Annotated in this window: 55 protein-coding genes, 1 tRNA gene and 1 pseudogene (1 of these 57 only partly in view); 24 read left to right on the top strand and 33 right to left on the bottom strand. The window is 51.5% G+C overall.

From position 1 onward, the window contains the following. Nucleotides 1-29 precede the first annotated feature (29 nt). From O3661_RS08385 to O3661_RS08400, 4 genes are all read right to left on the bottom strand, one after another. Entirely contained in the window at nt 30-1,454 is a 1,425-nt protein-coding gene (locus O3661_RS08385) for an alanine/glycine:cation symporter family protein (RefSeq protein WP_371493048.1), read from the bottom strand. Between the two features lie 262 nt (nt 1,455-1,716). After that, a complete protein-coding gene (lysS, locus tag O3661_RS08390) occupies nt 1,717-3,228 on the bottom strand; it encodes a lysine--tRNA ligase (RefSeq protein ID WP_371493049.1) in 1,512 nt (503 codons plus the stop codon). Between the two features lie 179 nt (nt 3,229-3,407). Then, nucleotides 3,408-4,850 carry an aldehyde dehydrogenase gene (gene aldA / locus O3661_RS08395; protein WP_070814096.1) on the bottom strand — a complete coding sequence of 481 codons (1,443 nt, stop codon included), beginning with the start codon at nt 4,848-4,850 and terminating at the stop codon, nt 3,408-3,410. Between the two features lie 300 nt (nt 4,851-5,150). Next, a tRNA-Lys gene (locus tag O3661_RS08400) sits at nt 5,151-5,226 on the bottom strand. Nucleotides 5,227-5,407: 181 nt separating this feature from the next. Here O3661_RS08400 and O3661_RS08405 point away from each other — a divergent pair. Continuing rightward, entirely contained in the window at nt 5,408-5,839 is a 432-nt protein-coding gene (locus tag O3661_RS08405) for a hypothetical protein (protein WP_003749309.1), read from the top strand. Between the two features lie 69 nt (nt 5,840-5,908). On the opposite strand, the gene O3661_RS08410 is transcribed toward O3661_RS08405, so the two are convergent. Together O3661_RS08410 and O3661_RS08415 are read right to left on the bottom strand one after the other, a co-directional pair. Continuing rightward, complete coding sequence (locus O3661_RS08410) at nt 5,909-6,883, bottom strand: TerC family protein (protein ID WP_371493050.1); 975 nt, start codon at nt 6,881-6,883, stop codon at nt 5,909-5,911. A gap of 33 nt (nt 6,884-6,916) precedes the next feature. Then, nucleotides 6,917-7,366 carry a CopD family copper resistance protein gene (locus O3661_RS08415; RefSeq protein ID WP_371493051.1) on the bottom strand — a complete coding sequence of 150 codons (450 nt, stop codon included), beginning with the start codon at nt 7,364-7,366 and terminating at the stop codon, nt 6,917-6,919. 254 nt (nt 7,367-7,620) lie between these two features. Here O3661_RS08415 and O3661_RS08420 point away from each other — a divergent pair, with 254 nt between their 5' ends. After that, complete coding sequence (locus tag O3661_RS08420) at nt 7,621-7,833, top strand: glycine zipper 2TM domain-containing protein (RefSeq protein ID WP_371493052.1); 213 nt, start codon at nt 7,621-7,623, stop codon at nt 7,831-7,833. Nucleotides 7,834-7,896: 63 nt separating this feature from the next. Here the strand turns inward: O3661_RS08420 and O3661_RS08425 are convergent, their stop codons facing one another. The 5 genes from O3661_RS08425 to O3661_RS08445 all read right to left on the bottom strand — a co-directional run bounded on the left by O3661_RS08425 (nt 7,897) and on the right by O3661_RS08445 (nt 12,032). Continuing rightward, nucleotides 7,897-8,817, bottom strand: coding sequence for a hydrogen peroxide-inducible genes activator (locus tag O3661_RS08425; RefSeq protein WP_004520212.1), 921 nt, complete (start codon nt 8,815-8,817; stop codon nt 7,897-7,899). Between the two features lie 3 nt (nt 8,818-8,820). Beyond that, complete coding sequence (gene minE / locus O3661_RS08430; protein ID WP_003680625.1) at nt 8,821-9,084, bottom strand: cell division topological specificity factor MinE; 264 nt, start codon at nt 9,082-9,084, stop codon at nt 8,821-8,823. 3 nt (nt 9,085-9,087) lie between these two features. After that, nucleotides 9,088-9,903 carry a septum site-determining protein MinD gene (gene minD, locus O3661_RS08435; protein ID WP_108700195.1) on the bottom strand — a complete coding sequence of 272 codons (816 nt, stop codon included), beginning with the start codon at nt 9,901-9,903 and terminating at the stop codon, nt 9,088-9,090. 26 nt (nt 9,904-9,929) lie between these two features. After that, nucleotides 9,930-10,649, bottom strand: coding sequence for a septum site-determining protein MinC (minC, locus tag O3661_RS08440; RefSeq protein WP_371493053.1), 720 nt, complete (start codon nt 10,647-10,649; stop codon nt 9,930-9,932). A gap of 147 nt (nt 10,650-10,796) precedes the next feature. Further along, nucleotides 10,797-12,032, bottom strand: a complete 1,236-nt coding sequence (locus tag O3661_RS08445; RefSeq protein WP_371493054.1) for an FAD-binding domain-containing protein — start codon at nt 12,030-12,032, stop codon at nt 10,797-10,799. A 126-nt stretch (nt 12,033-12,158) separates the two neighbouring features. On the opposite strand from O3661_RS08445, the gene O3661_RS08450 reads away from it, so the two are divergent. The 5 genes from O3661_RS08450 (at nt 12,159) to O3661_RS08470 (ending at nt 20,036) form a co-directional block, all read left to right on the top strand. Continuing rightward, the gene (locus O3661_RS08450) at nt 12,159-13,016 is read left to right on the top strand and encodes a RimK family alpha-L-glutamate ligase (protein WP_371493055.1); all 858 of its coding nucleotides are present in this window, start codon (nt 12,159-12,161) and stop codon (nt 13,014-13,016) included. A gap of 365 nt (nt 13,017-13,381) precedes the next feature. After that, entirely contained in the window at nt 13,382-14,773 is a 1,392-nt protein-coding gene (locus O3661_RS08455; RefSeq protein ID WP_070608402.1) for a sodium:alanine symporter family protein, read from the top strand. Nucleotides 14,774-14,855: 82 nt separating this feature from the next. Next, nucleotides 14,856-16,112: a D-amino acid dehydrogenase gene (locus tag O3661_RS08460; RefSeq protein ID WP_371493056.1), complete on the top strand. Its 1,257-nt coding sequence runs from the start codon at nt 14,856-14,858 to the stop codon at nt 16,110-16,112. A 180-nt stretch (nt 16,113-16,292) separates the two neighbouring features. Continuing rightward, nucleotides 16,293-17,102, top strand: coding sequence for a zinc transporter ZupT (gene zupT / locus O3661_RS08465; RefSeq protein WP_002220178.1), 810 nt, complete (start codon nt 16,293-16,295; stop codon nt 17,100-17,102). Nucleotides 17,103-17,198: 96 nt separating this feature from the next. Further along, nucleotides 17,199-20,036 carry a valine--tRNA ligase gene (locus tag O3661_RS08470; protein ID WP_371493058.1) on the top strand — a complete coding sequence of 946 codons (2,838 nt, stop codon included), beginning with the start codon at nt 17,199-17,201 and terminating at the stop codon, nt 20,034-20,036. Between the two features lie 74 nt (nt 20,037-20,110). On the opposite strand, the gene O3661_RS08475 is transcribed toward O3661_RS08470, so the two are convergent. Beyond that, a complete protein-coding gene (locus O3661_RS08475) occupies nt 20,111-21,052 on the bottom strand; it encodes an ABC transporter ATP-binding protein (RefSeq protein WP_371493059.1) in 942 nt (313 codons plus the stop codon). A gap of 15 nt (nt 21,053-21,067) precedes the next feature. Continuing rightward, nucleotides 21,068-21,958: an NUDIX domain-containing protein gene (locus O3661_RS08480; protein ID WP_371493060.1), complete on the bottom strand. Its 891-nt coding sequence runs from the start codon at nt 21,956-21,958 to the stop codon at nt 21,068-21,070. Nucleotides 21,959-22,078: 120 nt separating this feature from the next. Here O3661_RS08480 and O3661_RS08485 point away from each other — a divergent pair, with 120 nt between their 5' ends. The 7 genes and pseudogenes from O3661_RS08485 (at nt 22,079) to O3661_RS08515 (ending at nt 30,707) form a co-directional block, all read left to right on the top strand. Beyond that, nucleotides 22,079-22,663, top strand: a complete 585-nt coding sequence (locus O3661_RS08485) for a carbonic anhydrase (RefSeq protein WP_049322449.1) — start codon at nt 22,079-22,081, stop codon at nt 22,661-22,663. 18 nt (nt 22,664-22,681) lie between these two features. Next, entirely contained in the window at nt 22,682-23,287 is a 606-nt protein-coding gene (nadD, locus tag O3661_RS08490) for a nicotinate-nucleotide adenylyltransferase (RefSeq protein WP_371493061.1), read from the top strand. 58 nt (nt 23,288-23,345) lie between these two features. Beyond that, nucleotides 23,346-23,732 (top strand): ribosome silencing factor, encoded by a 387-nt coding sequence (gene rsfS / locus O3661_RS08495; RefSeq protein WP_002246503.1) that lies wholly within the window; start codon nt 23,346-23,348, stop codon nt 23,730-23,732. 108 nt (nt 23,733-23,840) lie between these two features. Next, nucleotides 23,841-25,235: an ATP-dependent RNA helicase HrpA gene (gene hrpA, locus O3661_RS08500; protein WP_371493062.1), complete on the top strand. Its 1,395-nt coding sequence runs from the start codon at nt 23,841-23,843 to the stop codon at nt 25,233-25,235. A gap of 67 nt (nt 25,236-25,302) precedes the next feature. After that, nucleotides 25,303-26,805, top strand: a pseudogene (locus tag O3661_RS08505) (SIR2 family protein). A gap of 45 nt (nt 26,806-26,850) precedes the next feature. Next, nucleotides 26,851-29,814, top strand: a complete 2,964-nt coding sequence (locus O3661_RS08510) for a DUF3418 domain-containing protein (RefSeq protein WP_371493064.1) — start codon at nt 26,851-26,853, stop codon at nt 29,812-29,814. Between the two features lie 41 nt (nt 29,815-29,855). After that, on the top strand, nt 29,856-30,707 hold the full coding sequence (locus tag O3661_RS08515) for a site-specific DNA-methyltransferase (protein WP_371493065.1): 852 nt from the start codon (nt 29,856-29,858) through the stop codon (nt 30,705-30,707). Between the two features lie 56 nt (nt 30,708-30,763). On the opposite strand, the gene O3661_RS08520 is transcribed toward O3661_RS08515, so the two are convergent. The 5 genes from O3661_RS08520 to O3661_RS08540 all read right to left on the bottom strand — a co-directional run bounded on the left by O3661_RS08520 (nt 30,764) and on the right by O3661_RS08540 (nt 33,823). Further along, entirely contained in the window at nt 30,764-31,363 is a 600-nt protein-coding gene (locus O3661_RS08520) for a ScaI family restriction endonuclease (protein WP_371493066.1), read from the bottom strand. A gap of 1 nt (nt 31,364) precedes the next feature. Then, a complete protein-coding gene (locus tag O3661_RS08525) occupies nt 31,365-31,580 on the bottom strand; it encodes a helix-turn-helix domain-containing protein (protein WP_371493068.1) in 216 nt (71 codons plus the stop codon). A gap of 198 nt (nt 31,581-31,778) precedes the next feature. Next, nucleotides 31,779-32,549, bottom strand: a complete 771-nt coding sequence (locus O3661_RS08530; RefSeq protein ID WP_371493070.1) for a ParA family protein — start codon at nt 32,547-32,549, stop codon at nt 31,779-31,781. 67 nt (nt 32,550-32,616) lie between these two features. After that, complete coding sequence (rsmG, locus tag O3661_RS08535) at nt 32,617-33,246, bottom strand: 16S rRNA (guanine(527)-N(7))-methyltransferase RsmG (RefSeq protein WP_371493072.1); 630 nt, start codon at nt 33,244-33,246, stop codon at nt 32,617-32,619. 82 nt (nt 33,247-33,328) lie between these two features. Continuing rightward, the gene (locus tag O3661_RS08540) at nt 33,329-33,823 is read right to left on the bottom strand and encodes a hypothetical protein (RefSeq protein ID WP_070712209.1); all 495 of its coding nucleotides are present in this window, start codon (nt 33,821-33,823) and stop codon (nt 33,329-33,331) included. A gap of 431 nt (nt 33,824-34,254) precedes the next feature. Between O3661_RS08540 and O3661_RS08545 the strand changes: the two genes are divergently transcribed. From O3661_RS08545 to O3661_RS08555, 3 genes are all read left to right on the top strand, one after another. Beyond that, the gene (locus O3661_RS08545; RefSeq protein WP_371493073.1) at nt 34,255-35,727 is read left to right on the top strand and encodes a malate:quinone oxidoreductase; all 1,473 of its coding nucleotides are present in this window, start codon (nt 34,255-34,257) and stop codon (nt 35,725-35,727) included. 143 nt (nt 35,728-35,870) lie between these two features. Beyond that, the gene (trpC, locus tag O3661_RS08550) at nt 35,871-36,653 is read left to right on the top strand and encodes an indole-3-glycerol phosphate synthase TrpC (RefSeq protein ID WP_107737917.1); all 783 of its coding nucleotides are present in this window, start codon (nt 35,871-35,873) and stop codon (nt 36,651-36,653) included. Nucleotides 36,654-36,716: 63 nt separating this feature from the next. Further along, nucleotides 36,717-37,088 carry a DUF488 domain-containing protein gene (locus O3661_RS08555; RefSeq protein ID WP_107737919.1) on the top strand — a complete coding sequence of 124 codons (372 nt, stop codon included), beginning with the start codon at nt 36,717-36,719 and terminating at the stop codon, nt 37,086-37,088. 72 nt (nt 37,089-37,160) lie between these two features. On the opposite strand, the gene O3661_RS08560 is transcribed toward O3661_RS08555, so the two are convergent. From O3661_RS08560 to argG, 5 genes are all read right to left on the bottom strand, one after another. Then, complete coding sequence (locus O3661_RS08560) at nt 37,161-37,793, bottom strand: DUF421 domain-containing protein (RefSeq protein ID WP_128582047.1); 633 nt, start codon at nt 37,791-37,793, stop codon at nt 37,161-37,163. Nucleotides 37,794-37,807: 14 nt separating this feature from the next. Then, nucleotides 37,808-38,257 (bottom strand): DUF3290 domain-containing protein, encoded by a 450-nt coding sequence (locus O3661_RS08565; RefSeq protein ID WP_371493075.1) that lies wholly within the window; start codon nt 38,255-38,257, stop codon nt 37,808-37,810. A 135-nt stretch (nt 38,258-38,392) separates the two neighbouring features. Continuing rightward, nucleotides 38,393-38,608 carry a hypothetical protein gene (locus O3661_RS08570; RefSeq protein ID WP_049330864.1) on the bottom strand — a complete coding sequence of 72 codons (216 nt, stop codon included), beginning with the start codon at nt 38,606-38,608 and terminating at the stop codon, nt 38,393-38,395. Next, a complete protein-coding gene (locus O3661_RS08575; protein ID WP_003749376.1) occupies nt 38,601-38,816 on the bottom strand; it encodes a DUF4177 domain-containing protein in 216 nt (71 codons plus the stop codon). Before O3661_RS08575 ends, O3661_RS08570 begins: the two co-directional genes overlap by 8 nt. A gap of 41 nt (nt 38,817-38,857) precedes the next feature. After that, the gene (gene argG, locus O3661_RS08580; RefSeq protein WP_049322465.1) at nt 38,858-40,201 is read right to left on the bottom strand and encodes an argininosuccinate synthase; all 1,344 of its coding nucleotides are present in this window, start codon (nt 40,199-40,201) and stop codon (nt 38,858-38,860) included. Nucleotides 40,202-40,311: 110 nt separating this feature from the next. On the opposite strand from argG, the gene O3661_RS08585 reads away from it, so the two are divergent. Genes O3661_RS08585 through O3661_RS08595 form a run of 3 tightly spaced genes read left to right on the top strand, consistent with a single transcriptional unit; the run spans nt 40,312 to nt 42,701 of the window. Then, a complete protein-coding gene (locus O3661_RS08585) occupies nt 40,312-41,112 on the top strand; it encodes a competence/damage-inducible protein A (RefSeq protein WP_371493076.1) in 801 nt (266 codons plus the stop codon). Further along, nucleotides 41,112-41,738 (top strand): phosphatase PAP2 family protein, encoded by a 627-nt coding sequence (locus O3661_RS08590; protein WP_371493077.1) that lies wholly within the window; start codon nt 41,112-41,114, stop codon nt 41,736-41,738. The genes O3661_RS08585 and O3661_RS08590 overlap by 1 nt, the downstream gene beginning before the upstream one ends. A gap of 12 nt (nt 41,739-41,750) precedes the next feature. Continuing rightward, nucleotides 41,751-42,701, top strand: coding sequence for a YheT family hydrolase (locus tag O3661_RS08595; RefSeq protein ID WP_371493078.1), 951 nt, complete (start codon nt 41,751-41,753; stop codon nt 42,699-42,701). A gap of 95 nt (nt 42,702-42,796) precedes the next feature. Here O3661_RS08595 and O3661_RS08600 read toward each other — a convergent pair whose 3' ends face one another. The 6 genes from O3661_RS08600 to O3661_RS08625 form a co-directional block, all read right to left on the bottom strand. Next, nucleotides 42,797-43,093, bottom strand: coding sequence for a DNA-binding transcriptional regulator (locus O3661_RS08600; RefSeq protein ID WP_003680641.1), 297 nt, complete (start codon nt 43,091-43,093; stop codon nt 42,797-42,799). A 404-nt stretch (nt 43,094-43,497) separates the two neighbouring features. After that, nucleotides 43,498-44,277: a type I methionyl aminopeptidase gene (map, locus tag O3661_RS08605; protein WP_049336852.1), complete on the bottom strand. Its 780-nt coding sequence runs from the start codon at nt 44,275-44,277 to the stop codon at nt 43,498-43,500. Between the two features lie 63 nt (nt 44,278-44,340). Continuing rightward, nucleotides 44,341-44,946, bottom strand: coding sequence for a hypothetical protein (locus O3661_RS08610; RefSeq protein ID WP_371493079.1), 606 nt, complete (start codon nt 44,944-44,946; stop codon nt 44,341-44,343). Between the two features lie 67 nt (nt 44,947-45,013). After that, the gene (locus O3661_RS08615; RefSeq protein WP_049330858.1) at nt 45,014-45,625 is read right to left on the bottom strand and encodes a BON domain-containing protein; all 612 of its coding nucleotides are present in this window, start codon (nt 45,623-45,625) and stop codon (nt 45,014-45,016) included. A 73-nt stretch (nt 45,626-45,698) separates the two neighbouring features. Continuing rightward, entirely contained in the window at nt 45,699-46,292 is a 594-nt protein-coding gene (locus O3661_RS08620; protein ID WP_371493080.1) for a phosphoheptose isomerase, read from the bottom strand. A 4-nt stretch (nt 46,293-46,296) separates the two neighbouring features. After that, on the bottom strand, nt 46,297-46,644 hold the full coding sequence (locus O3661_RS08625) for a YraN family protein (RefSeq protein WP_070695194.1): 348 nt from the start codon (nt 46,642-46,644) through the stop codon (nt 46,297-46,299). 65 nt (nt 46,645-46,709) lie between these two features. Between O3661_RS08625 and rsmI the strand changes: the two genes are divergently transcribed. Continuing rightward, on the top strand, nt 46,710-47,588 hold the full coding sequence (gene rsmI / locus O3661_RS08630) for a 16S rRNA (cytidine(1402)-2'-O)-methyltransferase (protein WP_003680648.1): 879 nt from the start codon (nt 46,710-46,712) through the stop codon (nt 47,586-47,588). 156 nt (nt 47,589-47,744) lie between these two features. Here rsmI and O3661_RS08635 read toward each other — a convergent pair whose 3' ends face one another. From O3661_RS08635 to O3661_RS08645, 3 genes are all read right to left on the bottom strand, one after another. Further along, entirely contained in the window at nt 47,745-48,554 is an 810-nt protein-coding gene (locus O3661_RS08635; RefSeq protein WP_371493081.1) for an alpha/beta hydrolase, read from the bottom strand. Between the two features lie 108 nt (nt 48,555-48,662). Further along, nucleotides 48,663-49,652: a peptidylprolyl isomerase gene (locus O3661_RS08640; protein ID WP_371493082.1), complete on the bottom strand. Its 990-nt coding sequence runs from the start codon at nt 49,650-49,652 to the stop codon at nt 48,663-48,665. Continuing rightward, nucleotides 49,649-52,048: an LPS-assembly protein LptD gene (locus tag O3661_RS08645; protein ID WP_371493083.1), complete on the bottom strand. Its 2,400-nt coding sequence runs from the start codon at nt 52,046-52,048 to the stop codon at nt 49,649-49,651. Before O3661_RS08645 ends, O3661_RS08640 begins: the two co-directional genes overlap by 4 nt. 69 nt (nt 52,049-52,117) lie before the next feature. On the opposite strand from O3661_RS08645, the gene amgK reads away from it, so the two are divergent. The 3 genes from amgK to O3661_RS08660 all read left to right on the top strand — a co-directional run bounded on the left by amgK (nt 52,118) and on the right by O3661_RS08660 (nt 56,677). Beyond that, nucleotides 52,118-53,122, top strand: coding sequence for an N-acetylmuramate/N-acetylglucosamine kinase AmgK (amgK, locus tag O3661_RS08650; protein WP_371493084.1), 1,005 nt, complete (start codon nt 52,118-52,120; stop codon nt 53,120-53,122). 84 nt (nt 53,123-53,206) lie between these two features. Next, on the top strand, nt 53,207-55,102 hold the full coding sequence (mnmG, locus tag O3661_RS08655; protein ID WP_371493085.1) for a tRNA uridine-5-carboxymethylaminomethyl(34) synthesis enzyme MnmG: 1,896 nt from the start codon (nt 53,207-53,209) through the stop codon (nt 55,100-55,102). A gap of 129 nt (nt 55,103-55,231) precedes the next feature. Continuing rightward, a complete protein-coding gene (locus O3661_RS08660) occupies nt 55,232-56,677 on the top strand; it encodes a P-loop NTPase fold protein (RefSeq protein ID WP_371493087.1) in 1,446 nt (481 codons plus the stop codon). A 74-nt stretch (nt 56,678-56,751) separates the two neighbouring features. On the opposite strand, the gene O3661_RS08665 is transcribed toward O3661_RS08660, so the two are convergent. Beyond that, nucleotides 56,752-56,823 carry the end of a 5-formyltetrahydrofolate cyclo-ligase gene (locus O3661_RS08665; protein ID WP_371493089.1) on the bottom strand. 522 nt of this gene lie beyond the right edge of the window, so only the last 72 of its 594 coding nucleotides appear in the window; the start codon falls outside the window, past its right edge; it ends in the stop codon at nt 56,752-56,754.

The raw sequence follows: 56,823 nt of genomic DNA on the forward strand, positions 1-56,823 counted from the left end.
CCGTCTGAAATTTCAGACGGCCTTTGGTTTTACCAGATATCGGATTTGATTTTGCGTTTCAAGCCTGGGTGTTCAGAGAGTTTGAACTCTGGGTCTTTACCCATTTTCAGCTTGGCTGTGTAGTCTTTCAACAGCAGGAAGGCAAGTGGTGACAGGAGCAGGATGGCAACGAGGTTAATCCATGCCATGATGCCCATGGCCATGTCTGCCATATCCCATACCAAGGGTACGTTGGCAACTGCGCCGAAGTAGACCCATGCCAAAACCAGCATACGGAAAACGGCGGTAATCAGCCAATGGCTCTTGATGAATTGGACGTTGGACTCGGCATAGGCATAGTTGCCGATAACGGTTGAAAAGGCAAACATAAACAGGATGGCAGCAAGGAAGCCCGCGCCCCATTCGCCTACCTGGCTGACGATTGCCGCTTGGGTCAGCGCCGCACCGCTCAGGTCGCCGTAAGGCTGTTGATAGGTCAAGACGATAAAGGCGGTGCATGAGCAGACGATGATGGTATCGACGAAAACGCCCAGCATTTGAATCATGCCTTGGGAGACGGGGTGTTTCACTTCGGCTGCGGCTGCGGCGTTCGGCGCGGAACCCATACCCGCCTCATTGGAATACAGGCCGCGTTTGATACCCTGCATCATGGTGGTCGAAATCAGACCGCCGAGGAAACCGCCTGCAGCCGAATCGAAGTTGAACGCGTTGGAGAAAATCTGACCGAACACATCAGGAATCAGGGAAATATTGGTAGCAATGATGAAGAGTGCTATGACGAGATATAAAACCGCCATCAGCGGAACGATAATTTCCGCGGCTTTAGATACGCGACGGATACCGCCGAAGATAATCGGGGCAGTCAGAATGACCAGGGCGACACCGACATAGTGTTGATCCCAGTCCCATGCCGCTTTGGTGGTATCGGCGATGGTATTGGTCTGTACGGCTTCAAATACAAAGCCGAAACAGAAAATCAGGCTCAGGGCGAACAAAACGCCCAGCCATTTTTGTCCCAGGCCTTGAGTGATGTAGTAGGCAGGACCGCCGCGGAAGTGGTGGTTGTCGTAGTCCCGGACTTTAAAGAGTTGGGCCAGTGAAGATTCGACAAACGCCGAACTCATGCCGATTAAGGCGGTTACCCACATCCAGAATACCGCGCCCGGCCCGCCGAGTTTGATGGCAATCGCCACACCGGCGATGTTACCCACGCCTACGCGGCTGGCCAAGCCGGTAACAAATGCTTGGAACGGTGTGATTCCGTGCGGATCATCACCTTGTTTGCGACCGCCCAGCATTTCTTTGATACTGCGGCCGAAGAGGCGGAATTGTACAAAACCGGTGGTAACGGTGAAAAAGAGGCCTGCGCCTAAAAGCATATATACCAACCCCGACCACATTGGGTCGTTGATGGCGTTTACCCAGCCGTGAAGCTGTTCGAAAAATTGATCCATACAAACCTTTCAGAGTTTCTGAATTTTCAGACGACCTGTGTGTGTGGGCTGTCTGTAACTGGATGTATTCTAGCAGACTGTCAACAAACTGAAAAACGTTTACATATTCTTTTTTATATTATGCTTTTGATTATCATGGAATTTTATTATTATGATGTAAAGGAATTATCGATTTTAATTTTTCCGTTTTACATATTTGAACAAAAAGGTCGTCTGAAAACAGAATCTTGTTTTCAGACGGCCTTGATTTTATTTCAATGCGTTATTCGGGACGCATCTGCGGGAACAAAATCACGTCGCGGATGGTTTGCGAATCGGTCAGCAACATTACCAAGCGGTCGATGCCGATGCCGCAGCCGCCGGTCGGTGGCAGGCCGAATTCCATGGCGCGGATGTAGTCGGCATCGTAGTGCATGGCTTCGTCGTCGCCGGCATCTTTTTGCGCCACTTGCGCCTTGAAGCGTTCGGCTTGATCTTCCGGATCGTTCAACTCAGAGTAGCCGTTTGCCAGTTCACGGCCAACAACGAAGAGCTCGAAGCGTTCGGTCAAACCCGGTTTGCTGTCGGATGCTCGTGCCAATGGCGACACTTCGACAGGGTAGTCGATGATGAAAGTCGGGTTCCACAGTTTGCTTTCTGCGCAACCTTCAAACAGGGCAAGTTGCAGGCTGCCGATACCCGGAGACGGAGGCAGGCTTTCACCGTGTTTGACGATTTCTTTTTTCAACCATTCTTCATCGTTCAACTGCTCATCGGTGTAGTGCGGATTGTATTTTTTGATGGCACCGAGAATGGTCAGGCGTTCAAACGGGCTTTCCAAATCGACTTCTTTTCCGTTGTAGCTGATTTTTGCTGTGCCGTTTACTGCGCGGGAAGCGTTGCGGATGATGTCTTCCGCCATTTGCATCATGCGTTCGTAGTCGGAGAAGGCTTCGTAGAATTCGATCATGGTAAATTCGGGGTTGTGGCGTACGGACATGCCCTCGTTACGGAAGCTGCGGTTGATTTCAAACACGCGTTCCAAACCGCCGACAACCAAGCGTTTCAGATACAGCTCGGGCGCAATGCGCAGGTAGAGCGGAATGTCCAAAGCATTGTGGTGGGTCACGAAGGGTTTCGCTGTTGCGCCGCCCGGAATCGGGTGCATCATTGGGGTTTCAACTTCCAAATAATGCTCGTTGACCATGAAATTGCGCACGGATTGGATGATTTGGCTGCGTTTGATGAAGGTATTGCGCGATTCTTCGTTGGCAATCAAATCGACGTAGCGTTGACGGTATTTGGTTTCCTGATCGCTCAAACCTTTGTGTTTGTCCGGCAGCGGACGCAGGGATTTGGACAACAGACGGATGTCGGACACGCGCACGGTCAATTCGCCGTGGTTGGTTTTAAACAAAGTACCTTCCGCGCCGACGATGTCGCCTAAGTCCCAGTGGTTGAAGTCGTCCAAAACTTCTTGGCTCACGCCTTTGTTGTTCAGATAAAGCTGGATTTGACCGGTAACGTCTTGAATGGTGGCGAAGCTGGCTTTGCCCATTTGACGTTTGAGCATCATGCGGCCGGCTACTTTGACGGGAATGCCTTGCGGATCGAGTTCTTCTTTGCTGATTTCACCGTATTGGGTATGCAGGTCGGCGGCAAAGCTGTCGCGTTTGAAATCGTTAGGGTAGGCGTTGCGTTCTTTGCGGATGTTGTGCAGTTTCTCGCGGCGCAGGGCGATGATTTGGTTTTCGTCCAACTGCGGCTCGATTTGAGGATTGTTTTGTTCGCTCATGGTGTTTTCCGGAAAAATGAGTCAGGCTGCCGGAGTTTTCAGACGGCCTGAATAAAGTGAAAAATTGGCTCTATTTTACGCGATGTCGGTGTTTTTTTCTATAAAGGTAGAAAGGCCGTCTGAAACCTGAAAAATCGGTTTCAGACGGCCTTTTGTTTCATGAAGGGCCGTATCGGCAGTTAGATATCGGTTTCCAAATAAACGACTTGGGTTTGCAGATATTCTTCCAAACCGTGTTTACCGTCGGCGCCGCCGATACCTGATTTTTTCCAACCGGCATGGAAGCCCTGCATGGCTTCAAAGTTTTCGCGGTTGATGTAGGTTTCGCCGAAACGCAGGCGGCGGGTTACATAAAACGCTTCATTCAGATTGGTGGTATAGACGGAGCTGGTCAGGCCGAATTCGCTGTCGTTTGCCAAGGCGATGACTTGATCGAGCGTGTCGAAAGTGGCAACCGGCAGGACGGGGCCGAAGGTTTCTTCCTTCATGATGTCCATGCTGTTGTCGGTATCGGTCAGCAGGGTAGGTTCGAAGAAGTAGCCTTTGCCGTCGGCACGTTTGCCGCCGCAAACCAAAGTTGCGCCTTGTCGAACTGCGCGTTCGACTTTCTCGGCAACGGATTTTACGGCGCGTTCTTCAATCAACGGCCCCATTTCCAGTGCGCCGGGTTCGGCTTCGGCCGGGTTGCCGTAGCGTACGCCTTTCATGGCGGCGGTCATTTTTTCGATAAACGCGTCTTTCAGGCTGCTGTGGACATATACGCGTTCGGCGCAGTTACAGATTTGGCCGGTATTGCCCACGCGTGAAGCCAAGATGGATTTGACGGCCAGATCCAAGTCGGCATCTTTCAGGACGATGGCAGGGGCTTTGCCACCCAGTTCCAGTGAGACTTTGGTGATGTTGGTGGCGGCGGCTTCCATTACTTGGCGGCCGGCATCGACAGAACCGGTCAGGCTGACCATGTCGACTTGCGGATGTGATGCCAAGGCATTGCCGATTTCTGCGCCCGGGCCGTTGACGACGTTGAATACGCCGGCCGGTAAGCCTGAAGCATGAACGATTTCAGCAAAGATGTGACAGTTAATCGGGGTAACGCTGCTTGGTTTGACGACGATGGTATTGCCAGTTACCAAAGCCGGGCCCATTTTGCGGGCGATCAGGAAGAATGGGAAGTTCCACGGCAAAATGCCGGCGATTACGCCCAAAGGACGTTTGAACAATAAAATATTTTCGCGCGGGCGGTCGCTTTGGATGATTTCGCCTTCATAACGGCGCGCCCATTCGGCTTGATAATCGAGATAGTCGGCAGTGAACATGACTTCTATGCGTGCCAAGTCTTTGGTTTTGCCGCCTTCAGCAACAATAGTGTCGGTCAGCTCGTCGGCACGTTCGCGGATGCCTTGGGCGATTTTGCGCAGGTATGCGCCGCGTTCAACGGCAGGCAAACGCTCCCATGCAGTTTGCGCATCTCTGGCCGCGGCAACGGCACGATCAACATCGGCTTTTCCGCCTTTAGGCTCACGCGCGATGACTTCTTCGGTTGCCGGATTCAATACATCACGCCATGTACCGTTAAAGTCGGTTTCAAAGCGGCCGTTGATATACATAGACAGTTGTTTCATCAAACCTTCTCCTATTGTTGTAGTTGGATGTAGTTTTAGTCTATGCCTAAATTGTCTGGCATACAAGAGGATTTGGCATGGGTTGATGATAGGTGTTTGGAAGTTTTTAGAAAAAGGTGATGGGTAAGGGAGTTGGATAAGAGGTTGGTACTGGTGTGATGCCTTGAGTTGAGTCCATAACAGCATTGTGACAAAGCTCAGATATTGCTTGATTTTGATGATGAGAAAGGTATCAAGTGAAGAAAGGCTTGATGGAGAATATAAAAAAAACCTGCTTTTTTCAAAGCAGGTTTTCATATTTGGTGGGTCGTGAGCGATTCGAACGCTCGACCAACGGATTAAAAGTCCGCTGCTCTACCGACTGAGCTAACGACCCGACAAGCTGTGCATTATAGGGAACTTGTTTCTTTTCGTCAACTGTTTTTTGAAATTTTCTTCAGAAAACGTAAATCGGTTGTTATTTGGCGTTAATTCTCCCATTTTCGAGTATTAATTATGTTATGATTTTCCAATCTGTCAGTTCTGATGGATATTTTTTAGACCAAAGGATATACAACATGAAAAAATTATTGATTGCTGCGATGATGGTGGCTGGTTTGGCTGCTTGTTCTCAAGAGGCGAAACAGGAAACTCAAGAAGCGGCTTCTGCCGTTGCTTCTGATGTGAACGCTGCTGCCGAACACGCGGCTTCTGCTGCCGATGCTGCTGCTTCCGAAGCTAAAGGCGCTGCTGAACAGGCTGTTTCTGATGCTAAAGAAGCCGGTGCCGATGCGAAGGAAACTGCGGAGAAAGCAATTTCCGATGCTAAAGAAACTACCGGTAAAGCCATCGATGGTGCTAAAGAAGCCAGCGACAAAGCCTTGGACGATGCAAAAGCTGCTGTGGGCGAAGCTAAAGACGCTGCCAAAGATGCGGCTAAAGATGCTTTGGGTAAAGCTGCCGATGCAACTCAAGAAGCTGCCGACAAATTGAAAGATGCTGCTAAATAAGCCGGTGTTCGATATTTGAAAAGGCCGTCTGAAAAAATGTTTTTCAGACGGCCTTTTTGTATCGGCAGATTATTTTTTTTCTTGCTGACGCGTGTACACCAAAGAAGTCAGGATGGATGCACCCAGTGCGCCGAAGACGACGGACAGGGAAATGGAAATCGGGATATGCACCCAGTGCATAATCAGCATCTTGATACCGATAAAGCTCAATACGAAGGCCAAGCCGTATTTGAGGAAAATAAAGCGTTCGGCAAAGTCTGCCAGTAAGAAGTACATGGCACGCAGGCCTAAGATGGCAAAAATGTTGGAAGTGAGGACGATGAAAGGGTCGGTGGTTACGGCAAAAATAGCGGGGATGCTGTCCACGGCGAAGATGACGTCGCTCAATTCGATCATAATCAATACCAGCAAAAGCGGCGTAGCGATGCGTTTGCCGTTTTCAATGGTAAAGAATTTTTCACCGTCAAACTGTTGGCTGGTCGGGATGACTTTTTTGAGCAGGGTCAGGATCTTGTTTTGGGAAAGGTCTTCTTCAGCTTCGGCTTCGGGCTTCATCATGTGAATGCCGGTGTATAAGAGGAATGCGCCGAAGAGGTACAAAATCCATTCAAATTGTTGTACCAAGGCTGCGCCGATGAAGATCATGATGGCGCGTAGGACGATGGCGCCGAATACACCATAGAGCAAGATGCGGTGTTGGAATTTGGGTTCGACTTTGAAGTAGCCGAAAATCATCAGGAAAACGAAGATGTTATCGACGGCAAGGGATTTTTCGAGTACATAGCCGGTGAAGAATTCGAGGACTTTTTCTTTGGCGACAACGGCCCCGTAAGTCGGGTTGCCCGCCAGTTCAAAATAGAGCCAGCCTGCAAATGCGCAGGATACGGCCACCCAAATGCCGCTCCAGGCGAGGGCTTCTTTGATGCTGACTTTGTGGGAGCCGTTTTTTTTCAGAGATACCATATCGATGGCGATCATGATTAAGACGGCAATAAAGAAGATGCCGTAAAACATCGGCGAGCCGACGGACGGGTATTGGGTCATAAACAATCCTTGTGTGTGGGGTATGGGTAAGGTTTACCAAGACAGGTAGAACATCGCCTTGGCAAAAAAGACGATAAACAGCATATGGCTGAATACGACGGCGTGTATGTATTTCGACCAGCCGACGGTGAGGGTGTGCCGTGCCATTTTGACGACGGCGATGGCAAAATGTACCAAAACGCTTACTGCCAACAGGATTTTGATGCCCAGCATGATGCCGAAGGAGCTGTCGAATGGGTGGTGCAGTATCGGCAGGTAGCGGTTGTACACCATCACGATGCCGCTGATGAACAGGGTAATGACGACAGGCGGCATTACGCGGACGGCACGATAGGACATGGCACGTTCGACTTCGCGGCGCGATTCGCGTGAAACGCGGCCGGTGTGTAAAACGGAGAGGACCAGCATTTCGAAAAATACGCCGCCGACAAAGGCAATCGCGCAATAAACGTGGATGATGTGTGCCAGTGCGTAGATACTCATGACGGGTGTTTCCGGTAATTCAGACAAGTCGTCATTGTATCACTACCGAATGTGGTTGATGTATGCGCAATTTTATGCCAAATATATTAAATTTTATAAATATTCTAGTGGAATTGCCGTTTATTTTTGAAGTTAACCGTTCATCAAAAGCTTTATCTTAGTTTAATCAGTCTTTACTTATCAGAAAGTTTATTAATGAAAGGTTGTGCCATACTGCTCCATATACAGCTTAACCCCTGATGGAGAATCAAACCATGAAGAAAACTTTTGCAAAAACTGTGACCTTGATCATGTTGGCTGCCTCTTTGGGTGCATGTGCCAATATGACCCAAACCCAACGCAACGCTGCTACTGGTGCGGTATTGGGTGGCGTGGCAGGTAACTTGATTGGTGGCGATACCGGCTCTACCTTGGGTGGTGCGGCTTTGGGTGGCGTTATCGGCAGTCAGGTTCATACCCGCTACTAATCCTTTATTCGGTTAAAAATAAAAAGGCCGTCTGAATGTTCAGACGGCCTTTTGTTTTGCGGTTTATTCGTTGACGAACGTTACACCGGTCAGTTGCGATTGCAAAATAGCAGTACGCAAAGCAGTCAGTGCTTTCGGACGGACAAAGTTGCGGCGATAGGCCAAAACGACACGGCGGTGCGGCGCATTGCCTTCAAACGGGATAATGCTGAAAAGCATATGGTCGTTTTCGGTCAATGCGGTAGCCGGCATGACGCTGATGGCCAAACCGCTGGCAACCATGTGGCGGATGGTATTGATGGAGCTGCCTTGCAGGGTATTGGTCAAACCTTGAATTTTTTGTTTGGAAGCCAATTCAGAACAGCTTGCCAACACTTGGTCGCGCATACAGTTGCCTTCGGACAGCAGCAATACTTGTTCTTCGCCTAAAAGCTGAGGCGTAACAGCATCGAGTTCTTCAAAGTGATGGCCTTTGGGAACAATGACGAAGAAAGGTTCATCATACAGAGGCTCGGTTACGATGCCCGGCTCTTGGAACGGTTCGGCAACGACGATTGCATCGACATCGCCGCGTTTGAGCGACTCGGTCAGGATGTGGGTATAGTTCTCTTCCAGCATCAGCGGCATTTTCGGCGCGGTTTCACGCAGCGCGGTAATGAGCTTGGGCAGAAGGTAGGGGGCAACGGTGAAAATCAGGCCTAGTTTGAACGCACCTTCCAATTCGTTTTGCTCTTCATTGGCAAGGTGCTTGATGAGTTCGGCTTCTTCCAAAACCCGTCGGGCTTGGGCGACAATGCGCTCGCCCGCTTCGGTCGTGATGATGTCGTTGCTGCTACGGTCGAACAGGGATACCGACAGCTCTTCCTCCAGCTTTTTGATGGCGATGGAGAGGGTGGGCTGGCTGACAAAGCAGCGTCGTGCGGCACGTCCGAAGTGACGTTCTTGTGCGACGGCTACGATGTAACGCAATTCGGTCAAGGTCATGTGTTAAGCCTTTTTTTGTTCCGGCAGGGTGATGTTCAGCTCAAGAACGTCTAAGCCGTCTTGTTTTTCTTGGGAGATGCGGATATCGTCCAATGATACGTTGACGTATTTGGACAGGACTTCCAACAACTCTTTACGCAAGGTTGGTAGATAATCCGGAGCTTGGCCTTCTTGTGCGCGCTCTTGCGCGATGATGATTTGCAGGCGGTCGCGCGCGACGGTGGCGGTTTTCGGCTTTCTGCCGAACAGCATATCGAGCAGTGACATGTATTAACCTCCGAACAGTCGTTTTAAGAAACCTTTTTTCTCGGCTTCAAGGAAACGCATTTCGCGGTTTTCACCCAAGAGGCGGGCAATAACGTCTTTGTAGGCTTCGGCTGCGGCGGCATTGTCTTGGTGAATGACAGGTTCGCCGGCGTTGGAAGCTTGCAGAACGTTTTGTGATTCAGGAATCACACCGATCAACGGAATACGCAAGATGTCGCAGATGTCTTGTACAGACAGCATTTCGCCTTTAGCCACGCGCTCAGGGGAGTAGCGGGTAATCAGCAGGTGCTCTTTAACAGTGCCGCCTTGTTCGGCTTTGCGGGATTTGCTTTGCAAAATGCCCAAGATGCGGTCGGAGTCGCGGACGCTGGATACTTCCGGATTGGTGGTAATGATGGCTTCGTCGGCAAAGTAGAGTGCCATCAGTGCACCTTGTTCGATACCGGCAGGGGAATCGCAGATAATGAATTCGAAGCCCATTTTTTCGCTGGACAGCTCTTTCATCACGTTGTCCACACCTTCGCGGGTCAACGCGTCTTTGTCGCGGGTTTGCGAGGCGGGCAGGATGTAGAGGTTTTCGCAGTTTTTGTCTTTAATCAGGGCTTGGTTGAGTGTGGCTTCGCCTTGGATGACGTTGATGAGGTCATACACGACGCGGCGTTCGCAACCCATAATCAGGTCGAGGTTGCGCAAACCGACGTCGAAGTCGATTACGGCGGTTTTGTGGCCGCGCAGGGCTAGGCCGGTTGCGATGCTGGCGCTGGTAGTGGTCTTGCCTACGCCGCCTTTACCTGAAGTTACTACGATGATTTTGGACACGATATTTCCTTTTTAAGTACTGATGTTTATTCGGCGTCGATTGCGCTGATAACCAGTCGGTTGTCTTGCAATGATACTTGTACGGGTTTTTTGTGCAGATGCTCGGGCAGGTCTTGCTCGAAGTTGCGGTAGATGCCGGCAACGGAGACTAACTCGGCCTGCATGGAATGGATGAAGATGCGCGCGTTGGTGTTGCCTTTCGCACCGGCCAACGCTCTGCCGCGCATGGGGGCGTAAATATGGATGTTGCCGTCGGCGATAAGTTCTGCGCCTTGGCTAACGATGCCGGTAACGATGAGGTCGCCGTTTTCAGCGTACACCTGCTGGCCGGTACGCACGGGCGTGCTGACCAATACGGTCGGATTGTTGATGACGGTGGCCTGTACGTCTTGCGGCTGTGGTGCTTGGCGCGGAGCAGGTGCTGCCTGTGTGTCGGCTGCCTGGGTGGCGTTGCCTTGTTTGAAGACCAAGTGGTAACGCGCCGCCGCTGCCGCCCAGGTATCGCTGGTGTGGTGCAACCCTAAAATTTGCATGCCGTAACGGGCAAACAGGGAAATCATGCCGCCCAAATCGATGGATTCTGGATGGTCGAAATCTTGTACGTCTAAAATGAAGGGAACGAATTCGTCTTGGGATTGGCCTGCCAGTTGGCGCAGGAATTCTTCCAATTCGGTTAGATCTGCGGTGTGCAGATGGATGGATAAGACGTCCAAACGTGACGTTTTTATGTCGAATGCGGGTTTCATTGTAATGAAATAATAAAATTTTTTAATGACGTAAGTTTACCGTGTAAATCTTGGCTATTCAATCTGTTTGGCCGTCTGAAACCAAAATATTTTGTTTGAACGTTTTTCAGCTGTATTTAGTGTGGTTTTTTGGTGTGAACGCAGGTTTCAGACGGCCGTGGGAAAGGGATAGCCGTGTGTGTCGATGTCGTCGGCGGCGGCCCACGGCGTGTGGATGAGGGTGGACGGCAGGTGTGCCAATTCGGGGAGGTAACTGCGGATGTAGCTGCCGTCGGGATCGATTTGGTGCGAACGGTGGGCATAACGGACGGTGGCCGTGTCTTGGGCGGCAAGGTGCCAGTTGGCTTGGTTGAGCGCAGGGTCGGTGCCGGTTTGGACGGAGGCTGTCCACGCGATGCCTTGGTTGGGATCGAGGTTGAGCGCGTGGCAGAAATAGTGGGCGCACAGCTGCTGGAGAACAGGATGTAGGTGGCCGGTGGCTTCGAGGCTGCGGATGGAGGCGTCGATGATGGGTACCCCGGTTCGGCCGTTGCGCCAGTATTCGCGCACCGGGGCGGCATCGGTTGTTTCGGGCAGGCGGCGGTGGTAGGCGAGCTGGTAGCAGTAGTCGCGGAAAATAAGTTTGTCCAGCCACTCGAAATGTCGGTTTGCCAATCCTTCGGCGGCCAGCAGGCGCGGTGAAATGCAGCCTGCGGACAGGTAGGCATTGAGGAGGCTGGTGTTTTTTCGTGCCGGAAAATTTTGAGTAATCGGGTAGTGAATCAAATTCTGTTTGAACGCGTGCCATTGCGTTAAGGCTGCGGTTTCGCCGCCCTGTTGATAGGCAGGCAATACTGCGCCGGTATGGGCTGGAAACAGTGGAACGTTTTGTTCAGTTTGAACAGGCAATTCGGTTTCAGACGGCCTTTGTCCTGAATAAGCCTGCAACCATGCTTGTTTATAGGCGGCAAAATCGGTGTAGGGTAGGCCGTTGGCATCCATGAGGGGGGATTTGGCCAAAATGCCGCGGTCGTTGGCGTGTTGCAGGGCAATGCCTGCGCGGTCGAAATTGTGCCAGAGGTGGTTGTCTTGGCGGATTTCGGCTTCGGTATAGGTTTCGTCTGTGATGACGGTATGGGCATTAAGCGCAGTAGCCAAGGGGAGGAGGTCTTCGTCGGAAGCGACGACATATAAAGGAATATGGTGCGCCGCCAGACGGGTATGCAGCTCTTGTGCGGCTTGATAATGGAACAGGCTTTGACGCGGATTGTGGTTTTCAGACGGCCTTTGGCTGACCCAGACACAGGCGATGGGCAAACCGCTTGCAACGGCGGCATTAAGCGCGGCATTGTCGTGCAGGCGGAGGTTGCGGCGGAACCAGACAAGGACGTGAGCAGATTTCATGAGCATGTTCCGACGGAAAAAGGGGAAACCATTTTATCAGAATCGGCCTCATGTATCAGGCCGTCTGAAAAATCTTTTGGTTTGATTTCGCTATATAATTTTGGTTTTAGCAATGAGGCGGCAACCATGATCGAGCAAACCGTTTTGGCACTCATTACCTGCCAAACCTATCCCGAACCATCGGACAACCTGAAAACATTGGCGGCATGCTTGGAAAGCATGGGCGTGAAAACCGTATTTGATGTGTGGCAAAACCATCCGTCTGCGACGTTTTTACTGCCTTTGTGCGCATGGGATTATGCCGCCGAACCCGAAGCCTTCCGCCAATGGCTGGAACATGCCGGGCAGGCGGGGCAGCGTTTTATCAATCCGCCCGAATTGATGGCTTGGAATATGGAAAAGACTTATTTGTGCGATTTGGCGGCGCGCGGAGCGCAAGTGATTCCCAGTGTGTTCGTTCCGCCGCAAAAAGCCGAATTGGCCGACATCCTGAACCAACAGGGCTGGACGGAAGCGGTCATCAAGCCGGCATTCGGGCAGAGCGGCAAAGGCGTGGTCAAAGTTTGTGCGGACGCATTGGACGTGAACATGGCGGATTATCCACAAGGCATGATTGTTCAACCGTATATCCGCGAAATCGAAACAGCAGGCGAAACCTCGCTGGTATTTTTCAACGGCGTATTCAGCCATGCCGTGCGCCGTCAGCCACCGCAAGGAGAATGGCGCGCCAACTCGGCCTATGGCGTGTCGGTGTTCGGTATTGAGCCGCCCGAATTTGCCGTCCGTGCCGCGCAAGACGTACTGGCCACTTTGCCGCAAATGCCGGTTTACGCCCGAGTGGACGGCACATTGGTCGGCGACACCTTCCTGCTCAATGAATTGGAACTCATCGAACCTGCCCTGTATTTGCACACCAGCGAAGGCACGACGGAACGCTTTGCCCGAGTGTTGGCGCAGTTGCTTGGACAACATTCATCAACCTGACTTTATAAATAACAAGCCTCAGGCCGTCTGAAAACCATCTTTCAGACGGTCTGAGGCTTTTTTTAAACAAGATTTGCGCATTTGTATTTTTCAATAATGTGCCATTTGTCGATTGTGTCATTTTAATTGTTGCAGTCTTAATTGATGGTTGATTAACTTTCATTTGGCATTTTATCTCGGCCGCAGCCTTTATTTTTAGCGGATTGTAAACAATCTGGTCGGTCTAAATAGGTATCTTTTTAGGGTAAAACCTCAAAAATCTTTTTAAAAAGAAAGATATTGTCTTATTGAATATTCTGTGCTGAAATTACATGACACTACAAAAAGTAGTGCATAAAAAAATAAAACAGACAAAGGAGAAAGCCATGCAATTTTTTTTAGACAATCTCAAAGCCTTTTTCGAAACCATCAGCGGCTGGGTCTGGGGACCTATTATGTTGATGCTGCTGGTCGGTACGGGCATTTTGCTGACCGTGTTGCTGAAAGGCTTGCAGTTCACCATGTTGGGTTATGCGCTGAAACAGGCGTTTGTGCCGTCAAAGAAGCATGAAGACGGTGAAGACCACGAAGGCGATATTTCCCATTTCGCGGCGTTGATGACCGCGCTGTCCGCCACCATCGGTACGGGTAACATCGCCGGTGTGGCGACAGCGGTGGTAACAGGCGGCCCAGGCGCGGTATTTTGGATGTGGATGACCGCCATTTTCGGCATGGCCACCAAATACGGCGAAGGCGTGTTGGCGGTGAAATACCGCGTCACCAATTCCAAAGGCGAAATGTCCGGCGGCCCGATGTATTACATCGAAAAAGGCTTGGGCAAAAACTGGAAATGGATGGCCGTTGCATTTGCGCTGTTCGGTACTTTCGCTTCCTTCGGTATCGGCAGCTCGGTGCAGTCCAACTCGGTTGCGCAGGCAGTACAAACCAGCTTCGGCGTCGAACCTGCCTACACCGGCGTGATATTGACTGTATTAACGGCCATTGTACTTTTGGGCGGCATTAAGGGCATCGCCAAAGCCGCGTCCTTTATCGTGCCTGCCATGGCAGTGTTTTATGTAGTAGGCGGTATTGCCATTATCGTGATTAATTCCGATGTATTGATGCCCGCCGTCAAACTGATTTTCTCCGATGCGTTTAGCGCACAAGCCGTGGCAGGCGGTGCCATCGGTACGGTCATCCGCTACGGCGTGGCGCGCGGCGTGTTCTCCAATGAGGCGGGTATGGGTTCTGCGCCGATTGCCGCCGCCGCCGCGAAAACCGACCACCCCGTCCGTCAGGCATTGGTTTCCATGACCGGTACGTTTTTGGACACCATCGTTGTCTGCTCGATTACCGGTATCGTGTTGGTCATGGGTCTGCTCGGCGCAGGCGGCGAGTTTGTGAAACCTGAATTGAGCGGCGCGGCGCTGACAACCGTCACTTTCCAAAAAATGCTGCCCGGCATCGGCGGCTGGATTGTCACCATCGGCCTGATTTTCTTCGCCTACTCAACCATTCTCGGCTGGTGTTATTACGGCGAGAAATGCGCGGTTTATGTCTTCGGCGAGAAGTTTGCCGGTTTGTACCGCGTGGGTTACGTCTCTTCCGTCATGCTGGGTACCGTGTTGAGCCTTGATTTGGTGTGGCTGGCTTCAGACACATTCAACGGCTTGATGGCCTTGCCCAACCTGATTGCGCTTTTGTTGATGGCGAAAGTCATCGTCAATGAAACGCGCGACTTCAAACAAAAAATCAAAAACGGCGAATTGCCGCATTGATGTCCAAGGCCGTCTGAAACGGAATATTCAGACGGCCCGATGGATATCAGTTTGTTTTGAAAAAAGTCAGAGGAGGAGAAAAATGAAAGTGCTGGTTTTAGGTGCCGGAGTTGCCGGCGTATCTTCCGCGTGGTATCTGGCAGAGGCAGGACATGAAGTAACGGTCATCGACCGCGCCGAGGGCGTGGCAATGGAAACCAGTTTTGCCAATGCAGGCCAACTTTCTTACGGCTATACCACGCCCTGGGCGGCACCCGGCATCCCGACCAAAGCGCTGAAATGGTTGTTTAAAAGCCATCCGCCTTTACTGTTTCGCCCCGATAGCAGCCTGTATCAAATCGAATGGCTGTGGCAAATGCTGCAAAACTGCACGGCAGCGCGCTATCAAATCAATAAAGAGCGTATGGTCAGGATTTCCGAATACAGCCGTGAAATGTTCCGCCGTTTTGAAGCACAAACCGGCATGAATTTTGAAGGGCGCAAAAAAGGGACGTTGCAGATTTTCCGCCAAACCAAAGAAGTCGAAGCGGCAGAACAAGACATTGCCGTTTTGGAACGATACGGCGTGCCCTACCGCCGTCTGAAACCCGAAGAATGCGCAGAGTTTGAGCCTGCGCTGGCGCGCGTTACCGCAAAAATTGCCGGCGGCCTGCACCTGCCCGCAGATGCAACCGGCGACTGCCACCTCTTCACTGAAAACCTGTACAAATTGTGTCAGGAAAAGGGCGTACAGTTTCATTTCAACCAAACCATCAGCCGCATCGACCACAACGGGCTGCGCATCAAAGCCGTTGAAACCGAAACAGGGCGGTTTGAAGCAGATGCCTTCGTCTGCGCGCTCGGCTGCTTCAGCAGGACGGTTTTGGCGCAGTTGGACCTGAATCTGCCCATTTACCCCGTCAAAGGCTATTCCTTGACCCTGCCGGTCACAAATTCCGACGGCGCGCCGGTGTCCACCGTTTTGGACGAAAGCTACAAAGTCGCCATCACACGATTCGACAACAGAATCCGCGTCGGCGGTATGGCGGAATTGTCCGGCTACGAAATCAAACTGCCCGAAAAACGCCGCGAAACCTTGGCTTTGGTCGTCAACGATTTATTCCCCGAAGGCGGCGACTTGAATCAGGCATTGTTCTGGAGCGGCCTCAGACCAATGACGCCCGACAGCACGCCGCTAATCGGCCGCACCCGCTTTGACAACCTGTTCCTGAATACCGGCCACGGTACTTTAGGCTGGACCATGTCGCTGGGTTCGGCAAAATTGACCGCCGATATCGTGAGCGGCAAAGACACCGAAATCCGCAGCGACGACTTGAGCCTGTCGCGCTATCAGGCTTAAGCTGGAAAGCGATAAGGTTTGGTGATATTTCAAACTTAAGGGCCGTCTGAAAACCATTTTTCAGACGGCCTTTTGTTTCAAAATCCGTGTATCCAATCAATAAAATAAATAATAACTATTATCATGCGCATTAAAAAGTGTTAGTCTGAACCTGTCCCGGCTTTTAGCGCAGGTTTTCTCATGCCCGATTTTTCGATGTCCAATTTGGCCGTTGCCTTTTCCATTACGTTGGCTGCCGGTTTGTTTACCGTATTAGGCAGCGGCCTAGTGATGTTTTCCAAAACGCCCAATCCGCGCGTGTTGTCGTTTGGTTTGGCATTTGCCGGCGGTGCGATGGTGTATGTTTCCCTGACGGAAATTTTCAGTAAATCCAGTGAGGCGTTCGCTGAAATTTATGATAAAGACCACGCGTTTGCGGCGGCGACCATGGCATTTTTGGCCGGTATGGGCGGCATTGCGCTGATTGACCGCCTGGTGCCGAACCCGCATGAAACTTTAGACGCGCAAGACCCGTCGTTTCAAGAAAGCAAACGCCGCCATATCGCGCGAGTCGGCATGATGGCGGCGTTTGCGATTACGGCGCACAATTTCCCCGAAGGCTTGGCGACGTTTTTTGCCACCTTGGAAAATCCGGCGGTCGGGATGCCTTTGGCCTTGGCGATTGCCATTCATAATATTCCGGAGGGCATTTCCATCGCCGCGCCGGTTTATTTTGCCACTCGAAGCCGTAAGAAAACGGTATGGGCGTGTCTGCTATCCGGTTTGGCCGAGCCTTTGGGGGCGGCTTTGGGCTATTTGGTTTTGCAGCCGTTTTTGTCGCCTGCCGTGTTTGGTTCAGTATTCGGCGTGATAGCCGGCGTGATGGTGTTTTTGGCGTTGGACGAGCTGCTGCCGGCCGCCAAACGCTATTCAGACGGCCATGAAACCGTTTACGGCCTGACAACGGGTATGGCGGTGATTGCCGTCAGCCTAGTATTGTTCCGTTTTTAAAACCCGTATGCCAAAGGCTGTCTGAAATGATTCAGACGGCCTTTTTGCGTTATAATCCGCACATCAAAAATAACCTTAATTTCACAAAGTTCCATCATGTTAGACAAATACAATCCAGCCGAAATCGAATCCAAACATTATCAAAACTGGGAAGAGCAGGGCTATTTCCAACCTGATATGGATTTGACGAAACCATCTTTCTCCATCCAACTGCCGCCGCCCAATGTAACCGGCACGCTGCACATGGGTCATGCCTTCAACCAAACCATCATGGACGGCCTGACCCGCTACTACCGCATGAAAGGCTGCAACACCGCCTGGATTCCGGGCACCGACCACGCGGGCATCGCCACGCAAATCGTGGTCGAGCGTCAGCTTGCCGCGCAAAACGTGTCCCGTCATGACTTGGGTCGCGAAAAATTCTTGGAAAAAGTGTGGGAATGGAAAGAAGTTTCCGGCGGTACGATTACCCAACAAATGCGCCGCGTGGGCTGCTCTGCCGACTGGACGCGCGAGTATTTCACGATGGACGACGTGCGTGCCGAAACCGTGACCGAAGTGTTCGTGCGCCTGTATGAACAGGGCTTGATTTACCGCGGCAAACGCCTGGTGAACTGGGATCCGGTATTGGGTACGGCAGTGTCTGATTTGGAAGTGGAAAGCGTGGAAGAACAAGGCTCCATGTGGCACATCCGCTATCCGCTGGCCGATAATCCTGCCGAAGCCGTTATCGTCGCCACCACCCGCCCCGAAACACTGCTGGGCGACGTGGCCGTTGCCGTCAATCCTGAAGACGAACGTTATACCCATTTGATTGGCAAGGAATTAATCCTGCCGCTGACCGGCCGTACCATCCCCGTGATTGCCGACGAATACGTTGAAAAAGACTTCGGCACAGGCTGCGTGAAAATCACGCCTGCGCACGACTTCAACGACTACGAAGTCGGCAAACGCCACGACACGCGTTTGGTTAATGTGTTCGATTTGGAAGCCAAAGTGCTGGCAAACGCTGAAGTGTTCAACTTCAAAGGCGAAGCGCAACCAGGCTTTGCCCTGCCTGAAAAATACGCAGGCTTGGACCGCTTTGCCGCGCGCAAACAAATGGTTGCTGATTTGCAGGAACAAGGCTTCTTGGTCGAAATCAAACCGCACACGCTGATGACGCCGAAGGGCGACCGCACCGGCTCAGTGATTGAGCCGATGCTGACCAGCCAATGGTTTGTCGCCATGTCCGCCACACCAAACGGCGGCGAGCCTGACAGCGAATTCAAAGGCTTAAGCCTCGCCGACAAAGCCAAAAAAGCCGTCGACAGCGGCGCGGTGCGCTTTATCCCTGAAAACTGGGTCAACACCTACAACCAATGGATGAACAACATCCAAGACTGGTGTATTTCGCGCCAACTGTGGTGGGGCCATCAAATCCCTGCATGGTACGACAACGAAGGCAATGTGTACGTCGCCCGCAATCAGGAAGAAGCCGAAAAACAAGCTGGCAAAACCGGTTTGACCCGCGAAGAAGACGTATTGGACACATGGTTCTCCTCCGCGCTCGTGCCGTTCTCCACATTGGGCTGGCCGTCTGAAACCGACGAACTCAAAGCCTTCCTGCCGTCTAACGTCTTGGTTACCGGCTACGAAATCATCTTCTTCTGGGTAGCACGCATGATTATGATGACCACCCACTTCACCGGCAAAGTACCGTTTAAAGACGTGTACATCCATGGCATCGTGCGCGACCACGAAGGCAAAAAAATGTCCAAATCCGAAGGCAATGTCATCGACCCTGTGGATTTGATCGACGGCATCGACTTGGACAAATTACTGGTGAAACGCACAACCGGCCTGCGCAAACCCGAAACCGCGCCGAAAGTGGAAGAAGCCACCAAAAAACTCTTCCCTGAAGGCATTCCGAGCATGGGCGCGGACGCATTGCGCTTCACCATGGCGAGCTACGCCAGCCTCGGCCGCAGCGTCAACTTCGACTTCAAACGCGCCGAAGGCTACCGCAACTTCTGCAACAAAATCTGGAACGCCACTAACTTCGTCTTGATGAACACCGAAAATCAAGACTGCGGCTACGGCGCAACCACCACCGAACCGCGCGGCTACTCCTTCCCCGATATGTGGATCATAGGCCGTCTGAATCAAACCATCGAGCAGGTTACGCAAGCCTACGAAACCTACCGCTTTGATTTGGCTGCGGAAACCCTGTACAGCTTCGTGTGGAACGACTATTGCGACTGGTATCTGGAACTCGCCAAAGTACAGCTCCAAACCGGCTGTGCCAGCCGTCAGCGCGCCACACGCCATACCTTATTGCGTGTACTCGAAGCCGCCCTGCGCCTGCTGCACCCGATTATCCCGTTCATCACCGAAGAACTGTGGCAAACCGTCGCCCCCATGTGCGACGCGAAAACCGCCGACAGCATCATGCTCGCCCGTTTTCCCGAAGCCGACCGCGAACAAATCGTTCAGACGACCTTCGAGCAAATGACCGTGTTGCAGGATTTGATCGGCGCCGTCCGCAACCTGCGCGGCGAAATGGGCATCCAGCCCAACGTGAAAGCCCCGCTGTTTGTCGAAAGCGTGGACGACTTGGCGGACTACCTCAAATACCTGCCGATGATGACCCGCCTGACCGAAGCACAGCAAGTCGCCGCCCTGCCCGAAAGCGAAGACGCACCTAGCGCCGTCTGCAATTGCGCGCGCCTGATGCTGAAAGTCGAAATCGATAAAGCCGCCGAAACCGCCCGTTTGAGCAAAGAAGCCGAGAAGCTGCAAAAAGCCTTGGACAAACTCAATGCCAAACTCTCCAAACCCGGCTACACCGAAAAAGCCCCGGCGCATTTGGTGGAAAAAGACAAAGCCGATTTGGCGGAATTGGAAGACAAAATGGCGAAAGTTCAAACTCAGTTGGCGAAGTTGAAAGACTGATTTAGCTGAATAGATAAGGCCGTCTGAAAAATGTTTTTTCAGACGGCCTTTTTCTTTTTCTTAATCCATCAAATTCAATCAAACCAAACAATCTGATTTTCATCCACGCTGATGCGGATTTTCTGTCCGGTTTGCGGTTTGTCCGTATCGTGGTCGGCGTGGGGATACCAAATCAAATCGCCGTATTGCGGATGGGCAAGGGTGAGGCGTGTGCCTTCGGCGAGGGGAACGGCTTCGCTGATGCGGACGGCTGTGCCATTCGGGTCGAATCGGATGGCGTGTTGGGGGATGTAGCGTGTGTCGTCGGTGTTGGCCAAACCGAGCAGCAGGGCGGCTTGGGCGTTGACGGGGCGGTGGATAAGGGTTTCCGGCGTGCCGTGTTGGAGGATGCGGCCTTCGTGCATGATGGCAATGGTGTCGGCCATGGTGCAGGCTTCCTCGGCGGAGTGGGTCACGAGGATGGCGGGGATGTTTTGACTGCGGATGCGTTCGGCGGTCAGGGTGCGCAGGTGGCGGCGCAGGTGGGTGTCGAGGCTGGAGAAGGCTTCGTCCAATAGCAACAGCGACGGGCGCGTGATTAGGGCGCGTGCGAGGGCGAGGCGTTGCTGTTCGCCGCCGGAGAGGCTTTCGGGTTTGCGTTGCGCTTCGTGTTCCAAACCGATGTCGCGCAAGGCCTGCATGGATTGTTCTTCGATTTCGGCTTTGGGCAGGCGGCGCATTTTGAGGCCGAAGCCGACGTTGTCGAGGGCGGATAAATGCGGCAAAAGGGCGTAGTCTTGAAACATCAGCGAGATATTGCGCTTTTCAGACGGCATGTCGGTGATGTTGTCGCCGTTGAGCCAGACTTCGCCGCTGTCGGGACGCACTAGGCCGACGATGGTTTTGAGCAGGGTGGATTTGCCGCAGCCGGAGCGGCCGAGTACGGCGAGGATTTCTCCTGCTTCGATGTTTAGGTTGATGTCTTGGGCAACGGTTTTGCTGCCGAAGCGTTTGTTGATGTTTTTGAGTTGCAACATGGTTTCAGACGGCCTTTAAAAATGGGGTCGGCAACGGATGCTGTCGAGCCATGCGGACAGCGGATGTTTGGGGTCGATCAGGCCGTATCGACGGCAGGCTTCGATCGTGACCAGCTGGGCATCGTGCATCATGTGTCCGCACAACATGGCATCGAGCAGGGTGGGGATGTCCATCAGTTCAAAACCGGCAACTTCGCCGTCTTGGTTGGCGGGACGGAAGCCTTCGGGCAGGATGATGTCGAAGATATACAGGATTTCGTTGTGGACACCGCGGTTAACGGGGCGCAAACTATATATTTGGGCAGTCGGTCGGATATGGGGTGTTAACGAAGCGGGAATGCCTGCTTCTTCTTCGCCCTCGCGACAGACGGCTTCAGACGGCCTCTCGCCGCTGCTGATACCGCCTCCGGTCAGATTGTCGAGTTTGTTTGGATCAACGGCTTTGTGCGGACTGCGGCGGCCTATCCAAAAGCGCAGACTGTCTTCTGTTTCGACCAATCCGTTCAAATGTACTGCCTGACTCATCAGGCCGAACGGACGGAAGGCGGCGCGTTCGAGTGCGCATAAAGGCTTGCCTGCCTGGTCGCAGATATCAAACTTTTCATCGCGCCAACCTTTGAGCCAACCGCAATCGCGCCATTGTTGCGCCAGCGTTTGCAAACTGTCGCCCATTTCCGGCCAGCCGTCGGTTTCCAAATTCAGACCGTCTGAAAGGGTTGACTGCCTGCCTGTCCAATCTTGCCCGAGGCGTTCGCGCCATAACGGGTTCAGACGGCCCAAAGGCAGGCCGTTGAGATACAGAATGCACCAATCGTCGGAAGCGCCATAGCTGGTTTGCGCCCAATCCCACAATGCGTCGTGGACATCGGACGCGAATACCCGTTCAAAACGGAAAGACTGAGACATGGCGCATCCTCCAAAAGAACTAAAGATACGTCGATTTTAGCCGTTTACGGCGAATTTGCAAAACAACCGCACTACCCGAAAACCGCTATAATAGAGTAAACCATCCGAAACGAGCACATCATGAGCGAATTGAGCGAAATCCTCGCCTATAACCAACATTTCGTCGAAACGGGCGAATACGAAAAATACTTTACCAACAAATACCCCGGCCGCGAGCTGGCCATCCTTTCCTGCATGGACGCACGCATTATCGAATTGCTGCCCAATGCCTTGGGCTTGAAAAACGGTGACGCCAAGCTCATCAAAAACGCCGGCGCGCTGGTGACCCACCCTTGGGGTTCGGTGATGCGCAGTTTGTTGGTCGCCGTATTTGAACTCAAAGTCAAAGAAATCATGGTCATTGCCCACCACGACTGCGGTATGCGCGGATTGCACGCCGAAGAGTTCCTCCAACGCGTACACGACAGCAATATCCCCGACGACCGCATCGAAACTCTGCGCAATGCCGGTATCGATTTGGACGGCTGGCTGACCGGTTTTGACAACGTTGAAGACAGCGTGCGCCATACCGTCGAGCTGATTCGCAAACATCCGCTGATGCCCGACAACATCGCCATCCACGGTCTGGTCATCCATCCGACCACAGGCAAGCTCAACCTGATTGTTGACGGCAGCCTGCCTGCTTCAGACGGCCAAAATATCTAACGCAGACACCACCACGAAATGAAAAACATCGGATTATTCGGTGGCACGTTTGACCCCATCCACAACGGCCACCTCCATATCGCCCGCGCCTTCGCCGACGAAATCGGTTTGGACCTTGTCGTCTTCCTGCCGGCAGGCGACCCGTACCACAAAGACAGCACGCGCACGCCGGCACAAGAGCGCCTCAATATGGTCGAACTTGCCATCGCCGACGAGCCGAAATTCGCCGCCAGCGACTGCGACATCGTCCGCAACGGCGCGACTTATACGTTTGACACCGTCCAAATCTTCCGCCAGCAGTTTCCCGGTGCGCAACTGTGGTGGCTGATGGGCAGCGACAGCCTGATGCAGCTGCACACATGGAAAAAATGGCAAACCCTCGTGCGCCAGACCCATATCGCCATCGCCATGCGCCAAGGCGACAACCTCAATAAAACCCCGCGCGAATTGCACGCATGGCTCGGCGAAGCCCTGCAAAACGGCAGTGTCCGCATCCTCAACGCGCCGCTGCACAATACCAGCTCCACCCAAATCCGCGCCAATCTCGCCAAAACGCACCATTCAGACGGCCTGCCGCAACCTGTCGCACAATACATCCGCCAACACAAACTCTATGAAAAATAGCGTTTATTCAGGCAGATAAGCTATAATGCCGTCTGAAAACATTTCAACTAGGAAAATAATGAACGAACAAGAATTGCAAGACCTGCAAAAAATGGTCGAAGTGGCCGTAAACGCCCTCGAAGACATCAAAGCCAAAGACATCTCTGTTTTGGAAACCCAAGACAAAACCTCCCTGTTCGCCCGCATGATTATTGCCAGCGGCGACAGCACACGCCAAGTCAAAGCACTGGCGAACAACGTTGCCGTCGATTTGAAAGAAGCCGGTTTTGAAATCCTCAGCACCGAAGGCGACAGCGGCGAATGGACGCTCGTCGACGCAGGCGACCTCGTTGTCCACGTCATGCTCCCTGCCGTGCGCGACTTCTACGACATCGACACCTTGTGGGGCGGAGAAAAACCGAGTTTCCACGCCGGTATGCAAAAACCTTGGCACGCCGCCGACTAAAACGGTTTATCCATACAAAGGCCGTCTGAAACTTGAAAGCAAGCAAGTTTCAGACGGCCTTTTGCTATAATTCCATTCTTTTCACATTATTTAATTTATTGCCCCATCATGCCGCAACCCGATTTCGCCCAAACCCTCTCCAAAGACCGCCATTTTCTGCGATCTGCCTTTAAAAATCCCAATAAATACGGCGGCTTGGCCAAGGTTGAGGAAAAATACAAAAAATCGCACGACCTCTATCTGCAACGCCTGTCCAAACTGCCCAAGCCCGAATTCGACAACACGCTGCCTGTTCACGAAAAACTCGACGAAATCAAAAAAGCCATTGCCGAGAATCAGGTAACGATTATTTGTGGCGAAACCGGTTCGGGCAAAACCACGCAGTTGCCCAAGATTTGTTTGGAACTCGGACGTGGGGCGGCAGGATTGATCGGGCATACCCAGCCGCGCCGTTTGGCCGCGCGCTCGGTGGCAGAGCGGATTGCCGAAGAGCTGAAATCCGAAATCGGCAGCGCGGTCGGCTATAAGGTACGCTTTACCGACCACACCTCGCGCGATGCCTGCGTCAAGCTGATGACCGACGGCATCCTGCTGGCGGAAACCCAGACCGACCGTTATCTCGCCGCCTACGACACGATTATCATCGACGAAGCGCACGAACGCAGCCTGAACATCGACTTCCTTTTGGGCTATTTGAAACAACTGCTGCCGCGCCGCCCTGATTTGAAAGTCATCATCACCTCGGCAACGATAGACGCAGAACGCTTTTCCCAACACTTCAACGGCGCGCCCGTTTTAGAAGTGAGCGGACGGACGTATCCCGTCGAAATCCTCTACCGACCACTGACCAGCAAAGACGAAGACAATGCAGAAGTCGAGTTGACCGACGCGATTGTTGATGCAGCCGACGAATTGGCACGCTACGGCGAAGGCGATATTTTGGTGTTCCTGCCGGGCGAGCGCGAAATCCGCGAAGCCGCAGAAGCCCTGCGCAAATCCACGCTACGTCGCAACGACGAAATCCTGCCCCTGTTCGCACGTCTGTCGCACGCCGAACAGCACAAAATCTTCCACCCCTCCGGCGCAAAACGCCGCATCGTGTTGGCAACCAACGTCGCCGAAACCTCGCTCACCGTGCCAGGCATCAAATACGTCATCGACACCGGCCTTGCGCGCGTCAAACGCTATTCCGCACGGGCAAAAGTGGAGCAGCTTCATGTCGAAAAAATCTCCCAAGCCGCCGCCCGCCAACGCTCCGGCCGCTGCGGCCGCGTCTCCGCAGGCGTGTGTATCCGACTGTTTTCAGAAGAAGATTTCAACAGCCGCCCCGAATTCACCGACCCAGAAATCGTCCGCAGCAACCTCGCCGCCGTCATCCTGCGCATGGCATCACTGAACCTGGGCGACGTAGCAGCATTTCCGTTTTTAGAAATGCCCGATTCGCGGTATATCAATGATGGTTTTCAGGTGTTGCTGGAGTTGGGTGCGGTGGAGGCCGTCTGAAAATGGGCAGCTCGGGCGTTTATGCCCAACGAAAACCTTATTGTCACTATTATTAGAGATTAATACAATGAATATAAAAGAATTTATGTCTAACTATACCAACCATCCTGTACTCTTTATCGGAACAGGTATGAGCTTGAGATACTTAGATAATTCATATACTTGGGATGGACTATTATCTCAAATTGCAATAGATTTGTTTGGAGATGATAGAGAATATTTGAACATCAAATCACGACATTATGAAGATGGTAAATTTCAATATGAAGAGATTGCAGAGGATTTACAAAGCAGATTTGATAAAGCTTTAGAAAATGAACCTGATGGTAAATTTAAAGAAATAAATGATAGATTCTTTGAAAACATGAGAGCAGGAAATACCTTGAGTAGGTTTAAGATTTATATATCCACCCTGCTCTCACAATTAAATTATAAGGATAATTCAAGTACAGAATTATCAGAATTAAAAAAAGCAAGGAAAAACGTAGGCTCAATCATTACAACAAATTATGACAAATTAGCCTAAGATATTTTTGAATTTAACCCACTAATTGGTAATGATATTCTTCTAAGTAATCCTTATGGTTCAGTATACAAAATACATGGCTGTATTGACGATCCATCAAAGATTATTATCACTAAAAAGGATTATGATAAGTTTAAAGAAAAATATGAACTTATTAGGGCTCAATTATTATCGTTATTTATTCACAATCCTATCATATTTCTTGGGTATAATGTTGGCGACGAAAATATCAAAGAGATTTTAAAAACTATCTTTACTTATGTAGATCCAAACTCTCCTTCAGCCGATAAAATCCGTAGTAATTTTTTGCTTGTGGAATATGAACCCGAGTCTAACAATGAAGACATTGTCGAGCATGATATCGATATAACTGGGTTCTCTACTATCCGTATTAATAAAATCAAAACAGATAACTTCTCACAAATTTATAAAGCTCTTGCGGAACTAACGCTACCAATCTCAGCTATGGATGTGCGTAAGTTTCAATCTATAGCAAAAGAGATTTATACTGGCGGCAACATTAAAGTTAACTTTACGGAAGATATGGACAATTTGAATAATAGCGATAAAGTGGTTGCTATTGGTTCAACTAGAACTATCAGCTACAATTTTCAAACAACATCGGAGATGATGTCGAATTATTTCAAAATAATTGAAGAGGAAAATTCACAACTTCTAAAATTAATAGATAAACATAGTATAACATCTACACAATATTTTCCTATTTATGGATTTAGTAGAATATGTAATGACATACACAAAGAAGCCATACTAAAACGCCAACAAAAAGAAAAATTAGATCATTTTATTGAAGAAATACACAAACGTTGTAAAAATGATCATTCATCTATCCAATCAATCTTAGATGATGAAAATATTTCGGATACATACAAAAACAATGCAATTGCTTGGGGAATATGGAATAACCAGCTTCCAGAAGATGAAATTGTGAATTATTTAAAAAATTTTAAGGATAAAAAAGATACAAACTATAAAAGACTACTATGTATGTTCGATTATAAAAAATATGCGGATGCCGTCTAAACCCTAAAAAATAATGTCGGGTATAAATGCCCGACCTACAAGACTATGCAAAACACTAAAAATCAAGCACGCGGTTCAGGCATTCATGCCCGACACAATCCGACAAACGACAAAACCGTTTCAGACGACCTTCAAAACGCTTCGGGCAATATCGTCGCCCCTCCCCGCTACCGCCTAACCCGCCTCGGCGAACAAATGGCGCGTCTGCCCATCGACCCGAAAATCGCGCGTATTTTGCTGGCGGCGAAGAAACACGACTGCATGGCGGAAATATTGGTGATTGCGTCCGCACTGTCGATTCAAGACCCGCGCGAGCGGCCGTTGGAAGCGCGCGATGCCGCGGCCAAGGCGCATGAACGCTTTACCGACAAGCAATCCGACTTCCTTGCCTATCTGAATATTTGGGACAGCTTCCAGCGCGAGCGCGACAAAGGTTTATCCAACAAGCAGCTGGTGCAGTGGTGTCGACAATATTTCCTGTCGCACCTGCGTATGCGCGAATGGCGCGAGCTGCACCACCAGCTTGCCCAAACCGCGATTGAAATGGGTTTGACCACCAAAGAAGCCGCGTTTAGACAACCTCCTATCCAAGAGCAATTAAGGCCGTCTGAAAGCCAAGGTGACCAAGATTTGGCGGCTAAACTCAAACAAAAACAACTGGACAAGAAACAACACCGCGCCCAAGTCCGTGCCGCCAAAGAAGCCGGCTACGAACAAATCCACCGCGCCTTGCTCACCGGCCTTATCGCCAACGTCGGCATGAAATCACCCGACGGCAACGACTATACCGGCGCGCGCGGCAGCCGTTTCCACCTTTTCCCCGCCTCAGCCCTGTTCAAAGCCAAACCCAAATGGGTGATGGCGGCAGAATTGGTTGAAACCACGCGCCTTTACGCACGCGACGTCGCCGTTATCCAGCCCGAATGGATAGAGCAGGAAGCGCCGCACCTCGTCCGCTATCATTATTTCGAGCCGCATTGGGAACAAAAACGCGGCGAAGTCGTCGCCAGCGAACGCGTTACGCTTTACGGCCTGACCGTATTGCCGCGCCGCCCCGTGTCTTACGGCAAAGTTGCGCCCGAAGAAGCGCGCGAAATCTTTATCCGCGGCGCATTGGTAGCGCAGGAAAGCAATCTTCAGACGGCCTTTTTTGCACACAATAAAAAGCTGATTAAAGAAATTACCGAACTCGAACACAAATCGCGCAAGCAAGACGTATTGGTCGATGACGAAGCCCTGTTTGCGTTTTATAACGAACGCCTGCCCGAGCTGGTGTGGAAAGATGCGAAAGGCGGCGTTTGGGGAGGCGAAGAGGGCGGACAAATCCAGTCGGACAAAATGGCCGATCAAAACGGACAAGCAAACCAGCGCAACGCAGGGCGCGTGGCGCAAGCCATGCATGTGAATTCCAATGATACGGACAAGCGCGTGCGTGAACCGAGTTCACATACCCGACAAAATGTTTCAGACGACCCCAAACCCAAAAAGCAGCCCATATCCCAAAAAGGCAGTCTGAAACCTTTGCCACTTGCCGATATCTGCACCTTTGAAGCCTGGCTCAAAACCGCCGAGCGTGAAAATCCGCGCCTGTTGTTCCTCAGCCGCGACGATTTGATGCAACACGCTGCTGCGCACATTACCGAAGAGCAGTTCCCCAAATTCTGGCAAACCGCAGACGGCAAGTTCAAACTTTCCTACCGCTTCGAGCCGCACCATCCGCTCGACGGCGTGACCATGACCGTGCCGTTGACCGTCCTCAACCGCCTGCACGCGCCGTCGCTCGAATGGCTGGTGCCCGGTATGTTGCGTGAAAAAATCCAGCTGCTGATTAAAGCCCTGCCGAAGCAAATCCGCCGCATTTGCGTGCCCGTACCCGATTTCATCACCAAATTTCTCGAAAGCAATCCCGACCGCCAAGCGGCCATCATTCCCCAGTTGGCGCACTTTATCGCCAAAAGCGCCGGCGATATGCGGATTCTCGAGCAAATCGACCAAGACGCATGGGCAGCGCAAGAGTTGCCCGAACACTGCTATCTGAATCTGCGCATTATCGATGATGGCGGACAAGAGCTTGCCGGCGGCCGCAAACTGCACGAATTGCAACAACAGCTCGGCCAAGCCGCCGCCGTTACCTTCCGCGACAACACCCAAGAATTCGAGCGCGACAACGTGACCACATGGGACATCGGCACCCTGCCCGAATCCATCAAATTCGCACGCGGCAAACAACAGCTCACCGGCTACCTTGGCCTGCAAAAAGAAAAAGACGGCCGCATCGCCCTGCGCCTGTTTGACACCACCGAAGCCGCTGAACAGGCACACCGTCAAGGTGTAATCGAATTGATGAAACTACAACTAAAAGAACAAGTTAAAGACCTGAACAAAGGCATCCAAGGCTTCACCCAAGCCGCCATGCTGCTCAAACACATCAACGCCGACACCCTGCGCGACGACCTTACCCAAGCCGTCTGCGACCGCGCCTTTATCGGCGAAGACGAGCTGCCGCGCAACGAAAAAGCCTTTAAAGAGCAAATCAAACGCGCCCGCAGCCGCCTGCCCGCCGTCAAAGAAGCCCTCAGCCGCTACTTGCAGGAAACCGCAGCCGCCTATGCCGAACTCAACGGCAAACTCGGCAAACACCCATTGACCCACCTTCTAAGACTACGCCTGCAAACCCTGCTTGCTCCCGGCTTCGCCAGCCATACCCCATGGGCACAATGGCCGCGCCTCCCTATCTACCTCAAAGCCATGGCCCTGCGCCTAGAAAAATACAGCAGCAACCCCGCCCGCGACGCAGCCCGCGAAGCCGATATTCAAGAGTTGGAACAAATGTGGCAGGAGAAAACCGACGGCCTGATCAAACAAGGTCTCCCCATTTCAGACGGCCTCGCCGCGTTTAAATGGATGATTGAAGAATTGAGAGTATCGCTGTTTGCGCAGGAATTGAAGACGCCGTATCCGGTGTCGGTGAAGAGGTTGTTGAAGGAGTGGGAGAAAATTTTTAACTGAATAATTCTGCCAATCAAAATTTCTTGACAAAACAGATTTTAATGAATACTATAAGTAGCGTTATGAGTTTAGAAAATTTTCAATTAATAAAAACACAATTAGGTGTTCCCAGTTATGAAAATGATAGAGTTGCAATCTATCAAGGAGATTGTATCCAGTTAATGGATAAGATTTCAAAAGGATCATTCCAAATGACAATCACATCTCCACCATACAATATTGGTAAAGAATATGAGTCTATTTTAGATTTAGAACATTATCTTGAGTGGTGTGAAAAATGGATGCAATCAATACATCACTTAACTGAAGATAGCGGATGTTTTTGGCTAAATTTAGGATACTTACATGTTGCAAAAAAGGGACTAGCAGTTCCTATTCCTTATCTTTTATGGGATAAAACTAACTTTTTCCTTTTACAAGAGGTGGTTTGGAATTATACAGCTGGAGTTGCATGCCGTAATCGATTTTCCCCAAGAAATGAAAAGTTATTATGGTATGTGAAAAATCCTGCTAAATATACATTCAATTTAGATGCTGTACGCGATCCCAACGTTAAATATCCAAATCAGAAAAAAAATGGGAAATTAAAATGCAATCCTCTAGGAAAAAACCCATCGGATGTTTGGCAAATAGCAAAAGTCACTTCTGGAAGAAATAGGTCATCGAGAGAAAGAACTGCTCATCCTGCCCAATTTCCATTGGAATTAATAGAAAGAATAATCCGAGCAAGTAGCAATCAAAATGATGTAATCTTAGATCCATTTATAGGCTCAGGAACAACCGCCTTAGCCGGACTAAAAAACAACCGTTTCGTCATAGGATTTGAAATTAACGATGAGTATATAGATATTATAAAAGAACGCTTCAAAGAGTATGATCTTCAAAATACTTGATACTTGTATATAACGGTATAGAGGATAGACCCTCCTCTATACTGTATTTACGACATTTATTTTTGATAAAGTATTTTTAGTTTACTTCTATAAGCCTGTGGAGAGAGCCTCGCCTGCTGGCCTGTCGCTGCAGTTTGAGCAACCCAATCCGTATGATCTAACCAACCAAATCTGATAATTTTAATTTCTGGACGCAATTTTAAATCAGGCATAAATTTTTCAAAATTTATAGTTAGATAATAACCATTTTTACTCTTACCAGTAATTCCATCTTGTGGTTGCGCATAACTCCTATTACCAAATATATATTTTGGATCCGATGAAGTTTTTAATTCTATTGAGTAATAGTCGTCCTTAATATATACAATATCTTTGTCATATTTATTCTTTTCTCCTTGCCAATTTTCAAATCTAGCCTCAATATTAGCAGGAATTAAAGCATGTAATAACGCCCCTACAATCTGAGGAGAAGGAAAAAAATTTTTGCCAATTTGTAAATTACCAATTCTAGACGAGAAAATATTTTCCCAACTATCTAAACAAAGTTGGACAATCTCTTTTTCTGACAATGGATGTTGCTTAATCAGCTCTTCTGTTTTGGAAATCCATGACTCCTCATTCAAAGAAGCATACGGCGATATTTTTGATCTATTCATATTATTTAATCCCTTCTACAAGTTCAGAAATACTAATTGAAAAAGACTTAGCTAACAGCGAGATATTCAAAAGACTTATATTTCTTTCTCCGCGTTCAACTGATCCAATATAAGTACGATGTAATCCAACTTTTTCTGCCAATTCTTCTTGTGACCAACCATTAAGTAAACGATAATGTTTTACACGCTTACCAAACTCAACTAATTCATTTCCCATAATCTGTATTATTTTAATAAGTGAATACTTTAAGTCTACACTCTATAAGTAGCATGCTTAACAAACCATATCCTACTGCGTGCATGCCTTCGGGCACGCACGCTGTCTTTCTAAACTACTCCCCTTTCCACTCAAACCAAAGGCCGTCTGAAAGTATTTCCCAACTTTCAGACGGCCTTTTTATATTCATATTTCTGTTTATTTTTCCAACCGTGCAATCAGTTCATCGGCCAAGTCGAGATAAGCCTGTGTGCCTTTGGCGTGGGCGTCGTAGGCGAGGGCGGGAAGGCCGTGGCTGGGGGCTTCGGCGAGGCGGATGTTGCGGGGGATGACGGTGTCGAAGAGTAGGTTGCCGAAGTGTTGTTTGAGCTGTTCGCTGACTTCGACGACAAGGCGGCTGCGGCTGTCGTACATGGTGCGGACGATGCCGGTTACGTCAAGGTTGGGGTTGATGGCTTGGCGGATTTTGCGGACGGTGGCCACTAAGTCGGAAATGCCTTCGAGGGCGTAGTATTCGCAAAGCATGGGGACGATGACGCCGTTGGCGGCGACCAGGCCGTTGAGGGTGAGCAGGGTCAGGGACGGGGGACAGTCGATGAGGATGTAGTCGTAGTCGTCGGCAACGAGCTGCAGGGCGTTTTTGAGGCGGATTTCGCGTGCGATTTCTTGGACGAGTTCGACTTCTGCGCCGGCCAGTGTGCGGTTGGCGCCCAATACGTCGTAGCCGCCTTCTTTGCTGCGGACGACGGCGTTGGGAATGTCGGTTTCGCCGAGGACAACTTGATATACGCCGTTTTCGATGGTGGCTTTGTTGATGCCGCTGCCTGTGGTGGCGTTGCCTTGGGGGTCGAGGTCGACGACGAGGACGCGGCGGCCTTTGGAGGCTAGGGAGGCGGCTAGGTTGACGGTGGTGGTGGTTTTGCCGACTCCGCCTTTTTGGTTGGCGACGGCGAGGATTTGTGCGCTCATGTGCTTTGCTGTCGTGTTAAGTGTGGATGGCTGGATTGTACCGTTATTCGGTATGCTTGGGTTGTTTTCAGACGGCCTTTTTGCGGATGATGACGATATGGCGTTCGGCATTGAGTTGGGGGACGTGCAATGCTTCGACTTTTTCTACGGCGACGCTTTCGGGCAGTTTGTCGATTTCTTCTTGCGGATATACGCCTTTCATGGCCGCCCAGTAGCCGCCATCTTTGAGGAGGTGCTTGGTCCAGTTGACGAAGTCGGCGAGTTCGGCAAAGGCGCGGCTGGTGATGACGTCGGCGCGGCAGTCGGCGGCGGCTTCTACGCGGCCGCTGATGACACGGACGTTTTTAAGGCCGAGTTCGATGACGGCTTGTTGCAGAAAGGCGGTTTTTTTGGTGTTGGCATCGAGGAGGGTGATGTCGAGGTCGGGGCGGCAGATGGCGGTGGGGATGCCGGGCTGTCCGCCGCCGGAGCCGACGTCGAGCATGGTTTGTGCGTGTTCGATATAGGGTAGGAGGGTCAGGCTGTCGAGCAGGTGATGGCTGACGGTTTGGGCGGGGTCGCGCAGGGCGGTCAGGTTGTAGGTTTTGTTCCACTTTTGCAGCAGGGCGGCATAGTCTAGCAGTTTAGCCTGTTTGGCTTCGTCGATGTCCAAACCCAGTGCCTGTATGCCGTCGCGGAGCTGTTGCGCCTGATTCATTTGTTATTCCTTATTGGTTAAAACGCGTTGGATGTAATGGTAACGGAAAGCATGCCGTCTGAAAATGTTTGTGCCTGTTGAATCAACGTTTCATCTTGTGAAAGACGATGGGCTGCTCGGGCGCGCGCGTGAGCTGTTTGGGCAGGGTCAGCATGGCGATGATCCACACGGAGAGGGTGTAGTAGAACACGCCTTGCCCGCGCATACCTGCCAATGCGGCATTGCCTAAGATGGCTTCAAAAATCAAACCTGCCGCCGCCGAGGCACATGCTGCGACACCGGCAAGGAAAATGGCGTAACGTGAATGCCGGCGCATCATTTTTTTATACGCTAGCTTGGTCAGTCCGCCGGCAATCGGCAGGTTGAGGAAGGCAAACATACCGCAGACAAACCATGCGACTGAATCCTGCCAACCGCTTTGCCATGCCCACGCGCCGTCTTTGACCGTTATCAGCAGGCCTTGGCCGTCTGAAAAGGCGATTTGCACTATATTGTGCAATATCATCGCCAGCGGCAGGGTGAGGAACATCAGTGCGACCAATAGGGGGCGGTAGGGCTTTTCTTGTGTCAGATACATGGCGGTTTGCCTTGGGAAAATAAGTTGAAATGATAGCAGATTGGCGGTTGATTCACGTTTGTTAGCGCTGAAATTGCTGACAAAAACGGTCAATTAAAAAAGAAATGAAAAATTCTTTTTTCTTGGCAAACGTTGGCAGATAAAGGTTAAGAAAACGTTTTCAGACGGCCTAGTCTCTTATTTTTATATGAACCGAACAGAAAATCTTTGCATTTCTCCGTAAAATCTACTAAATTCTCAATAACATATTATAAAGACCTGAAATCTGGAACCCAAACCGAAACTGCCTCCCGCCATTTACGCTCGGAAACTCAGCAGGCAACAAAGTTTCACACACAACAAAAATACAAAATAATTCCTATGAAATCAGTTGTTTATAATGATAGATAACCACAAGGCAAACCATGCCTGACTTTAGTAGGAGTAAAACCATGGCTGAAGCAACCGATGTCTTATTAGTAGGCGGCGGCATTATGAGCGCCACTTTGGGCGTATTGCTCAAAGAACTCGAACCATCTTGGGAAATCACCCTGATCGAACGCTTGGAAGATGTAGCGTTGGAATCATCAAATGCATGGAATAATGCCGGTACGGGACACTCTGCGCTGTGTGAATTGAACTATGCGCCCCTGACTGCTGACGGCACGATCGATCCGACCCGCGCCCTCAATATTGCCGAACAATTCCATATCAGCCGCCAATTTTGGGCGACTTTGGTCGAAGAAGGCAAACTGACCGACCGCACTTTCATCAATTCCGTCCCCCATATGTCGCTGGTGATGAACGCCGACCATTGCAGTTATCTGCAAAAACGTTTCGACGTGTTCAAAAACCAAAAACTCTTTGAAAAAATGGAGTTTTCTACTGACCGTGCCAAAATTGCCGAATGGGCGCCGCTGGTTGTCAACGGCCGTGATGAAAACCAATCCATCGCTGCCAACTACTCCGCCGAAGGCACAGACGTCGATTTCGGCAGCCTGACCCGCCAGATGGTCAAATACTTGAGCGACAAAGGCGTAAAAATCAAATTCAACCGCCATGTCGACGACCTCAACCGCGAATCGGACGGCGCATGGGTGCTGAAAACCAGCAGCACCAAAGAGGATGACGACCCGTTGACACTCCGCACCCGTTTCGTCTTCCTCGGCGCAGGCGGCGGTGCACTGACCCTGCTGCAAAAATCCGGTATCCCCGAAGGCAAAGGCTACGGCGGCTTTCCGGTTTCCGGCCTCTTCTTCCGCAACAGCAATCCCGAAACGGCCGCGCAACACAACGCCAAAGTGTACGGCCAAGCCTCCGTCGGCGCGCCCCCTATGTCCGTTCCGCATTTGGATACCCGCAACGTGGACGGCCAACGCCATTTGATGTTCGGCCCATATGCAGGCTTCCGCCCCAACTTCCTCAAACAAGGCTCGCTCATGGATCTGCCGATGTCCATCCACATGGACAACCTCTATCCTATGCTCCGCGCCGGTTGGGCTAATATGCCGCTGACCAAATACCTCTTGGGCGAATTGCGTAAAACCAAAGAAGAACGCTTCACTTCGCTCTTAGAGTATTATCCGGAAGCCAATCCTGACGATTGGGAACTGATTACCGCCGGTCAGCGTGTGCAAATCATTAAAAAAGACCCGAAAAAAGGCGGCGTACTCCAATTCGGTACCGAAATCGTCGCCCATGCCGACGGCTCGCTGGCCGCATTGCTGGGCGCGTCCCCAGGTGCATCAACCGCCGTACCTTTGATGATTAAGCTGATCAACCAATGCTTCCCAGATCATGCCGAATCATGGTCAGGCCGTCTGAAAGAATTGGTGCCCGGCTACGGTATCAAGCTGAACGACAATCCGTCTTTGGCGGACGAAATCATCAGCCACAACGCGTCCGTTTTGGGCATTCATCACTAAATTGAAGCAGACACAAAGGCGGGCATTCTTGCCCGCCTTTTTTCAAACCATTAAAATAGCGGCATTCAGGCCGTCTGAAATCTAATCTGCAGCAGCGTGTTGCACGATTCAAACCCGAAAATCAGCCCCAATAGAAAAACGCCATGACCGATATTCTCAACAAAATCCTTGCCACCAAAGCAGAAGAAGTGGCCGCCCAAAAAGCCGCCGTTTCCTTGGAAGACATCAAAGCCCAAGCGCAGGCTGCTGCGCCGGTTCGCAGCTTTATCGGCTCGATCCGTGAAAAACACGCGCAGAATCTGCCAGCCATTATTGCCGAAGTCAAAAAAGCCAGCCCAAGCAAAGGTCTGATCCGTCCTGATTTTCATCCTGCCGAAATCGCCGTTGCCTATGAAAAAGCCGGCGCGGCCTGTTTGTCCGTGTTGACGGACGAACCTTATTTCCAAGGCTCGCCCGAGTATTTGAAACAGGCGCGTGCGGCCGTGGCGCTGCCGGTCTTGCGTAAAGATTTCATCATCGACGAATACCAAATCTATCAGGCGCGCGCGTGGGGTGCGGATGCGGTTCTTCTGATTGCCGCCGCATTGGAAGCCGGGCAGCTTGAGCGTTTTGAAGCCGTTGCCCACGAATTGGGCATGACTGTCTTGTTGGAATTGCACGATGCGTCCGAGCTGGAAAAATGCCGCAACATGACCACGCCGTTGTGGGGCGTCAACAACCGCGACCTGCGTACGTTTGAAGTGACCCTGCAACAAACCCTCGACCTCTTGCCCGAATTAAACGGCAAAACCGTTGTCACCGAAAGCGGCATCCGCAACAAAGAAGACGTCGATTTCATGCGCGGCCACGGCGTGCATACTTTCCTGATCGGCGAAACCTTTATGCGAGCCGAAGATATTGAAGCCGAAGTCAAAAAACTGTTCTAAACCTAAAAAACATCAGGCCGTCTGAATTTTCAGACGGCCTGAATCCATTGGAGACGAGAAAAAATGTTTACCGTACAGCGCATTTACGCCTATCAACCCGATTCTAAACAAACCGCCGTCTTTATCGACCGCCTCTATCCGCGCGGCGTCCATAAAGAAGTTTTCGCTACGGCGCTTTGGCTGAAAGACATTACGCCCAGTGCAAACCTGCGTCGCTGGTATCACGAAAATCCGGCTGAGAATTTTGACGGTTTTGTCAGCCGTTATCATGAAGAGCTGCAAGGCGATACCGAGCAGGCAGCCATCAAACGGCTGCTGGATTTGGAAAAACAGCACGGCAATATTTTATTGCTGACCGCCGTCAAAGATCCCCGACATTCCCACGTCTCTGCGCTGGCTCAATTTTTGGGTGCAAGGTTTGAATATCGCGATTAAAAAATCAGTGTTTGGGCTGAATACAAAAAGGCCGTCTGAAATCAAGGTTTCAGACGGCCTGCTATTTTCAAATCAAGAAGGATAAGGGTGTGCCACCAATTTTCCGTCTATGTATTCGCCGATATAGACTTGCGAGGCTTCAAGGTGGAGGCGGTCGAGTTCCTGTTGCAACCATTCTTCATCACGCTTAATGATTTCGAGGATGTCGGGGTCGACTTGGCCGTCTGTAATCAGTGGATAGCGCAGGCTTTCGTCGCCGTACTTAATGACGGCGAGCTGGCCGTTTTGTTCCATCACGGCACGTTTGACGGCAGAGATTTCGTAGATGCCGGCGGCGCGGAGTTTGAACATGAGGTCGTGTGCGCTGATGCCGTTTTTCATGCATTCATCGGTTTGGATTTTGCCGTTGACGATAACCCAGACGGATTTGCCGTCAATGATGGATTTGACCCAGCGGTTGTGGTTTTTGATGAATTTCAGGCTCAAGACCAACAGCGTCCACAAAATCAGCACGAGGAAAAATTGCAATAGGCCGACGCTGTCGCTGTAAATCACGCCGCCGATGATGCCGCCGAGTACATAGTTTTGCACTTGGTCCATGGCGGAGGTCGGCGCGAGGTTGCCTTTACCTAAGAGGTTGATTTGCAAAATCAAACCTAAAATACCCATCAGTAGTTTGAGGGCGAGCAGGGAGTATGCTTCCATGTGTGTGTATCCTGTTATTCTTTATCGATGAGTTCGATATTGTTGTTGACCAAATTGATGGGTGTCAGCGTGTAGGCGGAGAAGTCTTGATTGAAATGGACTTCGTAATATTGGCTTTTGATGCCGATAATCATGCCGTTGGACAGGCGCGTGCTGTTGACGATAATGTCTTGTTTTTCAACCTTTTGGTTTTTGATCAAGGCATCGAGAAAGCCAACCATGCGCGAAGTGTCAGCGGCGAAGTTTTGACGTTCGCTGTACGAAAGATATTGCGTGCCGCAGATGAGGACGAGCAGCAACAGCGCAATAATGCTCAGGTCGCGGTATTTGGTGTCCATACGGTGGCGCAGGTATTGCGATACGGCGAGCAAGAGTATGACGAGGGCGGCGAAAATCAGGACGTATTTCAAGTAGTCGTTGAAATACATATGGTTTTCAAGATAAAAGTGGGAAAAGAATTTCATGGTATTCAGTAGCTTTGAGGAGGGTAATAAGGCCGTCTGAAACATAAATTTCAGACGGCCTTGTCTATTGAACAAGGATGTTGCGTCAAGGTTTAGGTTTCGGATAAAGCACACATGGTGCTTTCCTAAGTAGGATCAGTTGATAAATCCGTCGTCTTTCATTTTCTTTTCGGAAAAATACTGGCTGATGACCAGTAAGCTGGCCAGAATGATAATGAAAAGACCTGCCATGGTCAGGGTGATTTTGAGAAATAAATCGGCATCGACGAAGGAAAACCACAGTTGCAAAATCAAGAGCAACACCCAGCTGACGAATAATCCGAGACAGGCATAGACGCCGAGTTTAAACACGTTCTTTTTCCAAAATGACGACGTAGGCTTCACGCACGAAAAACAGCAGCATGCGGCGCTGGTCTTTTTCCATGGTAACGACCTTCCAACCTTGCGAAGCGTGACTGTTGAGGAAATCGCTGAATTTGACCGGATTGATTTTGGCGCTGCCGAAAACCAAACTGGAAAGCAGGTTCTCTTGATAAATGACGGCCTTATATTCTTTCATTTTATTCCTTTAAAAAAAGGAGGCTTTAAAGCCCCCTAATTCTACTCCTTATTATTCAACTGTGGTAGTACGGAGCCTTCGCCCAATGCCAACAAACCGCTTTGCGAGTAAATACCCAGTTTGGCGCGGGTGTCGGTGATGTCGAGGTTGCGCATGGTCAGTTGGCCGATGCGGTCGAGCGGTGTGAACGCTGCGTCTTCGACTTTTTCCATGCTCAGGCGTTCGGGTTGGTAGGTCAGGTTGGGCGATTCGGTGTTCAGAATCGAGTAGTCGTTGCCGCGGCGCAGTTCGAGGGTGACTTCGCCGGTAATGGCTTTGGCGACCCAGCGTTGGGCGGTTTCGCGCAACATGAGGGCTTGGCTGTCAAACCAGCGGCCTTGGTAGAGCAGGCGGCCGAGGCGCAGGCCGTTGATACGGTATTGTTCGATGGTGTCTTCGTTGTGGATACCGGTCACCAAGCGTTCGTAGGCGATGTGGAACAACGCCATGCCCGGGGCTTCGTAGATGCCGCGCGATTTGGCTTCGATGATGCGGTTTTCGATTTGGTCGCTCATGCCCAAACCGTGGCGGCCGCCGATGCGGTTGGCTTCGAGGAAGAGTTCGACAGGATCGGCGTATTCTTTGCCGTTCAGTGCAACCGGCACGCCTTCTTCAAAGCGTACGCTGACTTCTTCGGGTTTGACTTCGACGTTTTCGTCCCAGAAGGCAACGCCCATGATGGGTTTGACGATTTTGATGCCACTGTTGAGGAATTCCAAATCTTTGGCTTCATGCGTCGCGCCGAGCATATTGGAGTCGGTGGAATAGGCTTTTTCAACCGACATTTTGTAGTTGAAACCGTTGGCAATCAGAAATTCGCTCATTTCGTGGCGGCCGCCGAGTTCGTCGATAAATTGTTGGTCGAGCCAGGGTTTGTAGATTTTCAGCGCGGGATTGGTCAAGAGGCCGTAGCGGTAGAAACGCTCGATGTCGTTGCCTTTGTAGGTGCTGCCGTCGCCCCAGATGTTCACATCGTCTTCTTTCATGGCGGAAACGAGCATGGTGCCGGTAACGGCGCGGCCCAAAGGCGTGGTGTTGAAGTAGGCGATGCCGCCGGTGGAAACATGAAACGCGCCGCATTGGATGGCGGCGATGCCTTCGTGTGCCAGTTGTGCGCGGCAGTCGATCAGGCGGGCGTTTTCTGCGCCGTATTCCATAGCTTTTTTAGGAATGGCATTGTAATCGTCTTCGTCAGGTTGGCCGAGGTTGGCGGTGTAGGCATAAGGCAGCGCGCCTTTGAGTTTCATCCACAACAGTGCGGCAGAGGTATCAAGACCGCCGGAGAAGGCGATGCCGACTTTTTGACCGATGGGGAGATTTTGTAAAATGGTATGGTTTTGGCTCATTGGGATTCCTCCAGACTTGAAAAGTTGAAACCATTATCTTATAAATGGAATACATTGTCAGCAATTAGGCCGTCTGAATGTTTGGAGGGCCGTATTAAAGAAACCTCATCATGAACGCTTTTAACCTCATCATCATCGGCGATGAAATCCTGCATGGCAGCCGCCAAGACAAGCATTTCGCCTTTTTTAAATCTTTATTGGAATCGCACGGGCTGAAGCTCAATCAGGTGCAATATCTGCCTGATGAGCCCGATTTGTTGGTCAAACAACTGCGCCGCAGTTTTTCAGACGGCCTGCCGACTTTCGTTACCGGCGGTATCGGTTCTACGCCTGACGACCACACGCGCCAAGCCGCAGCGGCCGCTTTGGATTTGCCTGTCGTCCGCCATCCTGAAGCTGCCAAGTTTATCGAAGGCGTAACCCAGAAACGCAGCGAGCCGTTGGATTCGCCGGAACACGCCCAACGCCTGAAGATGGCGGATTTTCCCGAAGGCGCGGAATTGGTGCCCAATCCGTTTAACAACATCGCCGGATTTTCCATCCGCGAGCATTATTTCTTCCCCGGTTTCCCCGTGATGGCGCACCCGATGGCGGAATGGGTATTGGAAACTTATTACGCCGACCGCTTCAACCAAACCGAACGCAGCAGCCGCAGCGTATATGTGTTCGACCAACCCGAATCGCGCATTACGCCGATTATGGAACATCTTGAGCGTACCTACGCCGGTATCCGTTCGTACAGTCTGCCTACCGTGGGCCGTACCGATTCAGACGGCCGTTATACTCCGCCGCATATCGAGTTCGGCATTAAAGCGGAAGGCGAGGCCTGCCGCTTGCTGGATGCGGCGTGGGAAGATGCGTTGCAGGGTTTGCAGGCGATTGGCGCGACTTTGAAAGAAACGGTGGAATAATGCACTTATCCCCAGCCCAATCCAGACGCGCACTGACTTTTGCCTCTTTGCTGTTTTTGCCGCCGACCCTCATCATCGGCATTTGGCTGGCTCAATATGGCGGCTTCGCTTTTGAACCGCCTCTGATGCACGCCGTCCATGCCCACGCGGGAACATGGTTTGACCCGATTGCCACTGTGTTACACTATCTGGGCAAAACCGCGATTGCCGTGCCGCTGATCGGCGCAGTCGCCGCAGCCCTGTATTTCGCCGATAAGAAGCGCGAAGCACTGTTTTGCGTGTTGGCTGCATTGATGCCGACTTTGAACATGCTGATTGTGAAGGTATGGTTTGCCCGCGAACGTCCGCTGCTTTGGCCGCGCCTGATTGAAGAGAGCAATTTTTCCTTCCCCAGCGGCCACAGTACGTTTTCCGCCGCCATTGCCGTCATGCTGATATTGCTTTGCCGCCGCACGCGCTACCGCCGTGCTGCGTGGGTAGGCGGTATTTCCTTTGCCCTGTTGACCGGGTTTTCACGCATTTATTTGGGCGTGCATTATCCCACCGATGTTTGGGCAGGCTGGACAAACGGCACGCTGACTGCCTTGCTGGTGTATATGCTCATCTTCAGGCCGTCTGAAAAATAGAAGAAACGAATCATGAATACACGTTCACCCAACACGCCTTATTGGCTCAGGAACGGCCATGCCGACACCCTGTTTGCCAAGCTGCTGCAAGGCAAGGCGCCCGACTACCGCCGCGAGCTTCTGCCTGACAGTACCGGCAAAACCCAAGTTGCCTACGATTTTGTTGACAGCGCCGACCCTGATGCGCCGCTGGTGGTTTTGTTCCACGGACTGGAAGGCAGCAGCGAAAGCCATTACGCGGTCGAGCTGATGAAAGCCGTACAGCAGCGCGGTTGGAACGGCGTGGTTGCCCATTTCCGCAGTTGCGGCGGCATAGAAAACACTGCGCCAGTGTTCTACCACCTCGGCGATACGCCCGAAATCGCCTTTATGCTCAACACGCTGGCACAACGCTATTCAACCATCTACGCCGTCGGCGTTTCTTTGGGGGGCAATGCCTTGGCCAAATATTTGGGCGAGCAGGGCAGCAATGCTGTTCCGCGTGCTTCTGCCGTCGTTTCCGCGCCGGTTGATGCCATGGCGGCCGGTACGCGTTTTGATCAGGGCATGACACGACTGATTTACACGCGCTATTTTTTAAATTCGCTGTTGCCGAAAGCCCAAGCGATTCCCCGGTTTCAGACGGCCTTAAGCCAGCAAAACTGCAAAACGCTTGGCGATTTTGACGACCGCTTTACCGCGCCGTTACACGGTTTTGCCGACCGTCATGATTACTACCGCCGCAATTCCTGCAAACCGTTCCTGAAAGGCGTGGATACGCCGTTGCTGTTGCTTAATGCCGTCAACGACCCTTTCCTGCCGCCAGAAGCCCTGCCGACCGGGCGGGACGTGTCTTCGTCCGTTACGCTGCTGCAACCGGCATACGGCGGGCATGTCGGCTTTGTCAGCCGCGATCAAGGTCGTCTAAATCTGCAATGGCTGCCGCAAACCGTGTTGGACTATTTCAAACAGTATCAGCCGTAAATGAAAAAGAGCATGTATGCAGACATGCCCTTAGTGTGTAGAAAGTAAAAAGGCCGTCTGAAAACGAATTTCAGACGGCCTTTTGAATGGCTTGATTATTTGCCTTTGTTGTCGGCTTTGGCTTCTTTTTTCAGAGAAGCGTACAACTCAGGGTCGCGGTTTTTCAGCAAGGACGCAACGGCCAAGTCGTCACGGTTTACTTTAGCCAAATCTACGCGCTCGATGTGTACCAAACGCAGCAATTCGCGTACAGGTTTAGGCATATTGCGGCCGGATTCGTAACGGGAACCACCGGATTGAGTCACACCAATGCGGCTCCAGAAGTCCATTTGGTTCAGGCCGAGTTTTTTACGGATATCGCGGATGTTTTCAATTTTTTCGAACGATTTCATGAATCTTCCTTATTGTGGTATTTGTTGCATGCCTCTAGGCATAAAAATGGGTCTGCAAGAATGCCGGCATCCCTTTCCTGTAGGCTTTTGGGGTGATATGTGGGCGTATTGCAAATGACTGATCTAGATAATTAGACAGTATATTCGAAAGAAGTTTTCCGCTGTCTGCCATAATTTGTGTAAATATTTCTTAATTCATTATTTCGGTAAATTTTCATTATATAAATCATTAAATTATGCGTTTATCTTAAATATGGCGTAAGCAAATTTTTACATAATTAAACAATTCAATTTGGGTAAAAACTTAATTTCGAGTTTTTATTCGGTTTTATAGGTTGAGAATGCGAATAAATTTCAGGCCGTCTGAATCTATGTTTTCAGACGGCCTGAAGGTTTTTTCAAGGTTAAGGCTTACCGCTGGCAGGGCTGATGGTGAGAATTTCGTAGCCGGTTTCGGTAACCAAAACTTCGTGTTCCCACTGGGCGGAGAGTGAGCGGTCTTTAGTGACCACTGTCCAACCGTCGTTCAGGATGCGCAGGTGGCGTTTGCCTTGGTTGATCATCGGCTCGATGGTGAAAATCATGCCCGGTTTGAGGACGAGGCCCTGACCTTTGCGGCCGTAATGGACCACTTGCGGCGCTTCGTGGAAACCGCGGCCGATGCCGTGGCCGCAGAATTCTTGCACTACGGAGTAGCCGGCATTTTCGGCAACCTGTTGGCAGGCATAGCCGACGTCGCCGAGGGTGGCACCGGGTTTGACCGCTTCGATACCCGCCATCATGGAGGCGTGGGTCACGTCGATCAGGCGCTGGGCAATCGGTGAGACTTTGCCGACGGTAAACATGCGGCTGGAGTCGCCGTGGAAGCCGTCTTTTTTGATGGTCAGGTCGATGTTGACGATGTCGCCTTCTTTCAGCGGCTTGTCATCGGGAATGCCGTGGCAGATGACGTGGTTGACGGAGGTGCAGCAGGATTTCGGATAGGGCGGGTTGCCGTAGTTGAGGGGGGCAGGATAACCGCCTTGAACGTTGACGTGGTAGTCGTAAACGAGTTTGTCGATTTCGTTGGTGGTTACGCCGGGTTTGACGAATTGGCCGATGTAATCGAGTGCTTCGGCAACCAAGCGGCCGAGTTCGCGCATTTTTTCGATTTCTTCGGGGGTTTTGATGATGACTTTGTCCATGAGGTTTCCTTCTTGTTTCAGACGGCATGGAGGCCGTCTGAACGGGACGGGTGTGCCGTCTGTTTAAAACAGGTTGTCGAGATTGTCTTTATTGCGCGGTTTGGCTTGTGGTTTGGCCTCAGGCTCGGCTTTGGGAGTAGGTTTGGACTCGGGGGCTTTGGCTTTTTCCGGTTTGTTTTCTACTGCTTGTGCGGCAGGTTTGTTGCTTGCTGCTTTGTTTGCTACCGGCTGGTTGTCTGCTTGAGGTGTGTTTTGAGCGGCAGAACTGCTGTTGTCGGATTGTGTGTTTTCTGATTTGTCGGCTTCAGCGCGTTTGTTTTCTGTGCGTTTGCCGCGGTGTGCGGCAGGACGGTCGTTTTTTGCACCTTCTTCGGCGTTGTCGCTTTTTTCGTTTTGTGGGACGACAGGATTGCCGGAGGCGGTTTTTGCGTCGCCGTCTTTGGTAGGCTGAACGGTTTCAGGTTCGACAGTGCCGTTGGGGCGCCAAACTTCAATGCGTGTGTCGGTTTGTTCGGCAGGGCTTTTTTCGGGTACGTCGGTTTTACCGGAGTTTAGGGTGCTGAATACGCCGGCGACGAGGGCTGCGACGGCAATAAAGCTGACAAGGAATAAAGCGCGGATTAGGTGTTTGGGCTTAAGTTGGAAAGGGGTTTTATTATTCTTGGACATGATGGGTCGGGTAATCGTTGGAGGAATGGCCGTCTGAATATTCAGACGGCCCCGGGTTGCCTGTGAATCAGTTGGCAACGTAGTTTTGATAGAGGGTCACGACTTTTTGTACGCCGACGGTCGTGCTGACTTTTTGGGTCACGCGGGCTTGTTCGTCAGGCGTGAGGATGCCCATCACATAGGTCACGTTGCCGTAAGTCACGATTTTGACGCGTGCTTGGGTGGCCGGGCTGAGGCCCAACAGGGTGGCGCGGACTTTGGATGTACCCCAAGTGTCGTTGGTCACATCGCCGAGCGAACGCGCTTGTGAGGCAACGGTGATGTAGTTGTACACGCCTTCTGCGGCTTGTTCGGAACGGGCAATGCGTTCAACAAATTGTTTTTCGCCTTCGGTGGCCACTTGGCCGAGCAGGAGCAGGTGGCGGTTGTAGCCGACAACGTTCAGTTTGGGCTTGTAGCCTTCGACTTGGTTGTTTTGGCGCAGGTAGGAGCGTGCGGTGGTTTCGACGCGCAGGGCCATAACGTTGTCGTCGGTTTGCGCGCCTGTGGTGCGGCGGTCGACGGCGGATTTGGTGCCGACGGCTGCACCGCCGATCAGTGCGCCGACGCAGCCGCTCAGACTCAGGCTCAAGAGGGTCGCTGTCAGAACGGGGAGGGCGTAGCGTTTGATGTTCTTCATATCCTTTTCCTTGGGTATGGACGGGTGGGCGTTCAGACGGCCTTTAAGGGATGGGCTGTCTGAAAAGAAAGGGTTACATGCCTTCAAGCAGGACGGAGTCGATGCAGTCGCACATGGCGTGAATCAGCAAAATATGGTTTTCCTGAATGCGGGCAGTACGCGGATAAGGGACGTTGAGCAAAACGTCGGTATCTTTGAGCATGGAGGCGATTTTTCCGCCGTCGCGGCCGGTCATGGCAATGACGTGCATGTCGCGTTCGTGTGCCGCTTTGATGGCTTCAATGATGTTGGCGGAATTGCCGGAGGTGGAGATGCCGACCAATACGTCGCCGGCACGTCCGAGCGCTCGCACTTGTTTGCTGAATACATGGTCGAAACCGTAGTCGTTGCCGATGGCGGTTAGGGCGGAAGTGTCCGTCGTCAGCGCGACAGCGGCCAATTCCATGCGCTCTTTTTCAAAACGGCCGGTCATTTCGGCGGCGAAGTGCTGCGCGTCGGCAGCCGAACCGCCGTTGCCGCAGGCCAGGATTTTGCCGTCGTTCATCAGGCATTGCAGCATCAGCTCGGCGGCCTGTGCGGTCGGCTCGACCAGTACTTTTTCAGCTTCCTGCTTGGCGCGGATGCTCTCGGCAAAATGTGCGGAAACGCGTTCTTGTAATGTTGTCATGAGGTTAACCTGTAATATTTTGAATCCATTCGGGTTGACCGTCGCCTTCAATCAGTACCGCGTCTAGGCGGCAGGGCGCATGGTTTAACCCGTGCTTTTGCAGATAATACTCTACACTTCGTTGCAATTTCAATAATTTGGACGGTGAGATGCTGTATGCGGCACCGCCGAAACCTCGGTTTTTGCGGTATTTTACTTCAACAAACACAATCGTACCGCCGTTTTTGACGATTAAATCGATTTCGCCGTAGGCGCAATGCCAGTTACGAGCCAGCAGCGAGCAGCCTTTGGCCTGTAGGAACGCCAGCGCCGCATCTTCGGCCGCCGCCCCCTGTTTGTGGTTTAAGCGCATGAAAAGTTTACCCGTTATATAATCATTGTTTTTAAAGAGACGCCGTTTCAGACGGCCTTGAATCTATGTACACAAAACACCTGCAAAAAGCCGTCGACAGCATCGAAAAACAGACATTATACGTTGTCGCCACACCCATCGGCAATTTAGCCGACATAACGCTGCGCGCGCTGGCCGTTCTGCAAAAGGCCGACATTATCTGCGCCGAGGACACCCGTGTTACTGCCCAGCTTTTGAGTGCGTACGGCATTCAGGGCAAACTGGTGAGTGTGCGCGAACACAACGAGCAGCAAATGGCCGATAAAATTATCGCTCATCTTTCAGACGGCTTGAGCGTTGCCCAAGTTTCGGATGCGGGCACGCCTGCGGTTTGTGATCCAGGTGCGAAACTTGCCGCCCGCGTGCGCGAAGCCGGATTTAAAGTGGTGCCTGTGGTCGGCGCAAGCGCGGTCATGGGGGCGTTGAGCGTGGCCGGGGTGACGGAATCCGATTTTTACTTCAACGGTTTCCTGCCGCCTAAGGCTGGCGAGCGCCAAAAGCTGCTGGCCAAATGGGCAGAAGCCGATTTTCCGATTGTGATGTTTGAAACGCCGCACCGTATCGAAGCAAGCCTTGCGGATATGGTCGCGCAGTTCCCCGAACGCCGTTTGACTTTGGCGCGCGAAATCACCAAAACATTTGAAACCTTCCTCAGCGGTACGGTTGCCGAAATCCAAGCCGCCCTTAAAAACGACAGCAACCAAACGCGTGGCGAGATGGTGCTGGTGTTGCACCCTGCCGTGAAAGAGAAACACAGCGATTTGCCTGAAGCGGCGCAAAATACCATGAAAATCCTTGCGGCCGAGTTGCCGACCAAACAAGCCGCCGAGCTTGCCGCTAAGATTACCGGCGAGAATAAAAAGGCGCTGTATGATTTGGCTTTGGAATGGAAAAAGCAGGGATAATGGCTGATTGGCAAACCGTATATCAAAGGCCGTCTGAACAATAGATTTCAGACGGCCTTTTTTGATTGGATTTTAGAGGGTTTTAAATTGACCCAATAGGTTCAAGACGCTTTGGTGTTTGCGTTTCAGACGGCCTCAATGTTTGGCAAACCTGCTTCAACGCTGCCATGCGCTGCGCAAATATTCGATGCTGTCGGTCAGGGCGTAAAACGGGGCGTTGCCGTGATTGGCGTTGGGGTAGAGGGTGAAGCGGACATCTGCGCCGAGGTGGTGTAAAGTGCCGGCAAGGATTTTGGCTTGTGCAACCATGCCGCGGCTGGTTTGGTCGGGGCGGTTGTTTCTGCCTTCATGTTCGCCTGCGCTGAGGCGGATGCCGATTCTTTGTGGCAATGTGTCGGGCAGCCAATCGAGTACGCGGCGGTCTTGCCACCAGATAGACGGCGAAACCAGCAAATAATGGCGGAATCGTTCGGGGCGGGTGAACAGGGAATAGAGGCCGTACAAGGCGCCGAACGAATGGCCGAAGACGGCTTGGTTTTGGGTATCGATGCGGTATTTGCTGTTGAGCAGGGCGGAGAGTTCATCATCGATAAAGCGGCTGAAGCGGTCGGCTTGACCGTATTGTTTGCGTTCGGATTCGGGCGCGTTGTCGGGCAGCGGCGGTGTGTAGTCGAGGGCGCGTTGGCTTAAGTCGCGGATGGTGCCGCCGGTGTAGCCGATGCCGATAATCAGGCAGGCGGCATGGCTTTTGGTGATGGGGTTGATGAGCAGGGATTGCGCCATATTGAGGATGGCGGGGAAAAAGGCATCCCCGTCAAGAATATACAGCACGGGATAGCCGCCTGCCGGACGCTCGCCGAGTGCCGCGGCTTGAATGCGGTAGGTGCGGCCGGTGTGGACGGAAGTAAGGTTGGTTTCTTCGGCTTGCAGCAGGGTGGCGGCTTGCCAGTTGGGACGGATGGACATGATGGGGTGCTTTAATCAATGGGTTACTTAAGGAGAAAAGGCCGTCTGAACAATGGATTTCAGACGGCCTTATTGTACGGATTTCTGCCTTTTTAACAATACGCGCGATTAGCGTACGTCAACGTAGGAGCTGCTGTGCAGTTCGCGCAGGAGGTTGGTGGTCGCCTGTTGCGCTTTTTGTTGGGACAGGTATTGGCGGACGGCGTTTTGTTGACGCTCTTCAGGCGTACCTGCTTCGCGGACGTCGTTCAGCTTGATGATGTGCCAGCCGAATTGGGTGCGGACAGGGGCGCTGATTTGGCCTGGTTTAAGTTTGTGGACGGCTTCTTCAAACGGGGCAACCATCATGCCGTCGGCAAACCAGCCCAAATCGCCGCCATTGCCGGCGCTGCTGTCTTGCGAGTATTGGCGTGCCAAACCACCGAAATCTGCGCCGCTGCGGGCTTGTGAGTAGATTTTGCGGATGGTGCTTTCTGCGCCGACGGCGGCATTGTCGTTGTCGGCTTTAATGAGGATGTGTTGGGCATGGTATTGGCGCACAGGGTCTGCTTCAGGCAGGGTCACGCCTTGTTGTTTGGCCTGCTCGATGTAGCGTGCTACTTCAGAGTCGCTCACACGGCTGTTTTGCATGATGGCTTGTTGGCGCACTTTTTCAACAATAATGCTGTCGGCGATGTCTTGACGGACGGCGGCAGACGGATTTTTGATGTTGGGGTTGTGCGCGATAACGGCTTCGATTTCGCTATCGGTTGCTTGGATATTACGGCGTTTGCCTGCTTGGAGGATCAGGGATTGGTTGATCATTTGTGCCAAAACCTGTTGGCGCAGCTCGTTGGCGTCCATTTGTGTGCCTTTCGGCATGGTTTGACGCGCTTGTGCCACGGCTTGTGCTACTTGGCGGTGGGTAATGACTTCGTTGTCGACAACCGCGGCAATGCCGTCTGAAAGATGTACGCCGCTTTGTACGGCAGGCATGGTGGTGGCGCTGACGGCAGCTGCTTTGGCTGTGCGCGCTTTGCCTGCTTTGGCTTTAGGGGCGGCGTGTGCGCCTACTGCGAGAGTGAGTGCGGCGACGAGAATCAGGGGTTTGAAGTTCATTGTTTGACTACCTCGTTGGTTTTGCTGTAACCGGGGATGGCTAAGCGGAGTTTTTCGAATGGGTTGTTGCCGATATTGCTCAAGTCTTTGAGTTGTAGGTTGAAGAATACGGCGTTTTTGTGGCTGTTTTCGCCGGTAACATAGCGTTGGCCGACCAAGCTTGCGCTCCAGCAGCCGCAGTTGCTTTTGTATTCTGCACCGATGAGCATTTCCAGCGGTTTTTTGGCTTCGATTTCGTAGTTGTAACGGGCAACGGCGTACAGGTTTTTACGGATGGGCCATTGCGCCGCCAAATCGACTTGGCGGATTTTGTCGTAGAAATAGTTGCCGTCGGATTGCAGGTAAATGCGTTCGTTGCGACCGTATTTGTAACGCGCGCTCAATACTTTGCCCGGCTCGGGATTGTAGCGGATGGTCGCGGCGTAGCTTTCGGCGCGGCTTTCGTTTTGGTTGTAGTGGACATCGAAGCCGGCATGGATGCTGTTGCTCAGTTTGCCGTGTGCAAAGCCGACCCAGTCGGATTGACTGCGTTCATAACGGCCAACGCTGCCGTCCAACAATACCTTGTCGTTTTTGAAATAAAACTTCTGTCCGATACCGGCGCGGAACAGCTCGGCACCGTTGTTCGGATTAAAGAAGCGGGTTTGCACGGCGGCGGTCAGGCTATTGGCGGAATTGATGCGGTCGTTGCCGACGTACAGGTTTTCACGGAAAAGCTGGTTGTAAGAGAAGCTGTTTTCCGAGGTGTCGAAATTGGGCAGGTCGTTTTGGGACTTGGTCGGGATGTAGTTGTAGAACAGGCGCGGTTCGAGGGTTTGCAGATAGGCGTTGCCGAACAAATTGGCGTTGCGCTCGAAGGTCATGCCGGTATCGACGTTGAATATCGGCAATACGCGGCTGACGCGGCGGCCGGATTGGTTGCCGAACGAGCCTAAGTCGTAATAAGTCGCGTGTACGCCGATTTTCGGACGGATATAGCCCCATTGGTTGTTGAAATCCCAACGGATGCTGGGATACAGCACGGTACGGCTGCCGTCTTGTTTGCTGTCGTGGACGAAGCGGGTGAACTGGCTGAATACATTGATATTCGCCTTGCCCATGGTTTTCTGCCAACGTCCGGTCAGGCGCGGCATGATGGCGTAGGGTTCGTCTTTGTAACCGTCTTGGTTGGCAAGGGTTTGGTATTTCTGTACGTTCAGCGCGCCGTCAAAAGAGCCGCCCCAGATATTGTCGCCGTAGTTCAGCCACAGTTGGCGGTTGAGGTTGACGTTGCTGGCGATGTCCTCGCGTCCGTAGAAATCGCGGTAGTAATTGTCGTCTGAAACCTGATTGAAGCTGATGCCGCCGCTGAGTTTGTCGGTCAGTTGGTGATTGTGGTCAAACTTGATTTGATAGCGGTTGTTTTCGTGGCGTTTTTTATCGTGCGGCATCCAATCGCCGTCGATGATGCCGTTAAATTTCGGCTCGAGATAGCGAACCTGTCCGCCAAGCTGCACGCCGCGCGAGCTGATAATGCCCGGGCGGATGGTGGCATCCAAATTCGGTGCAAGGTTGAAGTAGTAGGGCAGGCTCAGCTCAAGGCCGTCTGAACCGGTGGCAATGGTCGGAACGAGCAGGCCGCTTTTGCGGTTGCCGTTGATGGGGAAGTCCGCCCAAGGCGTGTAGAGGACGGGGACGCCGCCGAATACCAGCGAAGCGTGTTTGGCCACGCCAATACCTGTCGACTCATCGGCTTCAATGCTTTGCGCTTGGATATACCAGCTGGCATCGCCGGGCGAACAGGTGTTGAATTTGGTATTGATGAGCTTGTAGAGGCCTTTGCCTTTGAGTTCGGCTTTTTCGCTGACACTTTGAAGGCGGCGGCCGCCTTGTTCGGTATTGAGGCGCACGGCGGTGCCGGAACCGGTTTGGTCTTTGAGGTTGTAAACCAATTGATCGCCGGATACGGTCGAACCGTTTTGATACAGGGTAAAGCGGTCGCCGGCGGTAACGGTATCGGTGGCTTGGTCGTATTGCGCCCAATCGGCATTGAGAACATCGGCATTGCGCTCAACAATGACATCGCCTTCGGCACGGACGCCGACTTGGGTCTGGCCTTCTATTTTATCGGCGTTGACGCGGGTGTAATCGGCAGGCAGGGCAGGCTCGCCGCTGCGTTTGATTTCGGCGGTTTCGGCCGGCTTGGCATCTTCGTGGTTGCAAAACAGGCAAGTGCTGCCCAAAGAAAGCGGATCAGCTTCGCTTTGGCTGGTTTGTGCCGGTTTGGATGCGGTGGTGTGGGCAGGGGTATAGTCTTCCGCCTGCGGAACAGAAGCATCTTCCGCGCGCACGGCTGTTGCGCCAAAGCCCATAATTAAGGCGAGTACCAAGGGTTTGAGTGAAAATAAACGAGCCAAAATCGCCCCTTAAATCGGTTTGCCAGTTAGAATAGCGGTTATTGTAACCTGAAATTCTGCGATACCGCTATGCAACGACAAACCGAATTACAAAACTGGCTGGAGTCTGTTTACCCGAACCAGCCGTTCGAATTGAGCTTTGCGGCAGCCGATGCCGACTTCCGCCGCTATTTCCGCGCGACGTTTTCAGACAGCCAGACCGTTATCTGTATGGACGCGCCTCCTGAGAAGATGAGTGTTGCGCCTTATTTGAAAGTGCAAAAACTGTTTAACATGGTCAATGTGCCGCAAGTGCTTCATGTGGATGAAGCGTTGGGCTTTATGGTGCTGAACGATTTGGGCAATACCACATTCCTGACCGCCATGAATCAGGAAAACAGCGAAACCGCCCACAAAGCACTGCTGCTCGAAGCCATCGACGAACTGATCGAACTGCAAAAAGCCAGCCAGCCCGGCAAACTGCCGGAATACGACCGCGAAGTCATGCTGCGTGAGATTAATTTATTCCCCGAATGGTTTGTGGCCAAAGAATTGGGTCGCGAGCTGACCTTCAAGCAACGCCAGTTGTGGCAGCAAACCGTCGATACACTGTTGCCGCCCTTATTGGAGCAACCTAAAGTTTATGTCCACCGCGACTTTATCGTCCGCAATCTGATGCTGGCAAAAGGCCGCCCGGGCGTGTTGGACTTCCAAGACGCGCTTTACGGCCCAATTTCCTATGATTTGGTGTCGCTGTTGCGCGATGCGTTTATCGAATGGGAAGAAGAATTTGTATTGGACTTGGTCATCCGTTACTGGGAAAAAGCACGCGCTGCTCAGCTGCCTGTGCCTGCCGAGTTTGACGAGTTCTACCGCTGGTTTGAATGGATGGGTGTACAACGCCATTTGAAAGTGGCCGGTATTTTTGCCCGCCTGTACTACCGCGACGGCAAAGACAAATACCGCCCTGAAATTCCGCGCTTCTTGAACTACTTGCGCCGCGTATCGCGCCGTTACAACGATTTGGCGCCGCTTTATGCGTTGCTGGTCGAATTGGTCGGCGATGACGAATTGGAAACAGGCTATACCTTCTAAGCTTGGTTTTTTAAGATTTGATTCCACTTTTCAGACGGCCTGATCAACAAAAGGCCGTCTGAAACCTTTACAGAACACATAAACATGACTTACATGATTTACCCCAAAACCTACGACGTGATTGTCGTCGGTGGCGGCCATGCCGGTACCGAAGCCGCGCTTGCCGCCGCACGCATGGGTGCGCAAACCCTGCTGCTTTCACACAACATCGAAACCCTCGGCCAAATGTCGTGCAACCCCTCTATCGGCGGTATCGGCAAAGGCCACCTCGTACGCGAACTTGATGCATTGGGCGGCGCAATGGCGCTAGCCACCGACAAATCCGGCATCCAGTTCCGCCGATTGAACGCCAGCAAAGGTGCGGCAGTGCGAGCTACGCGCGCACAGGCAGACCGTATCCTATATAAAGCCGCCATCCGTGAGATGTTGGAAAACCAAGAAAACCTCGACCTTTTCCAACAAGCCGTTGAAGACGTAACGCTTGATGGCGAACGCATCAGCGGCGTGGTTACCGCGATGGGCGTGGAGTTTAAAGCACTCGCCGTCGTGTTGACCGCCGGCACGTTTTTGTCCGGCAAAATCCATATCGGTTTGGAAAACTACGAAGGCGGCCGCGCCGGCGATCCTGCCGCCAAATCCTTGGGCAGCCGTTTGCGCGAATTGAACCTGCCGCAAGGCCGTCTGAAAACCGGCACGCCGCCGCGCATCGACGGACGCACGATTGATTTTTCCCAACTGACCGAACAGCCCGGCGACACACCCGTTCCCATAATGTCCGTACGCGGCAGCGCCGATATGCACCCGCGCCAAGTGTCCTGCTGGATTACGCATACCAACACGCAAACCCACAACATCATCCGCTCAGGCTTCGACCGCAGCCCCATGTTCACCGGCAAAATCGAAGGCGTCGGCCCGCGCTACTGCCCGTCTATCGAAGACAAAATCAACCGCTTCGCCGACAAAGACAGCCACCAGATTTTCCTCGAACCCGAAGGCCTGACCACACACGAATACTATCCAAACGGTATTTCCACCAGCCTGCCGTTCGACATCCAAATCGCCCTCGTCCGCAGCATGAAAGGCCTCGAAAACGCCCATATCCTGCGCCCCGGCTACGCCATCGAATACGACTACTTCGACCCGCGCAACCTCAAAGCCAGCCTCGAAACCAAAACCATCCAAGGCCTCTTCTTCGCCGGACAAATCAACGGCACGACCGGCTACGAAGAAGCCGCAGCGCAAGGCCTGCTCGCAGGCGCGAACGCCGTACAATACGTCCGCGAACAAGACCCGCTCCTGCTGCGCCGCGAACAAGCCTATCTCGGCGTATTGGTGGACGACCTCATCACCAAAGGCGTGAACGAACCCTACCGCATGTTCACCAGCCGCGCCGAATACCGCCTGCAACTCAGGGAAGACAACGCCGACATGCGCCTGACCGAAGACGGCTACAAAATCGGCTTGGTGGGTGAAGAACAATGGCGCATGTTCAACGAAAAACGCGAAGCCATCGAACGCGAAATCCAACGTTTGAAAACAACGTGGTACATGCCGCAAAAACTCGCCGAAGAAGAGCAGCTGCGCGTATTCGGCCAAAAACTCAGCCGCGAAGCCAACCTGCACGACCTCCTGCGCCGCCCGAACCTCGACTATGCCGCGCTGATGACCCTGCCCGATGCACAACCTGAAACCGCACTTGCCGACAGTGTGGTCGAGCAAGTCGAAATCCAAGTCAAATACCAAGGCTATATCGACCGCCAAAACGAAGAAATCGACAGCCGCCGCGACATCGAAACCTTAAAGCTGCCCGACGACATCGATTACAGCAAAGTCAAAGGCTTGTCGGCAGAAGTGCAGCAAAAGCTTAACCAGCACAAACCCGAAACCGTCGGCCAAGCCAGCCGCATTTCCGGCGTCACGCCTGCCGCCGTCGCATTGTTGATGGTGCATTTAAAACGTGGGTTTAAAGATGCCAAGTAAGGTTTAATTTGAATAAAGGCCGTCTGAAACTTTCAGACGGCCTTTTTGATATTTAAAAGAACAAAAACATAAAAACTCATGACAGGGTAAAATGCGTTACACAAAACCTATGACAGACAAAGGGATAATATGGAAACTCAAGCTTTAGAAAAAACTTTTGCCACACACGACGAATTTAACCGTAAGCCGATAGCCGAAAACATCATCAGGCTACTTACCTCAGATATCGACCTTTCCCCTATGGTCATCGACGGCGGCTGGGGAACGGGCAAAACTGAATTTTGCCAAAAGCTAATTCGGCTCATAGAGCAGCAACAACTCAATTATCAGCCTGTCTATATCGATGCCTTCCGCTCTGACCATAGCGGAGAGCCTTTGCTGGCATTGCTTGCCGAAATCATTAAAGCCTGTACGCCTGAAGATACCGACGGACAGCCGTCTGAAAAACGCAAAAATATCACAAGAAATTTCTCCAAAGTGGCAAAATTTGGAATAAAAACAGCACTTAATGCAGGATTTCGTTATTTGTTCAAACAAGGAATGGACGAGTTGGTAGACGAATTTCGTCAGGATGGAAGTAATGAACAAGAAGTAAAAAATGCAGCAGAAACCGTAACCGATGTTGCTGCCAAAATTACTGACTACACTATCGATGAAACCGTCGAAGCTCTATTGAAAGAGCAAATCGAAGCAGAAAAAAATCTGGAAACGCTCAAAGACTACCTGAAAGGATTGGCAGCGAACAAACCGATTATCCTGTTTATCGATGAACTCGACCGCTGCCGCCCTGATTACGCCGTCGATATGCTGGAAGTTATCAAACACGTTTTTGATGTCGAAAATGTCAAAGTCGTGCTGGTTACGAATACCAAGCAACTGCGTGCGGCGATTAATCATCGGTACGGCGCAGAGGTGGATGCGCAGAAATATTTAGATAAGTTTTTGAAGTATAGCTTTGCCTTGCCGGATAAGGTTGTGGATCGGTACGAGGAAGGGCGTGCTTTGGTTACAGTTGAATATTTCAAAAAGTTGATACAGGGCAGCCGTATGCATGGTGAGCTACGAGATTTAATTGAAAAACGAGAAGTCCTGAATTTTATTAGTGACATGGTAGAGAGGAGTAATTTATCACTTAGGGAGACGGAGCGATTAGTCCGATTTTTAGAGATATACCATTCTTTAAGTGGTGGACTAGGTAACTTCAGCTGGCAATATCTCTTGCTGCGCATTACAGGTGTATTTATCTTCTGCTTTTATCCGAATTTAATTGACAATATTAATAAAAATCGAACTAATGCTAGAGAATTTGCTCAATTGTTTAATCTTCAATCTTGGCCAAATATGCCAGATTATCCTTCTGATGTTAAAGAAGTGGATGTGATTGCTGTGATGCTAATTTTAAATAGTAAAATCGAAGATCCTCGCTTTATGTTGCAGGGATCTTCTGAACAGAATTCCTATTGGTATTGGCAAGCTAGGATAGAGGAGCGTTTTAGAAAGGGAACAATGGATTTGGTCTTATCAAACCTGAAAGAAACTTTCCGGGTGCTCAGTCTTGAGCAAATGCCACAATAAAATTAAAGGCCGTCTGAAACCCTAAAATTAGGTTTCAGACGGCCTTTAATCATTTTAATAAACCGATAATTGTCCTATTGAGGCTGTCTGAATTTCAATACACCAAGCTCGGAGACAAAGCCGTTTAGGGGGATGTCGTGGGGTTC

It is taken from the genome of Neisseria sp. 20925_1_37, from assembly GCF_041433255.1.
Taxonomy (GTDB): domain Bacteria; phylum Pseudomonadota; class Gammaproteobacteria; order Burkholderiales; family Neisseriaceae; genus Neisseria; species Neisseria flavescens_D.

What these genes read in the sequence shown, in the direction of transcription:
- O3661_RS08385 (WP_371493048.1), bottom strand. Translation starts at nt 1,454, where the DNA reads ATGGATCAATTTTTCGAACAGCTTCACGGCTGGGTAAACGCCATCAAC.
- lysS (WP_371493049.1), bottom strand. Translation starts at nt 3,228, where the DNA reads ATGAGCGAACAAAACAATCCTCAAATCGAGCCGCAGTTGGACGAAAAC.
- aldA (WP_070814096.1), bottom strand. Translation starts at nt 4,850, where the DNA reads ATGAAACAACTGTCTATGTATATCAACGGCCGCTTTGAAACCGACTTT.
- O3661_RS08405 (WP_003749309.1), top strand. Translation starts at nt 5,408, where the DNA reads ATGAAAAAATTATTGATTGCTGCGATGATGGTGGCTGGTTTGGCTGCT.
- O3661_RS08410 (WP_371493050.1), bottom strand. Translation starts at nt 6,883, where the DNA reads ATGACCCAATACCCGTCCGTCGGCTCGCCGATGTTTTACGGCATCTTC.
- O3661_RS08415 (WP_371493051.1), bottom strand. Translation starts at nt 7,366, where the DNA reads ATGAGTATCTACGCACTGGCACACATCATCCACGTTTATTGCGCGATT.
- O3661_RS08420 (WP_371493052.1), top strand. Translation starts at nt 7,621, where the DNA reads ATGAAGAAAACTTTTGCAAAAACTGTGACCTTGATCATGTTGGCTGCC.
- O3661_RS08425 (WP_004520212.1), bottom strand. Translation starts at nt 8,817, where the DNA reads ATGACCTTGACCGAATTGCGTTACATCGTAGCCGTCGCACAAGAACGT.
- minE (WP_003680625.1), bottom strand. Translation starts at nt 9,084, where the DNA reads ATGTCACTGCTCGATATGCTGTTCGGCAGAAAGCCGAAAACCGCCACC.
- minC (WP_371493053.1), bottom strand. Translation starts at nt 10,649, where the DNA reads ATGAAACCCGCATTCGACATAAAAACGTCACGTTTGGACGTCTTATCC.
- O3661_RS08445 (WP_371493054.1), bottom strand. Translation starts at nt 12,032, where the DNA reads ATGAAATCTGCTCACGTCCTTGTCTGGTTCCGCCGCAACCTCCGCCTG.
- O3661_RS08450 (WP_371493055.1), top strand. Translation starts at nt 12,159, where the DNA reads ATGATCGAGCAAACCGTTTTGGCACTCATTACCTGCCAAACCTATCCC.
- O3661_RS08455 (WP_070608402.1), top strand. Translation starts at nt 13,382, where the DNA reads ATGCAATTTTTTTTAGACAATCTCAAAGCCTTTTTCGAAACCATCAGC.
- O3661_RS08460 (WP_371493056.1), top strand. Translation starts at nt 14,856, where the DNA reads ATGAAAGTGCTGGTTTTAGGTGCCGGAGTTGCCGGCGTATCTTCCGCG.
- zupT (WP_002220178.1), top strand. Translation starts at nt 16,293, where the DNA reads ATGCCCGATTTTTCGATGTCCAATTTGGCCGTTGCCTTTTCCATTACG.
- O3661_RS08470 (WP_371493058.1), top strand. Translation starts at nt 17,199, where the DNA reads ATGTTAGACAAATACAATCCAGCCGAAATCGAATCCAAACATTATCAA.
- O3661_RS08475 (WP_371493059.1), bottom strand. Translation starts at nt 21,052, where the DNA reads ATGTTGCAACTCAAAAACATCAACAAACGCTTCGGCAGCAAAACCGTT.
- O3661_RS08480 (WP_371493060.1), bottom strand. Translation starts at nt 21,958, where the DNA reads ATGTCTCAGTCTTTCCGTTTTGAACGGGTATTCGCGTCCGATGTCCAC.
- O3661_RS08485 (WP_049322449.1), top strand. Translation starts at nt 22,079, where the DNA reads ATGAGCGAATTGAGCGAAATCCTCGCCTATAACCAACATTTCGTCGAA.
- nadD (WP_371493061.1), top strand. Translation starts at nt 22,682, where the DNA reads ATGAAAAACATCGGATTATTCGGTGGCACGTTTGACCCCATCCACAAC.
- rsfS (WP_002246503.1), top strand. Translation starts at nt 23,346, where the DNA reads ATGAACGAACAAGAATTGCAAGACCTGCAAAAAATGGTCGAAGTGGCC.
- hrpA (WP_371493062.1), top strand. Translation starts at nt 23,841, where the DNA reads ATGCCGCAACCCGATTTCGCCCAAACCCTCTCCAAAGACCGCCATTTT.
- O3661_RS08510 (WP_371493064.1), top strand. Translation starts at nt 26,851, where the DNA reads ATGCAAAACACTAAAAATCAAGCACGCGGTTCAGGCATTCATGCCCGA.
- O3661_RS08515 (WP_371493065.1), top strand. Translation starts at nt 29,856, where the DNA reads ATGAATACTATAAGTAGCGTTATGAGTTTAGAAAATTTTCAATTAATA.
- O3661_RS08520 (WP_371493066.1), bottom strand. Translation starts at nt 31,363, where the DNA reads ATGAATAGATCAAAAATATCGCCGTATGCTTCTTTGAATGAGGAGTCA.
- O3661_RS08525 (WP_371493068.1), bottom strand. Translation starts at nt 31,580, where the DNA reads ATGGGAAATGAATTAGTTGAGTTTGGTAAGCGTGTAAAACATTATCGT.
- O3661_RS08530 (WP_371493070.1), bottom strand. Translation starts at nt 32,549, where the DNA reads ATGAGCGCACAAATCCTCGCCGTCGCCAACCAAAAAGGCGGAGTCGGC.
- rsmG (WP_371493072.1), bottom strand. Translation starts at nt 33,246, where the DNA reads ATGAATCAGGCGCAACAGCTCCGCGACGGCATACAGGCACTGGGTTTG.
- O3661_RS08540 (WP_070712209.1), bottom strand. Translation starts at nt 33,823, where the DNA reads ATGTATCTGACACAAGAAAAGCCCTACCGCCCCCTATTGGTCGCACTG.
- O3661_RS08545 (WP_371493073.1), top strand. Translation starts at nt 34,255, where the DNA reads ATGGCTGAAGCAACCGATGTCTTATTAGTAGGCGGCGGCATTATGAGC.
- trpC (WP_107737917.1), top strand. Translation starts at nt 35,871, where the DNA reads ATGACCGATATTCTCAACAAAATCCTTGCCACCAAAGCAGAAGAAGTG.
- O3661_RS08555 (WP_107737919.1), top strand. Translation starts at nt 36,717, where the DNA reads ATGTTTACCGTACAGCGCATTTACGCCTATCAACCCGATTCTAAACAA.
- O3661_RS08560 (WP_128582047.1), bottom strand. Translation starts at nt 37,793, where the DNA reads ATGGAAGCATACTCCCTGCTCGCCCTCAAACTACTGATGGGTATTTTA.
- O3661_RS08565 (WP_371493075.1), bottom strand. Translation starts at nt 38,257, where the DNA reads ATGAAATTCTTTTCCCACTTTTATCTTGAAAACCATATGTATTTCAAC.
- O3661_RS08575 (WP_003749376.1), bottom strand. Translation starts at nt 38,816, where the DNA reads ATGAAAGAATATAAGGCCGTCATTTATCAAGAGAACCTGCTTTCCAGT.
- argG (WP_049322465.1), bottom strand. Translation starts at nt 40,201, where the DNA reads ATGAGCCAAAACCATACCATTTTACAAAATCTCCCCATCGGTCAAAAA.
- O3661_RS08585 (WP_371493076.1), top strand. Translation starts at nt 40,312, where the DNA reads ATGAACGCTTTTAACCTCATCATCATCGGCGATGAAATCCTGCATGGC.
- O3661_RS08590 (WP_371493077.1), top strand. Translation starts at nt 41,112, where the DNA reads ATGCACTTATCCCCAGCCCAATCCAGACGCGCACTGACTTTTGCCTCT.
- O3661_RS08595 (WP_371493078.1), top strand. Translation starts at nt 41,751, where the DNA reads ATGAATACACGTTCACCCAACACGCCTTATTGGCTCAGGAACGGCCAT.
- O3661_RS08600 (WP_003680641.1), bottom strand. Translation starts at nt 43,093, where the DNA reads ATGAAATCGTTCGAAAAAATTGAAAACATCCGCGATATCCGTAAAAAA.
- map (WP_049336852.1), bottom strand. Translation starts at nt 44,277, where the DNA reads ATGGACAAAGTCATCATCAAAACCCCCGAAGAAATCGAAAAAATGCGC.
- O3661_RS08610 (WP_371493079.1), bottom strand. Translation starts at nt 44,946, where the DNA reads ATGTCCAAGAATAATAAAACCCCTTTCCAACTTAAGCCCAAACACCTA.
- O3661_RS08615 (WP_049330858.1), bottom strand. Translation starts at nt 45,625, where the DNA reads ATGAAGAACATCAAACGCTACGCCCTCCCCGTTCTGACAGCGACCCTC.
- O3661_RS08620 (WP_371493080.1), bottom strand. Translation starts at nt 46,292, where the DNA reads ATGACAACATTACAAGAACGCGTTTCCGCACATTTTGCCGAGAGCATC.
- O3661_RS08625 (WP_070695194.1), bottom strand. Translation starts at nt 46,644, where the DNA reads ATGCGCTTAAACCACAAACAGGGGGCGGCGGCCGAAGATGCGGCGCTG.
- rsmI (WP_003680648.1), top strand. Translation starts at nt 46,710, where the DNA reads ATGTACACAAAACACCTGCAAAAAGCCGTCGACAGCATCGAAAAACAG.
- O3661_RS08635 (WP_371493081.1), bottom strand. Translation starts at nt 48,554, where the DNA reads ATGTCCATCCGTCCCAACTGGCAAGCCGCCACCCTGCTGCAAGCCGAA.
- O3661_RS08640 (WP_371493082.1), bottom strand. Translation starts at nt 49,652, where the DNA reads ATGAACTTCAAACCCCTGATTCTCGTCGCCGCACTCACTCTCGCAGTA.
- amgK (WP_371493084.1), top strand. Translation starts at nt 52,118, where the DNA reads ATGCAACGACAAACCGAATTACAAAACTGGCTGGAGTCTGTTTACCCG.
- mnmG (WP_371493085.1), top strand. Translation starts at nt 53,207, where the DNA reads ATGACTTACATGATTTACCCCAAAACCTACGACGTGATTGTCGTCGGT.
- O3661_RS08660 (WP_371493087.1), top strand. Translation starts at nt 55,232, where the DNA reads ATGGAAACTCAAGCTTTAGAAAAAACTTTTGCCACACACGACGAATTT.